The sequence below is a fragment of the Roseateles sp. P4_D2 genome (genome assembly GCF_056401875.1).
This window is the reverse complement of sequence record NZ_JBFUIM010000010.1, coordinates 166,822-221,088: the sequence shown is the minus strand read 5'-3', so window position 1 is coordinate 221,088 and position 54,267 is coordinate 166,822. Positions and strand designations below refer to the sequence as shown.

At 68.0% G+C, this 54,267-nt stretch carries 57 protein-coding genes (2 of these 57 cut by a window edge); 29 read left to right on the top strand and 28 right to left on the bottom strand.

What is annotated here, in order from left to right; translation table 11 throughout:
* Positions 1–132, bottom strand: partial view of a threonine aldolase family protein gene (locus tag AC1DW0_RS19280; RefSeq protein WP_477947410.1) — the 5' end (the start) only. Its footprint begins 1,077 nt before the window's first position; the window shows 132 of its 1,209 coding nt (coding positions 1–132); the start codon lies at positions 130–132; the stop codon falls past the left edge of the window.
* Between the two features lie 50 nt (positions 133–182).
* Here AC1DW0_RS19280 and AC1DW0_RS19275 point away from each other — a divergent pair, with 50 nt between their 5' ends.
* From AC1DW0_RS19275 to AC1DW0_RS19255, 5 genes are all read left to right on the top strand, one after another.
* On the top strand, positions 183–857 hold the full coding sequence (locus tag AC1DW0_RS19275; RefSeq protein WP_477947408.1) for a DUF3348 family protein: 675 nt from the start codon (positions 183–185) through the stop codon (positions 855–857).
* Positions 857–3,370, top strand: coding sequence for a coiled-coil domain-containing protein (locus AC1DW0_RS19270; RefSeq protein ID WP_477947406.1), 2,514 nt, complete (start codon positions 857–859; stop codon positions 3,368–3,370). Before AC1DW0_RS19275 ends, AC1DW0_RS19270 begins: the two co-directional genes overlap by 1 nt.
* Entirely contained in the window at positions 3,363–4,016 is a 654-nt protein-coding gene (locus AC1DW0_RS19265) for an OmpA family protein (RefSeq protein WP_457444110.1), read from the top strand. The genes AC1DW0_RS19270 and AC1DW0_RS19265 overlap by 8 nt, the downstream gene beginning before the upstream one ends.
* Positions 4,016–4,528 carry a DUF2894 domain-containing protein gene (locus AC1DW0_RS19260; RefSeq protein ID WP_477947404.1) on the top strand — a complete coding sequence of 171 codons (513 nt, stop codon included), beginning with the start codon at positions 4,016–4,018 and terminating at the stop codon, positions 4,526–4,528. Before AC1DW0_RS19265 ends, AC1DW0_RS19260 begins: the two co-directional genes overlap by 1 nt.
* 83 nt (positions 4,529–4,611) lie before the next feature.
* On the top strand, positions 4,612–5,256 hold the full coding sequence (locus AC1DW0_RS19255) for a glutathione S-transferase family protein (RefSeq protein WP_477947402.1): 645 nt from the start codon (positions 4,612–4,614) through the stop codon (positions 5,254–5,256).
* Positions 5,257–5,423: 167 nt separating this feature from the next.
* On the opposite strand, the gene AC1DW0_RS19250 is transcribed toward AC1DW0_RS19255, so the two are convergent.
* The 6 genes from AC1DW0_RS19250 to AC1DW0_RS19225 form a co-directional block, all read right to left on the bottom strand.
* Positions 5,424–5,933 (bottom strand): DUF1993 domain-containing protein, encoded by a 510-nt coding sequence (locus tag AC1DW0_RS19250; protein WP_457320991.1) that lies wholly within the window; start codon positions 5,931–5,933, stop codon positions 5,424–5,426.
* Between the two features lie 273 nt (positions 5,934–6,206).
* Complete coding sequence (locus tag AC1DW0_RS19245; RefSeq protein ID WP_457320993.1) at positions 6,207–6,482, bottom strand: hypothetical protein; 276 nt, start codon at positions 6,480–6,482, stop codon at positions 6,207–6,209.
* 252 nt (positions 6,483–6,734) lie between these two features.
* Positions 6,735–7,451, bottom strand: coding sequence for a DUF6348 family protein (locus tag AC1DW0_RS19240; protein ID WP_477947400.1), 717 nt, complete (start codon positions 7,449–7,451; stop codon positions 6,735–6,737).
* A gap of 421 nt (positions 7,452–7,872) precedes the next feature.
* Positions 7,873–8,238, bottom strand: a complete 366-nt coding sequence (locus AC1DW0_RS19235; protein ID WP_457320997.1) for a hypothetical protein — start codon at positions 8,236–8,238, stop codon at positions 7,873–7,875.
* Positions 8,239–8,413: 175 nt separating this feature from the next.
* Positions 8,414–9,052, bottom strand: coding sequence for a creatininase family protein (locus tag AC1DW0_RS19230; RefSeq protein ID WP_477947398.1), 639 nt, complete (start codon positions 9,050–9,052; stop codon positions 8,414–8,416).
* Entirely contained in the window at positions 8,985–9,395 is a 411-nt protein-coding gene (locus AC1DW0_RS19225; protein WP_477947396.1) for a GNAT family N-acetyltransferase, read from the bottom strand. The genes AC1DW0_RS19230 and AC1DW0_RS19225 overlap by 68 nt, the downstream gene beginning before the upstream one ends.
* 128 nt (positions 9,396–9,523) lie before the next feature.
* Here AC1DW0_RS19225 and AC1DW0_RS19220 point away from each other — a divergent pair, with 128 nt between their 5' ends.
* The 6 genes from AC1DW0_RS19220 (at position 9,524) to AC1DW0_RS19195 (ending at position 18,133) form a co-directional block, all read left to right on the top strand.
* Positions 9,524–10,429, top strand: coding sequence for an N-acetylmuramoyl-L-alanine amidase (locus AC1DW0_RS19220; protein WP_477947394.1), 906 nt, complete (start codon positions 9,524–9,526; stop codon positions 10,427–10,429).
* Positions 10,430–10,544: 115 nt separating this feature from the next.
* Entirely contained in the window at positions 10,545–11,558 is a 1,014-nt protein-coding gene (locus tag AC1DW0_RS19215) for an ABC transporter permease (protein ID WP_477947392.1), read from the top strand.
* Entirely contained in the window at positions 11,558–12,454 is an 897-nt protein-coding gene (locus tag AC1DW0_RS19210) for an ABC transporter permease subunit (RefSeq protein ID WP_477947390.1), read from the top strand. Before AC1DW0_RS19215 ends, AC1DW0_RS19210 begins: the two co-directional genes overlap by 1 nt.
* A 610-nt stretch (positions 12,455–13,064) precedes the next feature.
* Positions 13,065–14,015: an ABC transporter ATP-binding protein gene (locus AC1DW0_RS19205; RefSeq protein ID WP_477947388.1), complete on the top strand. Its 951-nt coding sequence runs from the start codon at positions 13,065–13,067 to the stop codon at positions 14,013–14,015.
* Complete coding sequence (locus tag AC1DW0_RS19200) at positions 14,008–14,967, top strand: peptide ABC transporter ATP-binding protein (RefSeq protein ID WP_477947386.1); 960 nt, start codon at positions 14,008–14,010, stop codon at positions 14,965–14,967. The genes AC1DW0_RS19205 and AC1DW0_RS19200 overlap by 8 nt, the downstream gene beginning before the upstream one ends.
* Before the next feature lie 166 nt (positions 14,968–15,133).
* Positions 15,134–18,133 (top strand): TonB-dependent receptor, encoded by a 3,000-nt coding sequence (locus tag AC1DW0_RS19195; protein ID WP_457356344.1) that lies wholly within the window; start codon positions 15,134–15,136, stop codon positions 18,131–18,133.
* Positions 18,134–18,199: 66 nt separating this feature from the next.
* Here AC1DW0_RS19195 and AC1DW0_RS19190 read toward each other — a convergent pair whose 3' ends face one another.
* The 3 genes from AC1DW0_RS19190 to AC1DW0_RS19180 all read right to left on the bottom strand — a co-directional run bounded on the left by AC1DW0_RS19190 (position 18,200) and on the right by AC1DW0_RS19180 (position 20,338).
* Positions 18,200–18,454, bottom strand: a complete 255-nt coding sequence (locus AC1DW0_RS19190) for a glycine zipper domain-containing protein (RefSeq protein WP_056201292.1) — start codon at positions 18,452–18,454, stop codon at positions 18,200–18,202.
* A gap of 160 nt (positions 18,455–18,614) precedes the next feature.
* Entirely contained in the window at positions 18,615–18,917 is a 303-nt protein-coding gene (locus AC1DW0_RS19185) for a PsiF family protein (protein ID WP_056200449.1), read from the bottom strand.
* Positions 18,918–19,000: 83 nt separating this feature from the next.
* A complete protein-coding gene (locus tag AC1DW0_RS19180; RefSeq protein WP_056200452.1) occupies positions 19,001–20,338 on the bottom strand; it encodes a serine/threonine-protein kinase in 1,338 nt (445 codons plus the stop codon).
* 40 nt (positions 20,339–20,378) lie between these two features.
* Between AC1DW0_RS19180 and AC1DW0_RS19175 the strand changes: the two genes are divergently transcribed.
* From AC1DW0_RS19175 to AC1DW0_RS19140, 8 genes are all read left to right on the top strand, one after another.
* The gene (locus AC1DW0_RS19175) at positions 20,379–20,777 is read left to right on the top strand and encodes a VOC family protein (protein ID WP_056200455.1); all 399 of its coding nucleotides are present in this window, start codon (positions 20,379–20,381) and stop codon (positions 20,775–20,777) included.
* Positions 20,778–20,831: 54 nt separating this feature from the next.
* Positions 20,832–22,550: an arginine--tRNA ligase gene (argS, locus tag AC1DW0_RS19170; protein ID WP_056200458.1), complete on the top strand. Its 1,719-nt coding sequence runs from the start codon at positions 20,832–20,834 to the stop codon at positions 22,548–22,550.
* Positions 22,547–23,212 carry an SPOR domain-containing protein gene (locus AC1DW0_RS19165; RefSeq protein ID WP_056200461.1) on the top strand — a complete coding sequence of 222 codons (666 nt, stop codon included), beginning with the start codon at positions 22,547–22,549 and terminating at the stop codon, positions 23,210–23,212. The genes argS and AC1DW0_RS19165 overlap by 4 nt, the downstream gene beginning before the upstream one ends.
* Positions 23,213–23,243: 31 nt before the next feature.
* Positions 23,244–23,906: a thiol:disulfide interchange protein DsbA/DsbL gene (locus AC1DW0_RS19160; RefSeq protein WP_457322278.1), complete on the top strand. Its 663-nt coding sequence runs from the start codon at positions 23,244–23,246 to the stop codon at positions 23,904–23,906.
* A 73-nt stretch (positions 23,907–23,979) separates the two neighbouring features.
* Positions 23,980–24,639 carry a thiol:disulfide interchange protein DsbA/DsbL gene (locus AC1DW0_RS19155; RefSeq protein ID WP_056200468.1) on the top strand — a complete coding sequence of 220 codons (660 nt, stop codon included), beginning with the start codon at positions 23,980–23,982 and terminating at the stop codon, positions 24,637–24,639.
* Between the two features lie 71 nt (positions 24,640–24,710).
* On the top strand, positions 24,711–25,325 hold the full coding sequence (gene lptA, locus AC1DW0_RS19150; RefSeq protein ID WP_162247822.1) for a lipopolysaccharide transport periplasmic protein LptA: 615 nt from the start codon (positions 24,711–24,713) through the stop codon (positions 25,323–25,325).
* Positions 25,322–26,107, top strand: coding sequence for an LPS export ABC transporter ATP-binding protein (gene lptB / locus AC1DW0_RS19145; RefSeq protein ID WP_056200473.1), 786 nt, complete (start codon positions 25,322–25,324; stop codon positions 26,105–26,107). Before lptA ends, lptB begins: the two co-directional genes overlap by 4 nt.
* 307 nt (positions 26,108–26,414) lie before the next feature.
* On the top strand, positions 26,415–27,920 hold the full coding sequence (locus AC1DW0_RS19140) for an RNA polymerase factor sigma-54 (protein WP_056200476.1): 1,506 nt from the start codon (positions 26,415–26,417) through the stop codon (positions 27,918–27,920).
* Positions 27,921–27,934: 14 nt separating this feature from the next.
* Here AC1DW0_RS19140 and AC1DW0_RS19135 read toward each other — a convergent pair whose 3' ends face one another.
* On the bottom strand, positions 27,935–28,768 hold the full coding sequence (locus tag AC1DW0_RS19135; RefSeq protein WP_056201295.1) for an AraC family transcriptional regulator: 834 nt from the start codon (positions 28,766–28,768) through the stop codon (positions 27,935–27,937).
* 126 nt (positions 28,769–28,894) lie between these two features.
* Here AC1DW0_RS19135 and AC1DW0_RS19130 point away from each other — a divergent pair, with 126 nt between their 5' ends.
* Entirely contained in the window at positions 28,895–29,242 is a 348-nt protein-coding gene (locus tag AC1DW0_RS19130; protein WP_056200478.1) for a hypothetical protein, read from the top strand.
* A 38-nt stretch (positions 29,243–29,280) separates the two neighbouring features.
* Entirely contained in the window at positions 29,281–30,213 is a 933-nt protein-coding gene (locus AC1DW0_RS19125; protein WP_477947380.1) for an alpha/beta fold hydrolase, read from the top strand.
* Between the two features lie 33 nt (positions 30,214–30,246).
* On the opposite strand, the gene AC1DW0_RS19120 is transcribed toward AC1DW0_RS19125, so the two are convergent.
* Positions 30,247–31,110, bottom strand: coding sequence for an alpha/beta hydrolase (locus AC1DW0_RS19120; RefSeq protein ID WP_477947378.1), 864 nt, complete (start codon positions 31,108–31,110; stop codon positions 30,247–30,249).
* Positions 31,111–31,163: 53 nt separating this feature from the next.
* Between AC1DW0_RS19120 and AC1DW0_RS19115 the strand changes: the two genes are divergently transcribed.
* Together AC1DW0_RS19115 and AC1DW0_RS19110 are read left to right on the top strand one after the other, a co-directional pair.
* The gene (locus AC1DW0_RS19115) at positions 31,164–32,441 is read left to right on the top strand and encodes a THUMP domain-containing class I SAM-dependent RNA methyltransferase (RefSeq protein WP_457444145.1); all 1,278 of its coding nucleotides are present in this window, start codon (positions 31,164–31,166) and stop codon (positions 32,439–32,441) included.
* The gene (locus tag AC1DW0_RS19110; RefSeq protein WP_056200492.1) at positions 32,428–32,940 is read left to right on the top strand and encodes a hypothetical protein; all 513 of its coding nucleotides are present in this window, start codon (positions 32,428–32,430) and stop codon (positions 32,938–32,940) included. The genes AC1DW0_RS19115 and AC1DW0_RS19110 overlap by 14 nt, the downstream gene beginning before the upstream one ends.
* A gap of 224 nt (positions 32,941–33,164) precedes the next feature.
* Here the strand turns inward: AC1DW0_RS19110 and AC1DW0_RS19105 are convergent, their stop codons facing one another.
* From AC1DW0_RS19105 to AC1DW0_RS19075, 7 genes are all read right to left on the bottom strand, one after another.
* Positions 33,165–34,316, bottom strand: coding sequence for an MFS transporter (locus tag AC1DW0_RS19105; protein WP_457352323.1), 1,152 nt, complete (start codon positions 34,314–34,316; stop codon positions 33,165–33,167).
* Complete coding sequence (locus tag AC1DW0_RS19100) at positions 34,313–35,026, bottom strand: 16S rRNA (uracil(1498)-N(3))-methyltransferase (RefSeq protein ID WP_056200496.1); 714 nt, start codon at positions 35,024–35,026, stop codon at positions 34,313–34,315. Before AC1DW0_RS19100 ends, AC1DW0_RS19105 begins: the two co-directional genes overlap by 4 nt.
* A 33-nt stretch (positions 35,027–35,059) precedes the next feature.
* Positions 35,060–35,593 carry a hypothetical protein gene (locus AC1DW0_RS19095; protein WP_457321344.1) on the bottom strand — a complete coding sequence of 178 codons (534 nt, stop codon included), beginning with the start codon at positions 35,591–35,593 and terminating at the stop codon, positions 35,060–35,062.
* Positions 35,594–35,647: 54 nt separating this feature from the next.
* A complete protein-coding gene (locus tag AC1DW0_RS19090) occupies positions 35,648–37,321 on the bottom strand; it encodes a long-chain-fatty-acid--CoA ligase (RefSeq protein ID WP_056200502.1) in 1,674 nt (557 codons plus the stop codon).
* 100 nt (positions 37,322–37,421) lie between these two features.
* A complete protein-coding gene (locus AC1DW0_RS19085; protein ID WP_056200505.1) occupies positions 37,422–38,897 on the bottom strand; it encodes an NAD(P)(+) transhydrogenase (Re/Si-specific) subunit beta in 1,476 nt (491 codons plus the stop codon).
* The gene (locus tag AC1DW0_RS19080) at positions 38,894–39,211 is read right to left on the bottom strand and encodes an NAD(P) transhydrogenase subunit alpha part 2 (protein ID WP_056200508.1); all 318 of its coding nucleotides are present in this window, start codon (positions 39,209–39,211) and stop codon (positions 38,894–38,896) included. The genes AC1DW0_RS19085 and AC1DW0_RS19080 overlap by 4 nt, the downstream gene beginning before the upstream one ends.
* A gap of 2 nt (positions 39,212–39,213) precedes the next feature.
* Positions 39,214–40,329, bottom strand: a complete 1,116-nt coding sequence (locus tag AC1DW0_RS19075) for a Re/Si-specific NAD(P)(+) transhydrogenase subunit alpha (RefSeq protein ID WP_457389823.1) — start codon at positions 40,327–40,329, stop codon at positions 39,214–39,216.
* 82 nt (positions 40,330–40,411) lie between these two features.
* On the opposite strand from AC1DW0_RS19075, the gene AC1DW0_RS19070 reads away from it, so the two are divergent.
* From AC1DW0_RS19070 to AC1DW0_RS19050, 5 genes are read left to right on the top strand one after another with little or no spacing between them, the layout of a single operon-like run.
* Entirely contained in the window at positions 40,412–40,909 is a 498-nt protein-coding gene (locus AC1DW0_RS19070; protein ID WP_056200515.1) for an NUDIX domain-containing protein, read from the top strand.
* Positions 40,910–40,921: 12 nt separating this feature from the next.
* On the top strand, positions 40,922–41,623 hold the full coding sequence (locus AC1DW0_RS19065) for a 2OG-Fe(II) oxygenase (protein WP_457389825.1): 702 nt from the start codon (positions 40,922–40,924) through the stop codon (positions 41,621–41,623).
* 24 nt (positions 41,624–41,647) lie between these two features.
* Positions 41,648–42,781 (top strand): tRNA 2-thiouridine(34) synthase MnmA, encoded by a 1,134-nt coding sequence (mnmA, locus tag AC1DW0_RS19060; RefSeq protein ID WP_457352312.1) that lies wholly within the window; start codon positions 41,648–41,650, stop codon positions 42,779–42,781.
* A complete protein-coding gene (locus AC1DW0_RS19055) occupies positions 42,778–44,007 on the top strand; it encodes a sensor histidine kinase (RefSeq protein ID WP_056200524.1) in 1,230 nt (409 codons plus the stop codon). The genes mnmA and AC1DW0_RS19055 overlap by 4 nt, the downstream gene beginning before the upstream one ends.
* Positions 43,989–44,651 (top strand): response regulator transcription factor, encoded by a 663-nt coding sequence (locus AC1DW0_RS19050; RefSeq protein WP_200955311.1) that lies wholly within the window; start codon positions 43,989–43,991, stop codon positions 44,649–44,651. Before AC1DW0_RS19055 ends, AC1DW0_RS19050 begins: the two co-directional genes overlap by 19 nt.
* On the opposite strand, the gene AC1DW0_RS19045 is transcribed toward AC1DW0_RS19050, so the two are convergent.
* Positions 44,629–45,141, bottom strand: coding sequence for a CAP domain-containing protein (locus AC1DW0_RS19045; protein ID WP_457352309.1), 513 nt, complete (start codon positions 45,139–45,141; stop codon positions 44,629–44,631). The two genes, AC1DW0_RS19050 and AC1DW0_RS19045, sit on opposite strands and share 23 nt — an antisense overlap.
* A gap of 51 nt (positions 45,142–45,192) precedes the next feature.
* On the opposite strand from AC1DW0_RS19045, the gene AC1DW0_RS19040 reads away from it, so the two are divergent.
* Entirely contained in the window at positions 45,193–45,612 is a 420-nt protein-coding gene (locus tag AC1DW0_RS19040; RefSeq protein WP_457352307.1) for a hypothetical protein, read from the top strand.
* Positions 45,613–45,691: 79 nt separating this feature from the next.
* On the opposite strand, the gene AC1DW0_RS19035 is transcribed toward AC1DW0_RS19040, so the two are convergent.
* The 8 genes from AC1DW0_RS19035 to AC1DW0_RS19000 all read right to left on the bottom strand — a co-directional run.
* Positions 45,692–48,850 (bottom strand): S8 family serine peptidase, encoded by a 3,159-nt coding sequence (locus AC1DW0_RS19035; protein ID WP_457352305.1) that lies wholly within the window; start codon positions 48,848–48,850, stop codon positions 45,692–45,694.
* A gap of 29 nt (positions 48,851–48,879) precedes the next feature.
* Positions 48,880–49,638: an NF038120 family PEP-CTERM protein gene (locus tag AC1DW0_RS19030; protein ID WP_457352303.1), complete on the bottom strand. Its 759-nt coding sequence runs from the start codon at positions 49,636–49,638 to the stop codon at positions 48,880–48,882.
* A 260-nt stretch (positions 49,639–49,898) separates the two neighbouring features.
* Complete coding sequence (locus AC1DW0_RS19025; RefSeq protein ID WP_157281845.1) at positions 49,899–50,420, bottom strand: type II secretion system protein; 522 nt, start codon at positions 50,418–50,420, stop codon at positions 49,899–49,901.
* On the bottom strand, positions 50,407–50,787 hold the full coding sequence (locus tag AC1DW0_RS19020) for a type II secretion system protein (RefSeq protein WP_457389829.1): 381 nt from the start codon (positions 50,785–50,787) through the stop codon (positions 50,407–50,409). Before AC1DW0_RS19020 ends, AC1DW0_RS19025 begins: the two co-directional genes overlap by 14 nt.
* Positions 50,787–51,293, bottom strand: coding sequence for a type II secretion system protein (locus tag AC1DW0_RS19015; protein WP_268795278.1), 507 nt, complete (start codon positions 51,291–51,293; stop codon positions 50,787–50,789). Before AC1DW0_RS19015 ends, AC1DW0_RS19020 begins: the two co-directional genes overlap by 1 nt.
* Positions 51,294–51,406: 113 nt before the next feature.
* Positions 51,407–53,554: a secretin N-terminal domain-containing protein gene (locus tag AC1DW0_RS19010; RefSeq protein WP_457352299.1), complete on the bottom strand. Its 2,148-nt coding sequence runs from the start codon at positions 53,552–53,554 to the stop codon at positions 51,407–51,409.
* Between the two features lie 101 nt (positions 53,555–53,655).
* A complete protein-coding gene (locus AC1DW0_RS19005) occupies positions 53,656–54,177 on the bottom strand; it encodes a hypothetical protein (protein WP_477947368.1) in 522 nt (173 codons plus the stop codon).
* Positions 54,174–54,267 carry the end of a hypothetical protein gene (locus AC1DW0_RS19000; protein ID WP_477947366.1) on the bottom strand. Its footprint extends 419 nt past the window's final position, so 94 of the gene's 513 nt are visible here — the last part of the coding sequence; the start codon falls outside the window, past its right edge; its stop codon occupies positions 54,174–54,176. Before AC1DW0_RS19000 ends, AC1DW0_RS19005 begins: the two co-directional genes overlap by 4 nt.

Here is a 54,267-nt window from a genome sequence, read left to right as displayed (position 1 = left end):
TTCGGTGTCGGCGTTGAGGGTGGTGTTGGAGTAGCTGGCAGAGGGCATGGCCGGGAGTGTCGCCTGCCTCTCCAGGCCGACGCTGGCGACAACGCCGCGCCGGGCGGGAATGCCCTTTTGATCGGGGTTCACTAAACTCTCGCCCTTTTTCCTCGCGCGCGCCGCACAGGCGCGCCAGCCCCATGCAAGCCCTCTCACCGCAGCCCCTCGCACCCGAGCCCCTGGCCCGGCTGCTGCTGCAATGGAGCGTCGCGCCGGTGGCGGCAGCACCCGTGGCCGAGCGCCTGGGCGGCTGGCTGGGCTGGGCGGAGGCCATCGGCCTGTCCCAGTTGCTGGCCACGGCGCCTGCAGCCGGCGCCAACGTCGCCGCCCGCCACGAAGCGGTGGACTGGGCCGACGCCGCACTGGCCCGCCTGCAGGAAGAGCTGACCGCCGCCTTCGACGACGCCCTGCTGGCGCGCGAATCCGCCGAATCCGCGCCAGAAGGCGTGCCGCTGGCCGACCTGCTGGCGCCCTACCGCCTGCACCACGCCCAGCAGCAGCGCAGCATGGCCGCGCGCGTGGCCACACTGCGCGAGCGCCTGCGCCCCCGGCTGGCCGAAGCCTCGGGGGCGCTGGCCCGGCTGGCGCAGCTGGATGCGGTGTTCGAACGCGCCATCGTCGCGCAGGAGCGCCCGCTGCTGGCCGGCCTGCCCGCCCTGCTGACCAAACGCGCGACAGATCATCACGCCACCGACCCGCGCCGCTGGCGTACCCGCTTCTGGGCCGACCTGCAGCGCGCGCTGCGCGCCGAGCTGGACCTGAGATTGCAACCGGTGCAGGGGCTCATTGAAGCCCTGCATCAAGCTGATTCCTGATGAACCGTTTCCTGAACGTCCTCTATTCCCTCGCCCTGGCCGCCGGCCTCGCGGGCATTGCCGGCGCCGCGCTGGCCGCCGCCCGCCACCACCCGGTGGCGCTGGCGATGACGCTGCTGATCGCGGCCTTCTTCGCCATCGGCATCTGGGAGCTGACCGCCTTCCGCCGCGCCAGCCGCGAACTGGATGCCGCGCTGGACGCCGAGCCGAAAGAGGGTTGGGTCGCGACATTGCCCGCCGCCCTGCGCGCCAGCGTGCAGCAGCGCCTGGAAGGCCTGCGCGTGGCCCTGCCCGGCCTGGCTCTCGCGCCGGCGCTGGCCGGCCTGCTGGTGCTGCTGGGCATGCTGGGCACCTTCATCGGCCTGGTCATCACATTGAGCAGCACGGCCAGTGCCCTGGGCCAGACGGCCGACCTGGCCGCACTGCGCACCGCACTGGGCGCGCCGGTGCAGGGCCTGGGCCTGGCCTTCAGCGCCAGCGTGGCCGGCGTGACGGGCTCGGCCATGCTGGGCCTGATGGTCGCGCTGGCAAGGCGCGAACGCGCGGCCGTGTCGGGCCAGCTCGACACCGCCCTGCTCGGCAAGCTGCGCCAGCTGACCGCCGCGCACCGCCGCGCACTGGAGCAGCAGGCCGCCGAAGCTGCCGCGGCTGAAGCAGCGCAGCAGCATCAGCTTGAACTCGTCGCCCAGTTGCAGCGGTACGCCCAGCAGATGGCCGACCAGCTCGCCGCGCAGAACGACCGCTTCCATGGCGAGACGAGTAAGGCCTACACCGCCCTGGCCGCCAGCGTGGACACGACGCTGCGCAGCAGCCTGGCCGAGAGCGCCCGCCTGGCCGGTGCCGCCATCCAGCCCGCCGCCGAAGCCGCGATGGCCGGCATTGCCCGCGAGGCCGCAGCTTTGCATGAGCGTGTGGGCACGCAGGTGGCCGGCCAGCTCGGCGCGCTGAGCAGCCGCTTTGAGGCCGGCGTGGCGCAGATCGCCCAGCAGGGCGAGGCCACGGCCCAGGCACAGGCAGAGGGCCTGGCCCAGCAGCGCGAGGCCGCGCTGAAGCTGCTGGCCAACACGAGCGCCGCCACGCAGCAGGCGGTGGATCGCTTGGGTGAACGCTGGGCCGCGCAGGCGCAAGACCTGTTGGCCGCACAGGCACAAGCCGACACCGCCCGCGCCGCCGCGCTGGGCCGCCAGATTGACGCGCTGGCGGAGCAACGCGCCGCTGCCCAACAGGCCATCGCCGACACCGCCGAGCGCTTTGCCGCACAGACGCAGACGCTGCTGGACCGCGTGGCCGAGGCGCAAGCCCGGCAGCAGGCCCTGCAAGCCGAGCTGGACACCCAGCGCCGCGCCGAGTCCCAGGCCGACGCCGAGGCGCTCGCACAGCAGCGCGCCGCCAACGAGCAGTTGCTGGCCGCCCAGCGCGAGGCCGCGCAACAGCTGCTGGCCGACAGCGGCGAGCGCGCCCAGAACGCGCTGACCGCGCTGACCACCGGCTTCGCCGCGCAGACCAGGGACCTGCTGGACCGCATCGCCGACACGCAGACCCGCCACGCGGCGCTGCAGGCCGAACTGGACAGCCAACGCCGCGCCGAGGCCCGCGCCGACGCCGAGGCCCTGGCCCGGCAACGCACCGCCAACGAACAGCTGCTGGTCGCCCAGCGCGAAGCCGCGCAGCAACTGCTGGCCGCCAGCGGCGAACGTGCCCAGAGCGCCTTGACCGAGCTGACCGCCGGCTTTGCTGCGCAGACACAGGCCGCCGTCACCACGCTGGCCGAGGCACACACGCAGCTGCAATCGGCCCATGCCGCGCACGATGCTGAGCGCCTGACCGCATGGCGCACCGAACTGCAGTCGGCCGGCGCCACGCAGTTGGCCCAGCAGCAGCAACTGGCCGATGGCCTGCTGCGGCACACCCGCGAACTGGTCGCGCAGACCGAAGCCCAGGCCAAGACCACGCTGAGCGAAGCCGGCGCGTTGCTGCAGGCCGCCGGCGAAGCCCCACGCGCAGCCGTCGAAGTGGTGGCCGCCCTGCGCGAGCAATTGGCACAGAGCCAGGCCCAGGACCGCACAGCCCTGGCCGAACGCGCCGAACTGATGCAGACGGTCTCGACGCTGCTGGCCTCGCTGCAGCAGGCCGCTGGTGAACAGCGCGCGGCCATCGACGCCCTGGTAGGCAGCTCCGCCACCCAGCTCGAAGCCCTGGGTCAGCGCTTCACCGCGCAGGCCGACGCCACCGGCGAAAAGCTGGCCGAAGCCGCGACGACCTTGGCCGCGAGCGCCGCCGAGATGGGTAGCCTGGGCGAAGGCTTTGGTGCGGCGGTGGAGCAGTTCCAGGGCGCCAATGCCCAGTTGGTGCAGCACCTGGCCGCGCTGGAAGAGCGCCTGGCCGGCGCGATGACGCGCAGCGACGAGCAGCTGAGCTATTACGTGGCCCAGGCGCGCGAGGTCATCGACCTTTGCCTCGGCTCACAGAAGCAGGTGCTGGACGCGCTGCAGGGAGCCGCCGCGAATGGATGAGCCGCTGGAGATCGAGCAGGAAGGTGTCGGCACGCCCGCCTGGGCAGCTTTCGGCGACCTGATGGCCGGCGTGCTGGGTGCCTTCGTGCTGGTGCTGGCGGCGGCGCTGGTGGGCCAGCTGGACCTGGCCAACCAGCTCAAGGCCGAGGTGGAGCAGCGCCAGGCCGAGCAGGCGCGCCGCGAAGCGCTCGAGCGCGCGCTGGCCGGGCCGCTGGCCGACGGCCGCATCACGCTGGTCGAAGGCCGCATCGGCATCAGCGGCGCGGTGCTGTTCGCCATCGGCTCGGACCAGTTGCACGCCGACGGCCGCGCGCTGATCAAGAGCCTGGCGGTGCCCCTGCGCACCTATCTCGCGCAGCGCGACGAGATCCTGATGGTCAGCGGCTTCACCGATGACCGCGGCATGCTCACCGGCAAGGGCGCGCCGAAGTTCAATGACAACTGGGAGCTGTCGGCCCAGCGTGCATTGACCGTGACGCGCACGCTGATGGCCGAGGGGCTGCCGCCGGACGCGGTGTTTGCCGCTGCCTTCGGGCCCCAGCAGCCGGTGGCGTCCAACGACGACGCGGCCGGCCGGGCGCTGAACCGCCGCGTCGAGATCGCACCCACGCCGCGGCCCAAGCGGGCGGCGGCATCGGCCCCGTGATGGACGACCCCGTCGCCTGGGTGCAAGCCCGAGTCGAAGCCGATCCGGTGCGCCGGCGCGTGCTGGAAGCGCTAGCGCGGCGGGCGTCTGCGTTGGCGCCGGGCGCGCTGCGCGAACGGCTGGTTGCGCGGCTGGTGCAGCGCGCCGAGGCTGAGCCGGTCGTGCTGCCGACTCGGCGGACTGCGAACGCCGCAAACCCACTGACCGAGCTTGTCGCCCAGTTGCAGGCCGGCCCCGAGCTGCGCAATGTGCAGGCCCACCGCCGCACCTGGAGCGCGCTGCGCCTGACGCGCCGCATGGCCGAGGTCAGCGCACCGGTGCCCGAACACCTGGGGCCGCTGAACAGCCAGGTGCTGGTCTCCCGTGCGCTGCAGCAGTTGCAGGCCCTGTCGCCCGACTACCTGCAGCGCCTGCTGACCCAGATCGATGCACTGGTCGCACTCGCGCCGCTGCAGGTTGCCGCCGAAAGCGATGCCAGGCCGGCCCGCAAGCCCGCCGCTCGGCGGCGTTGACGCGCACAGCAGTTCGCTGCTGACAGGATCTGACAGGGCTCGGGCGCGAAGATGACAACGCTGCCAACCCTCCAGCCTGCCGCATGACGCCCATCCTCTACTTCTCCCGCAACCCCAACCCACGCCTGGCCGTCGCGGCGGCGAAGTATTTGGCCGCGCCCGTCACCTACGAGTTCGCCGCGCCGTTGGCCCCCGGCCAAGCAGACAACTACCGCCACTTCAACCCCTCGCTGCGCCTGCCCATCCTGGTCGAGGCCGACGGCAGCTCGCTGTTCGAGGCGGATGCCATCGCCTGCCGCCTGTCGCAGATGGTGGGCTCGGAGTTTTGGCGCACCGGCGCGGAGCTGCCGAACATGATCCGCTGGGTCAGCTGGAGCCGCGACAACTTCATGCACGCCTGCGACATGGTTCACTTCGAGCGCGGCACCAAGCAGCGCTACAAGCTCGGCGCGCTGGACGAAGACTTGGTGGCGCGGGGCACCGAGCGCTTCCACGCGACGGCGTCCATCCTGGAGGCGCACTTGAGCAAGCAGGACTGGCTGCTGGCCAGCGGCCTGTCCTACGCCGACTTCCGCATGGGCGTCTTCCTGCCCTACAACGACGTGGCTCGGCTGCCGCTGAGCGACTACCCGGCGGTGGCGGCCTGGCATGCAAGACTGATGGCGCTGCCGGCCTGGGCCGATCCGTTCGAGGGCTTGAGCGCGCCCGAGTTGCCACCCGTGGCTTAGGCTCGATGCGGTTCAGCTAAGGCAGTTGCCGACCCTGAGGCGACATTCGCAGCTCTGAATTGATCGCTCCAAAGCAGTCGCTCGCGCCCCTGCTTGTCAATCAGCTACGGCAACTGCATGGTCGAAGGACCGCGAGCTCACTCGGCGCTCGCAGCATCGAACGCCAGTCAATACACGCCCATGTAGTCACGCTTGCCGATGGCGATCCCGTTGTGGCGCAGGATGGCATAAGCAGTGGTGACATGAAAGAAGAACTGCGGCAGGCCGTAGTTGGCCAGATAGGTTTGACCGATCAGCCGCTTCTCCTTTGGTGTACCGGGACGCAAGATGATCTCTCTGCTTTCGCTGCCTTCGAACTGCGCTGCGCTCAGGCCATCCAGAAAACTCACCGTCTGGGCTAATAGGACGTCAAGATCAGCAAAGCTCTTCTCTTGTCCCTCCTGGGTGGGGGCCTCGACACCCGCCAGGCGTGCCGATACTCCACGCGCAAAGTCGGCTGCGATCTGCACCTGCTTGGCCAACGCAAACATGTCCGGATACAGGCGCGCCTGCAGCAAGGCGTCGGACTCAATCGAGTGGGCCGAGGCGTGCGTACTCGCCTGCGCCAGTACGGCTTTCAGCGCCACCAGCATTTGCTTGAAGACGGGAACGGCGAAGGTATACATCGGACTGGTCATGGTCGTTCCTTGGTAGAAGTGAAGCTAGACGGCGGCGGCATTCGAGGGGCGCCTCACCGGGTTGGAAGCCCAGTTGCTGCGCCAACGGCAAAGGCCGGACGACGCAATTCAGTGTAAGGACGCGCTAAGGGGCTCGTCGGTGCGAACGCGCGGTCGGCGGCGGCTGACCGAGATCCACCGCGGACGTCGGACTTCTGGCAGTCCGTCTCGTCCGGCAAATCTACGGGATCGAGATCGGGTTCGCGTGAACCCGCTGGCGACCCGTTGCTGACATCAGACCGCACCGTTCGGACGCTGCAGAGCGGGCAAGTTTGGATAGGGGTTGCTATCGGACGACTGATGCCACACAGCCTTGGCCGCTCGTTGAAGTTCCGTCCCGTAACCAGCCTGCAATTCCGCTCGTTGAGCATCGTCAAGCGGACCCTGGGATGATGCGATGGCGGAGCCGCTGCACAAGAAGAGATAGAGCGCCGCCAGTTCTTCAAGCCGTGTCGATGCCGACTCAACCTGGAAGATTCCTGACTCGCTTTCGCTCGCCTCGATCGTCACCGGAGGCTCTCCTCGCGTTCGATCAGCGATGTAAAGCGAAGTCCAAGCGCGGCTGTGGACCGGATGCGAATTTCCTTCCGTATCAACGTTCCATCCCGGGCCGAACAGCAGGTCAATGAAGACTCTGAAGTCGGGTCGCTCCTTGTCAACCTTTACGTGGTGCATTCGCTGTCAGTTCAGAGATCGCGCGGGCTAGTCTTCTAAGGTGCACCTTAGCCGAAGACGGCATGTGACCGAACTGCGACATGCGCCTCAACTGGGTCTGTTCGAGGTGGAGCAGGACGCGCACGGCGCCCGTAGTGCTGCCGCCTGCCCTTTACAGGCTAGGCCAACGGTCTCGTCGCCAGATGCGCGCAGAACCATGAACAGTCGTGCGCTGTAGAACGCCTCGCGGGCCACCCATCCGCATGACGCCAACATGCTCGCGCCCTCCAACCACGGCTCGTTGTCCTTCAGGGCCTCGAACGTGAATTCGCCATTCACGTGCCCCACGTAAACGCGGAACCAGTGCAGGCCATGCTCGAGCCGCTCGCTCCGGATCGCCGTTTCGAGGAGCGGCATCAAGTCAACCGGAATTGACGGCGGAGCGCAAGTAGAGCTTCGCGTGCCGACATTGCCGATGAACGCGCTGAACCGTTGGCCAGCGATGGTCCACTCCTCGATCTCAACCTGCTCTGGGTCATGGCAAGACCAGAGTGAGGACAGCAGTACGTGGAATGAGTTGATCGTGAAGCTCTGGAGGCCGTCCGACAACCCGACCTCACCGGCACCGATGCCGCCGAAGCACTCCTCGATGACCACGCCGTCGCGCACCAGGACCTGCATGTCGAGTCGACCGTGTGTCTCGCCAGGGTGCCAAGTGCCACGGATGGCCGGCAGTTCGGCGTTGGGTAGTACCCAGCCGTCATGGAGCGACTGCTCTAACCCGTGGCGCTTGAATAGCTCGGTCAGCCAAGTCTCGGGGGTCAACTCGGGCCCAACAGTCTGTACCAATTCAGACGGCTTTGGCGTGGGCGTACTTCGCTTGCCGAAGAGACTCCTGATGAATCGCATGTCGTTGTCGTGATGGCGGCGCCGAAGTTCATTCGGGCATCGGTAGTCCGGCGATCGAAACTGGCCTTGTAAGCCGTCGACGGGCTCGTCTTATGCGCTGAGGGCGTCGCCTTTGATCCAGTCGTGTACCGGAAAGCCGTCGCTGGCGACCGGCAGCAAATGGCCGGGTCCAGCCGCGAGCTCGATCCCTGCTTTCAGTCGACGGCATACCGTAGTCGATGCAGCGCCTTTAGAGCAACCCAGCCTGAAAACCGCCGTTCGCGGCGGACTGCACTGGCCATGTCGCACCTATCTTGAAGGCTTGGACGGCACGGACCATGCAAGTACAGCTTGAAGGTCAGAGGCGTAGCAGCAACGCGATCACCAGCGAAAACACCACACCGAACGTGAAGGCAGCCTTCAACCAGGGATCCCTGGACGATTCGTCCGGAGCGGAGATCTCATCCAGGTCATCGTGGGCTAACCCGCGGACACCTCCAAGCAGCCCGGCGAAGAAATGAAACGTGGCTTCTGCGCCCCGGATGGCCAATTCGGGAAACGCCAGTCCGGTGACGATGCCGGCAAATGCGCCCCCGAACACGAAGGGCGCGATGTGAATGGTGATCACTCCGAGCAACGCCCCGAATGCCACTCCCGCGAACATGCCAACGGCTGCCGCTCCCATCCGGTAGGGGAGGTTAGGTGATTGCAGCGGCTCGGTCATGGAACTTTCAAGACAGTTTCGACGGACGCCCGGCATTCTGCCCACCTCACGAACAGCAAAGACAGGCATCTTCGCGACTTCGAATATGGTGTCATGGCTTGTCGCGATTTCGCAAAGCTGCCTCTTGCGACAGGCCGCTTCTGGCCGACAGCTGCTCTGACTGAACCGTAGTGCGCTAAGCCCAAGGGCCGTTAATCAGCGCTCGCGTCTCCTCGACAGCGATGCGCCACATCTCCAGCACCTCGGCGTCAGGTCGCTCGTAAGCGCCGCCGAAGTTGCCGTCGCCCGCCAGCTCGCGCGCCGCATCGGGCGCCAGCACCGCATAGCGCTGATAGTCCACCGGCGGCTTGCGGCCTTCCGGCTGGGTCACGCCGGCCAGGCGTGTCCAGGGCAGGTTCTCCATCCACGAGGCGTGGGCCGAGTGCGGGTCGATGGCCTTCACATGGGCCAGCGTCTTGGGTGAATTCCACCAATTGTGGAAGCGCACCCGGGTGCGCGGATGGGCGGCCATCCATTCGGCCACCGCCGCCGCGACCGGCTGGTTGCCGCCATGGCCGTTGACGATGAGGATGCGGCGAAAGCCTTGGTGGTCCAGGCTGTCGAGCAGGTCATGGACGACGCATCGGCCGTGGAGTTGGCGTGGAACAGTGAGTAGTCGAAGCCGTCGGGGCTGGCCTCGGTGCAGACGGTGAGGGTTCTGGCAGAGGCCGAAGCGGCCACCAGTGCGAGTGCCGCGAGCAACAGCCTCATGCGGGGCGCTTCCAGGCCATGCCCAGCGTGCGCGGCGCCGTGTGCACAAAGCCGAACTGGGCATAAAGGGCGTCGGCCGGCACGTCGGCCAAGAGGCTGACATAGCCGGTCTCGGGCACGTGCTCGCGCAGCCAGGCGGCGATCTCGGCCATGATGAGCTTGCCCAGGCCCTTGCCCTGGTGCTCGGGCAGCACGGCGATGTCGACGACCTGGAAGGCCGTGCCGCCGTCGCCAATGACGCGGCCCATGCCGACGGGCTCACCCTCGTGCAGGATCTGCACCGCGCACAGCGTGCCGGGCAGGCCACGCGCGGCCGCCTCGGCCGACTTGGGGCTGAGGCCGCAGGCGACGCGCAGGTGGCGGTAGGTATCGGCCGTGGGCGTGGCGTGCAGCGTCGTGTAACTCATGTCACCCATTCAACCATCACCTGCACTCATACCCGCCGCGTCCTCCGACATGGCCCCTGCGGGCTGGCCCCGGGGCCACCGTGTCGGGTGCGCTGCAACAATCCAGGTCTGGCCACGCCCTCCCACGCATGAAGTCCACCTCCCTCGTTGCCGCCACCCTGGCCCTGCTGCTCAGCGCCTGCGCCAGCGTGCCCTCGCCGGTCCCCACGCCCGCCCCTGTCATGGCCGCAGGCCCTGCCGCCGCAGTGCGCGCGCCCAACATCGACCGCAGCTACACCTCGCAGAACCAGGACAGCCGCGCCCTCTACATCGTGCTGCACTACACCGTGCTGGACTGGGAGAAGTCGCTGAAGGTGCTGACGACCGGCGGCCAGGTGTCGGCCCACTACCTGGTGCGCGACAACCCGGTGGCCAGCTACGCCCTGGTGGACGAAAACCGCCGCTCCTGGCATGCCGGCGCCAGCTACTGGGCGGGCAACACCAACCTGAACTCGGCCTCCATCGGCATCGAGATCGTCAACGCCGGCTATGTGGACGGCCCCGGTGGCCGCATCTACGCGCCCTTCCCGCAGGCCCAGGTGGACGAAGTCATCGCCCTGGTGCGCGACATCCAGAAGCGCCATAACGTCAAGCCAGAGCGCATCATCGGCCACGCCGACATCGCGCCCGGGCGCAAGCAGGACCCCGGCCCGCAGTTCCCCTGGAAGCAGCTGGCCGACGCCGGGCTGATCCCTTGGCCCGATGGCCCGCTGGTGATGGTGAAGACGCTGGAGCATGAGGTTGCGCCGCGCGACGTGGCCTGGCTGCAGGAGCGGCTGGCGCGCATCGGCTACAACGTGTCGCGCTCGGGCCAGCTGGACGTGATGACCAAGGAGGTCGTCGCCACCTTCCAGATGAAATACCGGCCGCGCGACATTTCCGGCACGCCCGACGCCGAGACGGCCGCGCTGATCGAGGTGGCGTCCACGCCCAGCGCGATGCGCGTGGCCGGCGCGACCGACACTGAGACGCGGCCCTACACGTCGCGTTGGTGATCTCGATGACCAACTCAATACAGCCACAGAGACACAGAGACACGGAGAACAGCCACTTGGAAATCCTCTGTGCCTCTGTGCCTCTGTGGCTGTGTTTGTGCGCGAGGATCTATCCGTGCTGAGCTTCCTGCTCAAACGCCTGGCCACGCTGGTGCCGACGCTGATCGGCATCACGCTCGTCGCCTTCGGCCTGATCCGCCTCGTGCCCGGTGACCCCATCGAGGTGATGATGGGCGAGCGGCGCCTGGACCCCGAGGCGCACGCGGCCCTGGTCAAGCGCATGGGCCTGGACCAGCCGCTGCCGGTGCAGTACGCGGACTATGTCGGCAAGCTGCTGCACGGCGACCTGGGCCAGAGCCTGGTCAGCCGCGAGCCGGTCAGCAAGGAGTTCGCAGCGCTGTTCCCGGCCACCGTCGAGCTGGCCACGGCAGCGCTGATCTTCGCCGTGGGCTTCGGGCTGCTGCTGGGCGTCAGCGCGGGGCTCAAGCGGGGCTCGCTGCTGGACCAGGGCGTCATGGGCACTGCCACCATCGGCTATTCGATGCCGGTGTTCTGGTGGGGGCTGATCCTCATCATGTTCTTCTCGGTCAACCTCGGCTGGACGCCGGTGTCGGGCCGCATCGGCATCGAGTTCGACCCCGAGCGTGTGACCGGCTTCATGCTGATCGATTCGTGGCTGAGCAGCGAGGAAGGCGCCTTCAAATCCGCGCTGATGCACCTGATCCTGCCGGCCCTGGTGCTGGGCACCAGCACGCTGGCCGTCGTGGCGCGCATGACGCGCTCGTCCATGCTGGAAGTGCTGCGCGAGGACTATGTGCGCACGGCGCGCGCCAAGGGCCTGTCGCCCACCCGCGTCGTCGTCGTGCATGCGCTGCGCAATGCGCTGATCCCGGTGCTGACGGTGGTGGGCCTGCAGACCGGCAGCCTGCTCGCCGGCGCCGTGCTGACCGAAACCATCTTCTCGTGGCCCGGCATCGGCAAATGGCTGATCGACTCCATCGGGCGGCGCGACTATCCCGTCGTGCAGGCCGGCATCCTGATCTCGGCCCTGACCTTCATCGGCGTGAACCTGATCGTGGATGTGCTGTACGGGGTGGTGAATCCGCGGATCCGGGGAGGCGGTCACTGATGAGCGCCGTCCTTGAGAAAGCCATCGATCCGCCCGGCCCCCTGCGCGAGTTCTGGCTGGGCTTTGCCGCCAACCGCGGCGCCCTGGTCGCGTTGATCGTGTTCGCGGTCATCGCGCTCGCCTCGCTGTTCGCGCCGCTGATCGCCCCCCACGACCCCATAGAGCAATACCGCGACTTCATGCTGACGCCGCCCATCTGGGCCGAGGGCGGCAACTCGCGCTTCCTGCTCGGCACCGACGAGCTGGGTCGCGACATGCTGAGCCGGCTGCTGCATGGCGGCCGGGTGTCGCTGGGCATCGGCCTGGCGGCCGTCCTCATGTCCCTCATGCCCGGCGTGCTGCTGGGCCTGCTGGCGGCCTTCTTCCAGCGCTGGCTGTCGCCCGCCATCATGCGCGTGATGGACATCGTGCTGGCCCTGCCGGCGCTGCTGCTGGCCATCTGCGTCATCACCATCCTCGGGCCCGGCCTGGTCAACACCGTCATCGCCATCGCCATCGGCGCCCTGCCCGGCTATGTGCGGCTGACGCGCGCCGCAGCCCTGGGCGAGATCGGCCGCGACTATGTGACGGCCAGCCGCGTGGCGGGCGCCCATGTGTGGCGGCTGATGTTCATCACCGTGCTGCCCAACTGCATGGCGCCGCTGATCGTCAATGCGACGCTGAGCTTCTCGTCGGCCATCCTGGAGACGGCCGGCCTGGGCTTCCTGGGGCTGGGCGTGCAGGCGCCAACGCCGGAGTGGGGCACGATGCTGTCGTCCGCACGGGACTACATCACCCGCGCGCCTTGGGTCGTCACGCTGCCGGGGCTGACGATTTTGGTGAGCGTGTTGGCGATCAACCTGATGGGCGACGGGTTGCGCGATGCGCTGGATCCGAAGTTGAAGAAGGTGGCGTGATGGGCTGGCGGGGAAACGATGTGTTGATGCCTACGCCCAGCCGGGATTTCGCCCCGGCGGGCGACCTACTTTTTGCGCCGCCAAAAAGTAGGCAAAAAGCTCTCCCCTGCAAAACCGCCCCTGTCGGGGTGCCCTGCGATGCTCGAAGCCCGGGGCCGCGCCCAACTCACTTCGCTACGCTCCGTTCAGACAAAGGGGCGCGAAGTCAGAGCTTGAGGCTCGCTGCGCTCGCGCCCCGGGCTTCTGCGCTTCTCGGCGGTTTAGAAGGGGAGGCTCCAGGAACAGCCGGACAGCCAACAGCCAAGCCCCAAAGCCGTTCGCAACGAGGTATTCCTCTTCCCCCCTCTGAGCCTGCCGAGGAACGGAAGGCCTTGAGGCCGTGCGCGCAGCGCACTTCGTGGACTGACTCCGCGCAACTGTTTGACCGTAGCGTAGCGAAGGGAGTTTTGCGCGGGGCCTCAAGGCCTGAGTACCGCAGGGAACCCGAAGCGCAGCGCAGGGCGGGCGGATCGGGGGCGGTTTCTTTGGTTACTTTCTTGGGCGCCCAAGAAAGTGACTCGCCCGCGGGGGCGAAATCCCCGCTGGGCCTGGCCATCAACCCAAACCACCGATGAGCCTCCTCCAAATCAAGAACCTCCGCGTCCAGTTCGGCAACTTCCCCGCCGTCGACGGCGTGGACCTGACGCTGGACGCGGGCGAGCTGCTGGGCATCGTCGGCGAATCGGGCTCGGGCAAGTCGGTCACGATGCTCGCGCTGATGGGGCTCATCGACGCACCGGGCAAGGTCACGGCGGACGCGCTGGAGTTCCAGGGTCGCGACCTGCTGAAGCTCAACGCCTCGGAGCGCCGCGCGCTGATCGGCCGCGACGTGGCCATGGTGTTCCAGGACGCGCTGAGCAGCCTCAACCCGAGCTACACGGTCGGCGCGCAGATCGCCGAGGTGCTGAAGGCGCATCTGGGCCTGCGCGGAGCCGCAGCCAAGCAGCGGGTCATCGAGCTGCTGGAGCTGGTCGAGATCCCCGACGCGGCCAGCCGCGCCACCGCCTACCCGCACCAGCTCTCCGGCGGCATGAACCAGCGCGTGATGATCGCGATGGCAATTGCCTGCGGCCCCAAGCTGTTGATCGCTGACGAGCCCACCACGGCGCTGGACGTGACCATCCAGGCCCAGATCATGGCCCTGCTGTTGAAGCTGCAGCGCGAACAGGGCATGGGCCTGATCATGATCACCCACGACCTCGCCATCGTGGCCGAGATGGCCCAGCGGATTGCCGTCATGTATGCCGGCCAGATCGTCGAGACCGGGCCCGTACCGGAGCTGTTCGACGCGCCACGCCACCCGTACACGAATGCGTTGCTCGCAGCCATTCCCGAACACAACAAGGGCGCGACGCGCCTGTCAGCCCTGCCCGGCATCGTGCCCGGCGCGCTGGACCGGCCCAAGGGCTGCCTGCTGTCGCCGCGCTGCCCGCGCGTGCAGCCGCGCTGCGTGGCCGAGCGGCCGGCGCTGGAGAACGGTGTGCGCTGCTTCTTCCCCGTCGAGGAGCACGCCCATGTCTGAGCTCCTCCTCGAAGCGACCGACCTCGCCCGGCACTACAGCGTCAGCCGCGGCCTCTTTAGCCCCAAGGCCACGGTGAAGGCGCTCAACGGCGTCAGCTTCACCCTCGCGCCGAAGAAGACGCTGGCCGTCGTCGGCGAATCGGGCTGCGGCAAGAGCACGCTGGCGCGCCAGCTGACGCTGATCGAGCACCCGACGCGCGGCGCCTTGAAGATCAGCGGCACCGATGCCGCGACGGCCGACAAGGCCACGCTGAAGTCGTTGCGGCGCCAAGTGCAGATGGTGTTCCAGAACCCGTTCGCGTCGCTGAACCCGCGCAAGACCGTCGAGACCACGCTGGCCGAACCGCTGCTGATCAACACGCCGATGACGGCGCTGGAGCGGCGCGAGCGCGTGGCGGCGCTGGCGGCCAAGGTGGGCCTGCGGCCCGAGCATCTGCGCCGTTACCCGCACATGTTCTCGGGCGGCCAGCGCCAGCGCATCGCCATCGCCCGGGCCATGATCCTGAACCCCGGCATCGTCGTCGCCGACGAGCCGGTCAGCGCGCTGGACGTGTCCATCCAGGCCCAGATCCTGAACCTCTTCATGGACCTGCAGGACGAGTTCGGCACGGGCTATGTGTTCATCTCGCACAACCTCAGCGTCGTCGAGCATGTGGCCGACGAGGTCATGGTGATGTACCTCGGCACGGCCGTGGAGATTGGCGAGAAGAAGCGCCTGTTCGCGTCGCCGCTGCACCCCTACACGCGGGCGCTGATGAGCGCGACACCGGCGCTGCGCAAGGCGGACCGGCGCGAGCGCATCGTCATCCATGGCGAGCTGCCCAGCCCGTTGAATCCGCCCAGCGGCTGCAGCTTCCACAAGCGTTGCCCGCTGGCCATGCCGCGCTGCAGCGAAGAGGTGCCGCTGCTGCGCGAGGTGGACGGGCGGCGCGTCGCCTGCCACGTCGTTTGACGTGACTCGCAGGTGAGGCGCGGCGGGCATAACCGCCGTACATGCCCCGCCGTCATTCCGTGATGCGCGGAGTGTTGCTCCGGTGCCGACTTCGCGGGCTTGGCCCCTGATGGGGTGTGACTTGCGTCGCAAGAATCTTTGCATTCGGCAACGCAAGGACAACACCATGAGATTCCAGCCCACTCCCATCACCTGTGGCTTCGCCGCCCTGCTGATGAGCCTGCAGGGCGCAGCCCTGGCCCAGCAGGCCAACGCCCCGGACAGCGCCAAGGCCAAGGCCGACGCGCAGGCGCTGGAGAAGGTCGTCATCACGGGCATCCGCGCCTCGCTGGAAAGCTCGCTGGACGCCAAGCGCAACGCCTCGGCCAACGTGGACGTCATCACGGCCGTGGACGTGGGCAAGATGCCCGACAAGAACCTGGCCGACTCGCTGCAGCGCGTCGTCGGCGTGGCGGTGCGCACGGACTACGACGAGGCCGAGAAGGTCGCCATGCGCGGCACCAACCCCGACATGTCGCTGATCCTGTTCAACGGCCACACCGTCTCTGGCGGTGACTGGTACCTGTCCGACCAGGCCTCCAGCAGCCGCTCCACCAGCCTGTCGCTGATGCCCTCGTCGGTGCTGAACTCGGCCACCGTCTACAAGACCTCGCAGGCCAATATCCTGGACGGCGGCTTGGCCGGCACCATCAATGTGACGACCCGCAAACCCCTGGACAATCCGAAGGGCTTCAGCGGCGTGGTCAGCGCCGGCGCCGTGTACGCCGACCTGCCCGGCAAGACCAGCCCGCAGCTCAACGCCAGCCTGAACTGGAAGAACGAGGACAGCACGCTGGGCTTCATCGGCCAGGTCTTCGCCGAGAAGCGCTACATCCGCCGCGACACCGCCTCGCGCTTCGCCTACGGCGCCAACTCCGGCTGGGACCAGATCAACACGGCCACCATGCTGGGCATCACCGACGCCTCGCTGGCAGGCACACCCTACAAGGCAGCGGACTTGAACGGCGTGCGCCTGCCCGGCTCGATGTCCACCGAATTCGTGGAAGGTGTGCGCGACCGCAAGGGCGGCATGTTCTCCGGCCAGCTCAAGCCCACCAGCAATACCGAAGTCGGCCTGACCGGCTTCTACTCCAAGATGAACGCAGCCAACTTCGGCCGCGCGACCATGGGCGCCATCTACCAGATGCTGGCCGGCCAGTCCGGCCCGCTGGGCGGCACCACGGCCACCAACGTCAACGGCCAGCGTGTCTATGCCTCCATAAAAAACCCGGTAATCGTCGAAGAGGAGACCATCTACGGCCACAAGCTGCGCGTGCTGAAGTCCGCGGAAATCTCTTACGCGAACGGCCTGCCGGCCCAGTACGCCGGCGACTCCGAAGGCTTCTACCGCAGCGGCGCGTACGCCAGCTCCGGCTTCCTGGACCTGGATGGCAAGTGGGTCGTCAATGACAAGCTGACCCTCAAGGGCCTGCTGAGCACAACCAAGGGCGTCGGCCACACCGACATGGACCGCGGCCTGACCTACTCGCGCTACGGCCAGGGCATCAAGTACGACATCACCGACCTGGAGAAGGCGCCGGACTTCAGCTGGATCAACGCCGGCAGCGGCACCACGCCCCTGGCCAGCAGCGCGGCCGCCGGCACGCCCGGCTACCGCCTGACCGGCCGCAGCGGCCTGAACCGCTACCACACCATCGACAGCGAGAAGAGCTTCGCCATCGACGGCGAGTACACGCAGGACAGCGGCATCTTCAGCTCGATGAACTTCGGCTTTCGCAACGCCGATCACCGCCGCCAATACGGCCTGTCGACCGTGGCCTTGAAGTCCGCTTTCGTGGCAGCCAACGCGCCTGACCCGGCCCTGGCCGTGCCCTACCCCGGCGACTTCGGCCAGTACCTCGGCGGCAACTTCGACAACTCCGGCTTCTATTTCTCGCGGGACACGCTGACCAGCCTCTTCGGCGACCTGGCCAAGCAAACCAACTCTCAATGGGAGCGCCGCATCTCCGGCTCCATCGACCTGCGCGAAGTGCAGAGCGCGGCCTACCTGATGCAGAACTTGGAAGGCGAGAAGTGGTCCGGCAATGTCGGCCTGCGCCTGGTGCGCACGACCGTCACCTCCCGCACCCCCGTGCCGATTCCGGCAGGCGCCTGCCTGCGCATCGAGCCGGGCAAGCCCTATGTGCCCTGCGCCGCCTACCCGGACGCCATCCTCGACGTCAGCGAAGGCCAGCCCTACTACGACAACGTGCCCTTCAACGGTGCCACGGGCGTGATCTACCGAAAGGAGAGCACCCGGCGCACATTCGACGACATCCTGCCGAGCCTGAACCTGCGCTATGAGTTCGCCACGGGCCTGGTCGGCCGCCTGGGCCTGTCCAAGACCATCGGCCGCCAGAACTACAACCTCTACGGCGCTACCTATTCAGCCCAAGCCTGCAACTCGCAGGGCTGCACGGTGACCGGCCCGAACCCGAACCTGACGCCGATGAGCTCACGCAACCTGGACATCTCGGTGGCCTGGTATTACGACAAGCGCGCCATGCTGGCGCTCTCCGGCTTCAGTTCGCTGATCGACGGCTACGCCAAGACCGGAGGCACGTCGTCGGGCCAGACCGTCGAGCTGTACGACGGCACGACCAACCAGTACCGCACCTACCTGATCAACAGCTCAACGCAGCAGAAGGCCCGCATCCGCGGCCTCGAGCTGTCATGGGAACAGCCGATCGCCTGGGGCTTCGGCTTTCAGTCCAACGCCAGCTACACCGAGACGCGCGTCGAAGACGGCCGCCCGATGACCGGCGCTTCCAAGATTGCCGGCAATGTGGGCGGGTACTGGGAAAACGACGTGTTCAGCGCTCGCCTGGTCTACAACTACCGCGGCAAGTACGTGTCGAGCACCACGGCACCGTCCCCGACGGCCAACAGCCAGGGCAATTCGACCATCGGTGGTGTGCTGATGCCTTCCGCGCCGACGATCGCGGCACCGGTGTCCAACGTGGCCTTCTCGGCCAACTACAACGTCACACCGGAATTGCAGATCTCGTTCAGCGCCACCAACCTGACCAACCCGGTCCGCGCCACCTATCGCTATAGCGAGGCGGAGCAGCAGAAGGTCGACGCGTCAGGCCGCCAGTACTACCTGGAGGCGCGCTACAAGTTCTGAGACTTGCCTTGGCGCATCCTCGGCGCATCCAGGAAAGGCCGGCCTTGCGCCGGCCTTCTTCATTCCTCAGCGGTTTCTCTTCTTCGACACTTCATTGCCGACGACGCCGCCGGCCGCAGCGCCGATGGCGGCACCGGTGGTTGTGCCGGTCACCGCGCCGCCGACGACAGCGCCAGCCGTGGCGCCGACGATGGTGCTGGTCTCACGGGACGACATGCCCGCACAGGCCGTCAGGGCCAGCGTCGCGGCTGCGGCGAGGGACAGGACCGTCACGCGCCAATAGGCGCCATTCGGGCTGGAAAACGTTGCAAAGCTGTTCATGGTCTGCTCCTTGAGGGAGGTGATCAGGTGAGTCAACTTTCGTCGCCAGCCGCCGGCGCCGGAACCAGCCCAGGGGCCGATGAGGCGTGGGACTTGTCCTAGCGTACAAAGCAAAGAGCCACCCGAAGGTGGCTCTCGTCCTACAGGGCTTGTCAGCCAGTCACTTGGGCGCCGAGGCGGCGTCGGCCATGCACTTCTTGATGTGGCTCTTGGCTGCGGCGCCATGCAGCTTCTTGTCGGCGGCAGACTTGTCGCAGGCGGCGCTGGAAGGAGCAGCTGCGGGCGCAGATGCTGCAGCGGCGCCACCGGACAGGCATTCCTTCATGAAGGCCTTGCGCTCGTCACCCTTCTTGCCGCCGGTCTTGGCCTCGGCATTGCAGGCCTTCATCTTGTCCTGCTGCGGCGTGGCCTGGGCCCCAAAGGCAACGGCGGCACAGGCGAGCAGGATGGCAATTCGTTTCATCGGGAACTCCTTCTTCGGGAGGTGGATAGGCGAGTCAATTCAAGCATGCGCCCATGACACTGCCAAGCCGTGTTTCATCGGCGTCACAGAATTCTTCGCGGATGGTGCAGAGCCTCGTGGGCCGCGTGAAGGCGGCGCACCAGCACGCGGATGAAACCGCGGTCGAAGCGGTGCTGGCATTCGGGGCTCAGCTGGCCGACGGACTCGGGCGTGAAGCAGATCGTCGTGCACTCCTGGCTGACACGGATGTCGGCGCTGTGCCGGCGCAGGTCGGGGTTGGGCGCCAGATAGGCCATCTCGCCCACCGAGGTGCCCTGGCCCAGCGAGGCCACCAGCCGGCCGTCGCGGAAGACCTGGACCTCGCCCTGGGCAATGATGTGAAAGCTGTTGCCCTCCTGGCCGCGCCTGAATAGGGCATGGCCAACGGGGTAGCGCTTCCAGCGCGCGCGCCTCACCACCTCCCACAGCTGCACGTCGCCAAAGTCGGCAAAGAACTCCAGCGAGCGCAACAGGTTGAAACGTTCGGAGTCACGCACCTCGCCGAGGCGGTTCAGCGGCACCTGCTGGCTGGCCACCAGCGCCGACAAGGCCTGCGCAAAGCTCTCCCAGTCGGCGAAGCGCTCATGCGGGTTCTTGGCCAGCGCGCACAGCACGACGGCATCCAGCCCCTCGGTGACGCCCTGGCGCTGGCCCATCAGCGGCAGCGGCGGCTGGTGGTAGATCTGGTGCATCAGCGCCATCTGGTGCGGCGCATCGAAGGGCGGGCGGCCGCTGATCAGGTGGTAGAGCACGGCGCCCAGGGCGTAGATGTCGGCACGGCAGTCGACATCGCCGCCCTCGATCTGCTCGGGCGGCATGTAGGCGAGCGAGCCGACGCGGTGGATCTGGGTGGAATCGGCCAGCAGGTTGAGGGCCGAGCCGAAATCGCTGACCTTGACGTCGACGACCTGGCCGCCTTGGTCCAGCACGGCCAGCAGATTGGCCGGCTTGACGTCGCGGTGGATGACGCCCTGGCGGTAGACATAGCTCAGGGCCATCGCGCACTTGAAACCCAGCTCGACGATCTGGTCCAGCGGCAGCAGGCGGTCGCTGCGGCAGAAGTGCTTCAGCGTGACACCGGGCACGTACTCCATGACGAGATAAGGCGCGGCCTCCTCGGACACGGCGTCGACGATGGCCACGACATTGGGGTGGTGCAGCCGCCCGGCCAGGGCCGCCTCGGCGCTGAAGAAGCGGTTGCTGAAATCGCTGGCCGGTGCATTGGGCGGCGGCGCCCAGGCGCGCATGCGCTTGATAGCCACCTCCTTGTCCTGGAAGGGATCGCGGGCCAGGAAGACATCACTGGTTGCCCCCTCGCCCAGGCGCTTGAGCACCTGGTAGCGGCCGATATGGGCGGGCAGATCGTCAGCAGAGGCGGTCATCGCGAGGCATGATACGGGCCGCTCCTGGAGGTGCCGGCCCTTGTTCTCCCACGTATTTCTCGGTACTCGTGACTTCGAGCGCGCCTTGGCGTTCTACCGTCCGTTGATGGCACTGCTGGGCGTGGCCGAGCGCTTCTGCGAACCCGAAAAACCTTGGGCCGGATGGCAAAGCAGCCCCGGGCCACGGCCATTGTTTCTGCTCGGCAAACCTTTCGACGGCGAGGAGCACGTGCCCGGCAATGGCCAGATGGTGGCGCTGCTGGCTGCCGATCGCGCGCAGGTGGACCAGGCCCATGCGCTGGCCCTGGCCCACGGCGGCCGCTGCGAGGGCGCCCCGGGGCTGAGGCCCCAGTACCACGCGAACTACTACGGCGCCTATTTCCGCGACCCGGACGGCAACAAACTCTGCGTCGCCTGTCACGAGTCGACGGCCGGCTGAGTCGGCGCCGCCGGCGGCTCATGCGTTCAGGGGCTGCCTCCTAGAATCCCGCCCATGATCCAAGCCAAGCAGGCGCTGCTCGCCGCACTCGCCGACTCCCTCCAGGAAATTGCCCCCGGATCGAACGCCGCCGTGGCCTTCGAATCCCCCAAGCAGGCCGCCCATGGCGACTTCGCCTGCACCGCCGCCATGCAGCTGGCCAAGCCGCTCAAGGCCAACCCGCGCGAGCTGGCCACCCGACTGATCGCCGCGCTCGAAGCCAAACCGGCCTTCCAGACCTGGGTGCAGGCGCTGGAGATTGCCGGCCCGGGCTTCATCAACATCCGCCTCAAGCCCGAAGCCAAGCAGGCTGTCGTCGGCGAAGTGCTGGCCGCCGGAGCGAAGTTCGGTCACCGCGCGCCCACGGCCAAGCACGTCATGATCGAGTTCGTGTCGGCCAACCCGACCGGCCCGCTGCACGTGGGCCATGCCCGTCAGGCGGCGCTGGGTGATTCGCTGTGCTCGGTGTTCCAGAGCCAGGGCCACGACGTGACCCGCGAGTTCTATTACAACGACGCCGGCGTGCAGATCGCCACGCTGGCCAACTCCACGCAGATGCGCCTGAAGGGCTTCAAGCCCGGTGACGCCGAATGGCCCGAGGCGGCCTACAACGGCGACTACATCCAGGACATCGCCGACGCCTTCCTCGCCAAGGAAACGGTCAAGGCCGACGACCGCGAGTTCACCGCCTCGGGCGACGTGAACGACCTGGACAGCATCCGCCAGTTCGCCGTCGCCTACCTGCGCCACGAGCAGGACCTGGACCTGCAGGCTTTCGGCCTGAAGTTCGACAGCTATTTCCTGGAGACCAGCGTCTACGCCGGCGGCCAGTTGGAGAAGACGGTCGAGCGCATCGTCGCCAATGGCAAGACGTATGAAGAAGGCGGCGCGCTGTGGTTCCGCTCGACCGACTACGGTGACGACAAGGACCGCGTGATGCGCAAGTCCGAGGGTGGCTTCACCTATTTCGTGCCGGACATCGCGTACCACATCAACAAGTTCGAGCGCGGCTACACGCAGTGCATCAACATCCAGGGCACCGACCACCACGGCACCATCGCCCGCGTGCGCGGCGGCCTGCAGGCGGTCGACATGGGCATCCCGCAGGGCTTCCCGGACTACGTGCTGCACAAGATGGTCACGGTCATGAAGGGCGGCGAGGAGGTCAAGATCTCCAAGCGCGCCGGCAGCTATGTGACGCTGCGCGACCTGATCGACTGGACCAGCCGCGACGCGGTGCGCTTCTTCCTGATCAGCCGCAAGGCCGACACCGAGTTCGTCTTCGACATCGACCTGGCACTGAAGGCCAACGACGAGAACCCGGTGTTCTACGTGCAGTACGCCCATGCGCGCATCTGCTCGGTGATCCGCAAATGGGGCGGCGACGTGTCCACCATCGCCGACGCCGACATGAGCCTGCTGACCGCGCCGACCGAGGAGGCGCTGATGCTCAAGCTCGCCGCCTATCCCGACATGCTCGCGGGTGCCGCCGCCGGCATCGCGCCGCATGACGTGGCCTTCTATGCCCGCGATCTGGCGGGTGCGTACCACTCCTACTACGGCGCCGAACGGGTGCTGGACCAGGCACCCGAGCTGAGCCGCGCCCGCGTCGCGCTGCTGGCCGCGACGCGCCAGGTGCTGGCCAATGCACTGGGCATGCTGGGCGTCAGCGCGCCCGAGCAGATGAACCGCGATATTCCTGAATCTGCCGAATCCCTCACGGAGAACGAATGACTGCTGTCTCGAAACCCGCCGGCCAAAAGAACCAGAAAGGCGGCTTCGTCCTCGGGCTGATCGTCGGCCTGCTGGTGGGCCTGGCCGTTGCGCTGGGCGTGGCCCTGTACATCACCAAGGTGCCCATCCCCTTCGTGAACAAGGTGCCCCAGCGCACGGCCGAGCAGGACGCCGCCGAAACCGAGCGCAACCGCAACTGGGATCCGAACGCGCCGCTGGCCGGCAAGGCCGCCCGCAGCGCCAGCGGTGTCGTCAACGCGCCGGTGGCGACTGCGCCGCCGCCGCCGCCCAGCACGAACGCCAGTGCGGCCGCCGCGACGGCCAGCGCCGCCGCCACGGCAGCCCTGCCCCCGCCTGCCAAGCCAGCCGCCAAGGCCGAAGCACCCGCCTCCGCGCCCACCGCGACAGCTGCCGCCGGTGCCGACGCCTATGTCTACTTCGTGCAAGCCGGCGCTTTCACCCGCCCCGAAGAGGCCGAGTCCCAGAAGGCCAAGCTGGCCATCCAGGGCTTCACCGCCAAGGTCATGGAGCGCGAGCAGAACGGCCGCACCGTCTTCCGCGTGCGCCTAGGCCCCTCGGACACGCGCGAGGCCGCCGAAGACTTGCAGCGCAAGATTGAAGGGGCTGGCTTCGAGGCCAATCTCGTTCGTGTACAACGCTGACCCAACCACAGCCTGAAGGATGACTGCCGCCATGAAGCGCCGCGATTTCTCCGCCCTGCTCGCCTCCGCGCCCCTCGCTGGTGCTGCCGGCAACGCCCTCGCCCAGGGCGGCCCCATTGAAGGCCGCCAGTACCTGGTGCTGAACCCGCCACTGCCCACGACGCCGGGCAAGATCGAGGTGATCGAGTTCTTCTGGTATGGCTGCCCGCACTGCAAAGTCTTCGAGCCGGCCATCGAGGCCTGGGCCAAGCAGTTGCCGGCCGACGTGGCCTTCCGCAAGGTGCACGTGGCCTTCCGCGCCAACGTCAAGATCCACCAGCGCATGTTCTTTGCGCTGGAGTCCATGGGCAAGGAAGCGGCCGCGCGCCCGGCCATCTTCAATGCCATTCACCAGCAGGGCCTGGCCCTGGACGACGCCAAGAGCCAGGCCAAGTTCCTGGCCCCCCTGGGCATCGACCCGGCCAAGTACCAGGACGCCTACAACTCCTTCGGCGTCGTCACTAAATGCGCCCAGGCGGAGAAGCTGTCCGAGGCCTATCACATCGACGGCGTGCCCAGCATCGGCGTCGGTGGCCGCTTCCTGACGTCGCCCAGCCAGGCCGCCGCCGGCCAGCGCCTGCCCGAGGAGGAGCTCGGCCAGAAAGCGCTGCAGATCACCGAATTTCTGATCCAGCGCGTGAGGAACAAGGCATGAGCGCCGCGCCGGGCCGCCCCAAGCAAGCTCGCTTCCGCTCAGGCGGTCAGGCCGCAGGCCGAAGGGTGCCAACATGAAGCGCCGGGAAGCCACCGCGATCCTGATCGCAGGCGGCTTCGCGCCAGCCGTGTTCGCCCAGGGCGGCCCGGTCGAGGGCAAGCACTACGCGCGCCTGGGCCAGACCCTGCCGGGCACGCCCGGCAAGATCGAGGTCATCGAGTTCTTCTTCTACAAGTGCCCGCACTGCAATACCTTTGACCCGCTGCTGGAGGCCTGGGTGCACCAGCTGCCGGCCGACGTGAGCTTTCGCCGCGTGCCGGTGGGCGCGCAGCTCGTGCTCAAGCTGCACCAGCGCATGTACTACGCCCTCGAGGCGATGGGCGCGCTGACGCCGGCAGTGCACGGCGGCATCTTCAGCGCCTTCCACCGTGGCGGCGTCGAAGCCAATGACGAGGCTGCCGTCGTCGCCCTGGTCGGCCGGTTGGGCGTGGACACGGCCAAGTTCAAGCAGGCCTTCGGCTCCTTCGGCGTGCAGGCCAAGGTGCAGCAAGGCATGAAGCTGGCCGAACTGAGCGGCGCCGACAGCACGCCGACGCTCGTCATCGGCGGACGCTGGCGCACCGACCCTGGCATGGCGGGTACGCCCGGCCAGAGCGAGGTGGCCCAGGGCCAACAAGCGCTGGCCGTGGCGGACTTCCTCGTCAAGATGGCACGCGCTGGCAAGGTTTCCTGACGGACTTGCCGCCTGGGAAAGGCTGGGGACGGCAACCGGCCCCTAGAATGGCCTGCAACTTCCGTGCCGCCATGCCCCGCCAACTGATCCCGCTCGCCGCTGCGCTCACTCTGGCGCTCGCCTTCTCCGCCGCCCAGGCGGAGAAAGCCGATCGGCTCAAGCCCATGGTTTTCACGGCCGACAAGGAAGGCCGGATCGACAGCGTCAACCAGCGCACCGAGCTGTTCGGCAACGTCATCATCACCAAGGGCACGCTGATGCTGCGCGCCGAGAAGGTGGACGTGCGCGAGACCCGGGACGGCTACCACCAGGCCTATGCCAGCGGTGCAACCGGCCAGCCGGTCAGCTTCCGCCAGGCGCGCGACACGCCCGGCGAAGCCATCGAAGGCCATGCCGATCAGCTCGAATACGACACCAAGTCCGAGACCGTGCGCTTCATCGGCAATGCCAATGTGCGCCGCATGAACGGGGCGACGGTGGCCCAGGAAGTCACGGGCGCCGTCATCATCTATGACAGCCGCACCGAGGTCTTCGCGCTGGAAGGCGGCAGCGCCTCGCCCAACCCGAATGGCCGCGTGCGCATGGTGCTGATGCCGCGCGCCCAGCCCGACACCCCGGCCTCGGCGCCCCCGGCAGGGCTGCCGCTGCAGCCATCCACGACGATCACACCGCCGAAATCTCCATGACCACGGCCGAACCCGTCACCAGCCGCCCCGCGGCGGAATGCGGAAGCCGCCTTGAGGCCGAGGCGCTGGCCAAGACCTATGGCGTGCGCAAGGTCGTCAAGAATGTCCATGTGCGCGTGGACTGCGGCGAGGTCGTCGGCCTGCTCGGCCCCAATGGCGCGGGCAAGACGACCAGCTTCTACATGATCGTCGGGCTGGTGCGTTCGGACGCCGGCGTCATCCGCATCGACGGCGCCGAGGTGCAGCGCCTGCCCATCCATGCCCGCGCCCGTCTGGGCCTGAGCTACTTGCCGCAGGAAGCGTCGATCTTCCGCAAGCTGACCGTCGAGCAGAACATCCGTGCGGTGCTGGAGCTGCAGCAGGACGAACGCGGCAAGGCCCTGTCCAAGGCACGCATCGACGAGCTGCTGAACAGCCTGCTGCACGACCTCTCCATCGAAGGCCTGCGCGACAGCCCGGCGCCGGCGCTGTCGGGCGGTGAGCGCCGTCGCGTCGAGATCGCCCGGGCGCTGGCAACACAGCCGCGCTTCATCCTGCTGGACGAGCCCTTCGCCGGCGTCGACCCCATCGCGGTGCTGGAGATCCAGCGCATCATCGGCTTCCTGAAGGCGCGCGGAATCGGCGTGCTGATCACGGACCACAACGTCCGCGAGACGCTGGGCATCTGCGACCGCGCCTACATCATCAGCGAGGGCGCCGTGCTCGCCGAAGGCACGCCCGACGAGATCGTGGCCAACGCCGACGTGCGCAAGGTCTATCTCGGCGAAAACTTCAGAATGTGATGAGCCCCTCGTCCAGTCTTGCCCTGCTGAACGCGGGCCAGCCTAGCCGGTCTTGCAGACCGCGCTGCGGCTTGCGCCGCATCCCTTCGGCAGGCACATCGCGCCCACTGGGCGCAATGTGTCCGGCCTCAGCCCCCGAGGGGGCGGCGATGCTTGCGGCATCGAGCCGCAAGCACATCGCCATGGCGGGCCGGCTTGGTGAACTGGAGTCGGACACAAGCAGTCCCTGCGGACTGCTTGTGCCTACGACAGGCCATGGGCCTCTGGCCCATGGCAGCCCAGCGCTCGGCCCGAAAGACGTCGCGCCATGAAGCAGACGCTCCAGGTCAGGCTCAGTCAGCATCTCGCGCTGACGCCCCAGCTGCAGCAATCCATCCGGTTGTTGCAACTGTCCACGCTGGAGCTGCACCAGGAAGTCGAGCAGATGCTGGCCAGCAACCCGCTGCTGGAGACCGAAGAGGAATTCACCGTCAGCACGCCCGAGCTGGCCAGCAATGCGCCGGCCGAAACGTCGGCTGCGGAAACCAGCAGTGACACCGGCGCCGAAGCAGAGACCGCCGAGGCGCCCGAGCTGAGCGGCGAGGACTTCGGCGGCACCGAGCGCGAGGACTGGGAGAACGGCACCGAGAAGGACGACTTCGACGGCATCCGCGAGCTGCCCTCCAGCAGCGGCAGTGGCAGCGGCGACGACGACGGCGAGCGCGAGAGCCAGGAATTCGCCGAACTGACGCTGGCCGAGCACCTGGCCGAGCAGCTCGCCGGCCACCACCTGTCGCCGGAGGACCGCGCCGCCCTGCAGGTGCTGATCGAATCGCTGAACGAGGACGGCTACCTCGAAGACCCGCTCGAGGAGATCGCCGCGGCCCTCATCGAGGACGAAGAGACTCGCGAGGACCTGCTGGACCGCCTGCGCATCGCGCTGCGCCTGCTGCAGAGCCTGGAGCCCGCGGGCATCGCCGCACGCGACCTGTCCGAATGCCTGGTGCTGCAGCTGCGCGCCTGCCCGAAGTGCCCTGCCCAGGTCATCGCCATCCTGATCTGCAAGGGTCATCTGGAATTGCTGGCCCGCCGCGACATGCGCCGCCTGATGGCCGAGACTGGTGCCGACGAAACCATGCTGCGCGAAGCCCAGGGGCTGATCACCCAGCTCGAGCCCAAGCCCGGCCGGCGCTTCACTCAGGGCGCCGCGGCGGCCATCGTGCCGGACGTCATCGTGCGCAAGAGCGGCCGCGAATTCCGCGTCATGCTCAACCCCGAGGTGGCGCCCAAGCTGCGCATCAACGACCTCTATGCCAACGCATTGCGCGCCACGCGCGGCGGCATCAGCAACTCGCCGCTCGGCGGCCAATTGCAGGAGGCGCGCTGGTTCATCAAGAACATCCAGCAGCGCTTCGACACCATCCTGCGCGTCAGCCAGGCCATCGTCGAGCGCCAGCGCGGCTTCTTCACGCATGGTGCGCTGGCCATGAAGCCGCTGGTGCTGCGCGAGATTGCCGACGAGCTCGGCCTGCACGAGTCCACCATCTCGCGCGTGACGACGGCCAAGTACATGGCCACCAGCTGGGGCACTTTCGAGCTGAAGTATTTCTTCGGCTCAGGGCTCAGCACCGAGGCCGGCGGCGAGGCGTCCAGCACCGCGGTGCGCGCACTGATCAAGCAGTTCGTCGCCGCCGAGGACATCAAGAAACCGCTGTCCGACAGCGCGCTCGCGGCCATGCTGGAAGAGCAAGGCATCCAGTGCGCGCGGCGCACGGTGGCCAAGTACCGCGAGGCGATGAAGATCGCGCCAGCGAATCTGCGCAAGGCGCTTTAGGCGCCGCTTCGCCTTCAGCCCTGCGGCAACGCGCCCTTGCGCCACTCCCTCGGCGACTGCCCCGTGTGCGCCCGGAAGGCGCGTGACAGCGCCGCCTCGCCGCCGTAGCCCACGTCCGCCGCGATGTGCTTGAGAGCCCGCCCTTCGCGCAGCCCCTTCTGCGCCAGGCCGATGCGCCAGCGCTGCAGGTAGACGCCCGGCGTGCAGCCGACGACGTCGCGGAAGGTGTTGGCGAATACGGTGCGCGACATGCCGGCCTGCGCCGCCAGCTCCTCCAGCGGCCACTCGAGCTGGGGTGAGTCATGCAGGGCCACCAGTGCCCCGCGCAGCCGTGGGTGTGACAGGCCGGCCAGCATGCCCGACTCCACCTGGCCCTGCGACATCAGCTCGCGCAGCACCCAGATCATCAGCACCTCGAACAGCCGGTTCAGCATCAGCTGGCGGCCGCAGTGAGTGGCTTCGGCCTCGGCGAACAGCTGGCCCAGCACCGGCGCGCAGCTCGGCACCGCCGCCAGCGGCAGGCAGACCCAGGGCGGCAGCGCCGCGGCGATGGGGTGGCTGGCGCCGCCTTCGAAGGCCATGTGGGCACAGACGAACTGGGCGCCGCAACTCGGGTCCGTGACGAAGCGATGCGCCAGCGGGCGCGGGTAGAGCAGCAGGCTGGGCTTGTCGATGCGCAGCAGCTCCGGCGCGCCGTGGTGCACCTCGACGCCGCCCTCGCGGATCAGGTGCAGCTGGCCGCGCCCGGCCTGGGGCTCCAGGCTGTTGACGCCGCACAGCGGGCCGGTCTGGAAGGTCTCGGCCCGCACGGCGAAGTGCGTGAAGAGGGCGGCAAGTCGGTCGGCCATGGTCAGTACGAATTGCAAACTAAGACGTACCAAATGGTATTTCAAGTACGAGCTTCATCGGCAAAGTTCGTTCTGTCGCAAGACAAACAAACCCCACCCCAAGACACCGACTTCCAGGAGCCCGCCATGACCCGCCAACCCAGCTTCAACCGCGCCGTTTTCCAGCTGCTGTTTGCCAGCGCCGCCCTTGTCGGCACCGCAGCCGACGCGCAGTCCTATGTGACGGACCCTGAGTCGGGCACCAACGTCAGCGTGGCGTCCACCGTCTCGCGGGCCGAGGTGCTGGCCGACCTGAAGGTCTACCAGGAGTCGGGCCTCGCCGCTGCCGAGCGCGCCGCAGCTGAGACCGGCCAGGACACGCCCGCCCTGCTGGCCGCACGCCAACGCTACGCCACCCTGCGCCAGGGCGACCGCTACGCCGCCCTGGTGGCCGAGTACGCCGCGCGCCGCGGCGAAGCCCACCGCCCCGCCTGATCGCCACGCCCCAACCCCATCACTTTCGAAAGCCCCCCATGAACGCCTTCACCCGCCTCGCTCTCGCCGCCACCATCGCCATCGGTGGATTCGCCGTCCAGACCCAGGCCCTGGCCGCCCCGACCAAGGCGGCCATCGCCAGCCCCTACGTGGCCGCCAACGACGGCACGCCCCTCTACGTCAAGGACTGGGGCCCGAAGACCGGCCCGGTCGTCGTCTTCAGCCATGGCTGGCCGCTGAACGCGGACAGCTGGGAGTCGCAGATGCAGTTCCTGGCCGACAAGGGCTACCGCGTCATCGCCCATGACCGCCGCGGCCATGGTCGCTCGGGCCAGCCCTGGGCGGGCAACAACATGGACCAGTACGCCGACGACCTCGACGCCGTGCTGCGCGCGCTGGACGTCAAGCGCGCCACGCTGGTGGGCTTCTCCACCGGCGGCGGCGAAGTGGCCCGCTACATCGGCCGCCATGGCACTGCACGCGTCGCCAAGGCCGTGCTGGTGAGCGCCGTCACGCCCATCATGGTCCAGAGCCCGACCCACCCCGAAGGCGTGCCCACCGCTGTATTCGACAGCCTGCGCAAGGCCTCGCTCGACAACCGCGCCCAGCTCTACAAGGACATCGCCGGCGGCCCCTTCTTCGGCTTCAACCGCCCCGGTGCCAAGCCTTCGGCCGGCCTGGTCGACAGCTTCTACGTGCAGGGCATGCAGGCCGGAGCCAAGGCCACCTACGACAGCATCGAGGCCTTCTTCCATTCCGACTTCCGCGCCGACCTGAAGAAGTTCGACATCCCGACGCTTGTCATCCACGGTGCCGACGACCAGATCGTGCCCATCGAGACCACCGGCCGCGCCACGGCCAAGCTGGTCAAGGGCGCCCGCCTCATCGAGTACGCCGACGGCCCGCACGGCATCACCGACACGCACAAGGACCGCCTCAACCAGGACCTGCTGGACTTCATCCGCCAATAAGCCTCAGGGGAGCCGGGCAGTGCCCGGCTCGTCCTAGTCTTTGGACGGCCCGGTCTCCGGCGCCAGCGGCTCGAACACAAAGCGCATGCCGCGCGTGTAGCTCTCGGCCTTGGTGCCGGCATGGCGCTCGCCGTCGATGGTGCGGCTCTGGAACACCAGGCCCGGGTGCTTCAGCTCCGGCAGCAACGCCTGGTAGCGCTTGATGCCGGCCAGGAAGCCGGGCCACTCGTATTCCGCGCCGGTCACGTAGAGCCGCGCCTTGATGGGCTTGCCCGTCGCGGCATAGGCCTTGGCCTGGCCGATGATCCAGTCATTGCCCATGACGACGGCCGGGCTGGCGGCGATATAGCCCTTGAAGAGATCGGGCTTGGCATACATCGCGTGCAGCGTGAACAGGCCGCCGAGCGAGCTGCCCGCCAGGTAGCGCTGGGCCGGGTCGGCGCGGTAGTCGCGCTCCATCAGCGGGAAGATGTCCTTTTCCAGCGCCGCGATGAACTTGTCGGCATTGCCGGTGCTGGAAGACAGCGGGTTCATGCGCACGGGCGACAGCTCCCAGCCGCGCAGCTCGCCGTAGTCGAGGTTGTCGCCGGCGTAGCCCAGGCCCACCGTGATGAACTCCGGCACGACCTTGTCGTAGTTCAGGTTGTTGTACGAGGCGACGACGGTGGCGAAGTCCCAGTAGCCGTCGGTCACGTAGAGCACCGGATAACGGCGCTTCGGGTCCTTCGTAAACGACCCAGGCAGGTGGATGTGCAGCTGGTAGGTGCGGCCATCCGCGTTCTTGGGCAGGGCGCGCAGTTGCGTGTTGCCGACGGTGTGCGGCGGATAGGCAGACGCCTGGGCGCATGCCTGAAACGCGGTGAACAGGAAGGCGAGGGTCAGGACGATTCGCTTCATGGCGGGGGTGCACACGGATGATGGCAACGTTGTCAGTTTAGAGGGCGGCGACAATGCACCCCGTGAGCCTGCCCAACAAACTTTCCCTGTTCGTGTCCTGCGCCGGCGGCGTCGAACCCTTGCTCGAAGAAGAGCTGAAACGCTTCCTGCCGCCCGGTGTGCGCAGCAAGGTGGAGCCGCTGCGCGGCGGCTGCGGCCTGGTCGGTGGCCTGGAAGACGCGATGCGCATCAACCTCGAAAGCCGGCTCGCGCAGCGCGTGCTGATCGAGCTGATCGAGGGGCCTTACCGCCACGAGGAAGACCTCTATGCGCTGGCCCGGCGCGTCGACTGGCGCGACTGGATCACGCCGCGCGAGACCATCCGCGTCGACACCATCGCGCAGCGCTCGCCGCTGAAGAGCCTGAATTTCACGACGCTGCGCATCAAGGACGCGATCTGCGACCAGCTGCGCGAGCACACCGGCGAGCGACCCAGCGTGGACACGCACTCGCCCGACCTGCCCGTGCTGCTGCACGTCGGCCCCGAACGCGCGGCGATCTATGTCGACACCTCGGGCGAGCCGCTGTTCAAGCGCGGCTGGCGTGTCGACAAGGGCGATGCACCGCTGAAGGAGACCCTCGCCGCCGCGATGCTGGCCGCTGCCGGCTGGCGCGGTGAGAGCGCCCTGCACGACCCCTGCTGCGGCTCCGGCACCATCCCCATCGAGGCCGCGCTGATCGCCTGTGATTCAGCCCCCGGCCTGCTGCGCCGCTTTGCTTTCGAACGCCAGATCCCGTTCTCCACGCCCGCGCTGAAGGCCGCCTGGGGCGAGATGGCCCAGGCCGCCCGTGCCCGTGTCCATGCCCCCGCCGTGCCCATCTACGCCAGCGACGTGGCCTTCCGCATGGTCGACTTCGCGCGCCGCAATGCCGAGCGCGCCGGCGTGGCCCAGTACATCCAGTTCAACGGCGGCGACGCGCTGGAGCGGCCCGCGCCCCAGTTGCCCGAAGGCATGGCCGGCAGCATCATGATGAACCCGCCCTACGGCGAGCGCATCGAGGTGCGCGGCAAGGCGGCGATGACGCGTGACGCCGGTGGCAGCGAGGAGCGCGATGCCGGCGACGATTTCTTCCCGCGCCTGGCTGCGCACTGGAAGCGCCAGTACACCGAAAACCCCGCCGGCTGGACGGCCTGGATGCTGAGCCCCGACATGAAGCTGCCGAGCAAGATGCGGCTCAAGGAGTCTCGCCGCGTGCCGATGTGGAACGGCCCCATCGAATGCCGGCTGTTCCGCTTCGACCTGGTCAAGGGCTCGGCTCGCAAGGTCACCGAAGGCGATGCGCCCGCGTGAGCTGATCGCTGCCGTGGCGCTGGCGCTGGCTGCGGCCGCCGCCCAGGCCGAGCCCTGCACCCTGGTGTTCGGCCAGGGCCGCAACCCGCCGTTGAAGGACGGGCCGGACTGGGATGATCTGAACCAGCGCTTCAACGCCGCCGTCACCAATACCCTGGACGTCGAGGGCCGGCGCGTCATCCCGATGACGGCGTCCGCCGTGCAGGCCGATCCCGCGGCCGCCGGTGTCGCGCTGCTCGAACAGGCCGACAACCTTCACTGCAACACGCTGATCGAAACCGCCCTCTTTGTGGATCAGAACGACACGCTGGTGCTGCGCTTGCGCGTCTACCCGCTGCTGCCTACGCTGGGCGACGGCGGCGTCATCAACGGCCTGCGCATTGGCGCGCCGCTGTTCGTGACCCAGCGCGACCTCGCCTTGGCAGCGCTGGTGCGCCTCAAGCCCGATCTCGTCGGCCAGCAGATGGCGGCCGAATACCTTCAGCACGACCGCCGCTGACATTGCCCCCTCGCCCAGTCTTGCGGCGCTGAGCGCGCGCAAACCTGGTCGGTCCCCCGAGGGGACGGCGATGCTCGCGGCATTGAGCCGCAAGCACATCGCCAGTCGGGCCGGCTCGGTGAACTGGAGTCGGACACAAGCAGTCCCTGCGGACTGCTTGTGCCTACGGAAGGCCATGGGCCTCTGGCCCATGGCAGGCCCAGCGCTCGGCCCGGAATACCCAGTCATCGCCGCGTGGCAAGGCCGGCAAGCGCCGCGGCGCATAACGCGATCGGCACCAGGCTGGCCCAGTTCATCCACTGCCAGCCGCCCGTCGTGACGAGGGCGCCAGAGGAGAACGAGGTCAGCGTCATCGTCGCGTAGACGCCGGTGTCCAGCAGCCCTTGCGCGCGCGTCTTCTCTTCGGGGCGGTAAGCCTGCGTGAACAGCGTCGTGCCGCCGATGTAGAGGAAGTTCCAGCCGATGCCGAGCAGCAGCAATGCGCCGAGGAAGTGGTCGCGGTCCTGGCCCGACAGCGCGAAGGCAACGCAGCCCAGGTTGAGCAGCACGCCCACCGACATGACGGGCAGCACCCCCACGCGCTTGATCAGGGGGCCGGTGAAGAAGCTCGGCACGAACATGCCCAGCACATGCCATTGCAGCACCATGCCGGCGTCAGCGAAGGGCAGGCCGCACTGGCCCATGGCGATGGGCGTGGCGGCCATCAGCAGGTTCATGACGCCGTAACCGAGCGCACTCGCGGCCAGCGCCACCATGAAGACCGGCTGGCGCAGCAACTCGGCGCTGCTGCGGCCGCCGGCACCGGGCGCGGGCTGGACGAGCGCGGGGAATTCGATCAGCGAGATCAGCACCAGCCCCGCCAGCGCAACGCCCATCAACAGCAGGTAGGCGCCGGCAAAGGGCGCCACCAGCAGATCCTTGCTCGCAGTGGCCAGCCAGGGCCCGAGGATGGCGCCCAGGCAGCCACCGCCCAACACCCAGGAGATCGCGGCCTCGCGCTTGGCCGGTGCGACGAGTTCGGTCGCCGCAAAGCGGTAGAGCGCCGCGTTGGCCGTGTAGTAGCCAGCGATCAGCGTCGCAATGACGACGCCCCAGAAGCTCTGGTGCAGCACGCTCCACAGCGACATCGCGCAGCTGGCGAGGGCGACGAGCAGGCCGATCTGGAAACCGCGTCGGCGCCCGAAGCGCAGCTGGTGGCGCCCCACCATGCGCGCCATCAACGCGCCGCCGGTCACATAGGCGCAGATCGGCAGCGTCGCCATCCATGGCCGCGGCGCCAGCGCCAGCCCCACGAGGCCGTTGATGGCCATGAAGCAGATGTTGTTGGTGAGGAAGAGGCCCTGGGCGAGGACCAGCAGCGCCAGTTTCCTGTTCACGTCAAGGCGAGCCAGGACAGCACCGCCAGCGGGGCGGTGTCCGCGCGCAACACGCGCGGGCCCAGCGTGACGGCCGCAAAGCCACGGGCGCGAGCGGCGTCCTCTTCGGCGTCGCTCAAGCCGCCCTCGGGGCCGCTGAGGAAAAGGGCCCGCTTCTGCGGGAAGGCCGCGACCGGCTCGGCTGCGCGCGGGCTCAGCAAGCCTCGCCATTCGTCGTCGCGATCCGGCAGAGCCGCGAGCCAGGTGGCCAGCGTCTGCACGGGCTCGATGCGAGTCGGCACCGTGCGCCCGCTCTGCTCGGCGGCGGCAACGGCCACGCCCTGCCAGTGGGCGCGCTTCTTGTCGGCCCGCTCGCCATTCAGGCGCAGCACCGAACGCTCGCTCATCAGCGGCTGAATGGCCGCGGCGCCGAGCTCGGTGGCTTTCTCGACCAGGAAGTCCATGCGGTCATTGGCCGGCATGACGACGGCCAGCGTCACCGCACGGGCCAGCTCGCGCTGCGGCCGCTCGGCCGTGAGGAGGCGAACCCGTACCTCGCTGCGGCCCATGGCGGTCACTTCGGCCTGCCATTCAGGGCCGCTGCCGTCGAAGAGGGTCAACGCGTCACCGGGTTGCAGGCGCAGCACCTGCACATGGCGGGCGGCACCGGGAGGCAGGGCGATGTCGCCGTCGGTCACGGCAAGCGGGGTATCGACGAAGAAGCGGGGCAAGGCGGATGGCGGGGCGTGACGAGCCCGCCAGTATCAGCGCAGGCCGAGGGCGTCGCGCACGGCCGCCGCGGCGGCCTCGCCCTTGGCTTTCTGCACGCGCTCGACGAGCTGCAGGGCGAGGGCTTGCAGCGCAGACAGGCTGTCGGCACGCTCGACCTCGAGCGCGAAGGCATAGCCCTTGAAGGGGCCGAGCAGCTTGGTCGCCTCACCGCTCAGATAGGTGTACAGGGCCGCGCGGTCGAGCAGCGGCGAGCCGCCGGCCGGCATCGAGGGCGCAGGGGCGGCCGCAGATGCAGCGGGTGCGGGGCTGGCCGCCACCGGCGCCGCTGGTGTCGGGGCGGCAGCGCGCGGCTGGCCACCTGCACTCTGGGATGCAATCAGCCCATGCTGGCTCAGCATCTCGAGGTCGGCCTCGCTCGCGCCAGCGACGAGGCGCAGCCAATCACTGGCCGCTTTGCTCGCGTCCAGTACGAGCAGCAGGTTGCGCGCGGTGCGAGACAGCGGCAAAGTCCGCGCGCGGATCTCGGCGCGGCCGGCATCGGTTTTGGAATACAACAGGTCGAGCACGTTATCGGGCCTCGCCCACGATCGGCGTCACCGCTCGCAAGCCATGGGAAAGCATCAGCTCTTGTCCCGCAATTCCCTGCGCAGGATCTTGCCCACGGGCGTCTTGGGCAGTTCGGTGCGGAACTCAACAATCTTCGGGCGTTTGTAGCCGGTCAGGTTGGCTTCGCAATACGCACGAACGTCAGCTTCGGTGACATTCGGGTCTTTCTTCACGATGACGACCTTCACCGCCTCGCCGGCCTTGGCGTCTGGCACACCGACAGCGGCGCATTCAAGCACGCCGGGCATCTGCGTGATGACGTCCTCCACCTCGTTCGGATACACATTGAAGCCGCTGACCAGGATCATGTCCTTCTTGCGGTCCACGATCTTGAAATAACCCCGTTCATCGACGGTGCCGATGTCGCCGGTGCGGAAATAGCCGTCGGCCGTCATGACCTTGGCGGTTTCATCCGGGCGCTGCCAGTAGCCGGCCATGACCTGCGGGCCGCGGATGGCGATCTCGCCGGGCTGGCCCATCGGCACCTCATTGCCGTCGTCGTCCAGCAGTTGCAGCTCGGTCAGCGGCATTGGCAGGCCGATGGTGCCGCTGTAGGCGGTGCTGTCGGTCGGGTTGCAGGTGGCCGACGGGGAGGTTTCGGACAGGCCATAGCCCTCGACGATGGGGCAGCCGGTCTTGTCCAGCCACAGCTTGGCGGTGGCCTGCTGCACGGCCATGCCGCCGCCCACCGAGATGACGAGACGGCTCCAGTCCACCGTGCTGAACTCGGGGTGGTTGGCCATCGCCATGAAGAGGGTGTTGACGGCCGGGAAGCTGTGGAAGCGGTGTTGGGACAGCTCCTTGAACACGGCCGGCAAGTCACGCGGATTCGGGATCAACACGTTGGCGCCGCCCATGTGCATGGACAGCATCATGTTCGTGTTGAAACCGAAGATGTGATAAATCGGCAGCGCGCAGATGGTGACGACCTGCTCGCCCTTGGGCACCTTCTTCAGCGCCGGCTGGTACCAGGCTTCGCTTTGCAGGATGTTGGCGACGAGGTTGCGGTGCAGCAGCACGGCGCCCTTGGATACGCCGGTGGTGCCGCCGGTGTACTGCAGCACGGCGATGTCGTCCGCGCCCAGCTTGGGCGCCTTGTAGGTCAGGCTGCGGCCCTTGGCGACGGCGTCGTTGAAGCGCACGGCACCGGGCAGGTCGAAGGCCGGCACCATCTTCTTCACCTTGCGCACGACGTAGTTGACGATCATGCCCTTGGCAAAGCCCAGCATGTCGCCCATGGCCGCCAGGATGACGTGCTTGGTCGGCACGTTCTTGATGACCTGCTGCAGCACCGAGGCGAAGTTCTCGATGATGACGATGGCCTTGGCGCCCGAGTCCTTGAGCTGGTGCTCCAGCTCGCGCGGCGTGTACAGCGGGTTGACGTTGACGACCACATAACCCGCCCGTAGCACGGCAGCCACGGCCACCGGGTACTGGAACAGGTTGGGCATCATCAGCGCGACGCGGTCGCCCTTCTCCAGGCCCAGGCTCTGCAGATAGGCGGCCAGCGCGCGCGAGGCCTCGTCCACCTGCGCGAAGCTCAGGCTCTTGCCCATCATCAGATAGGCGGGCTGGGCGGCATTCTTCTTGAACGAGGTGTCCAGCAGGTCGACCAGGCTGGGATAGAGCGACACATTGACGTCGCGCGGCACGGCGGCCGGGTATTGCTTCAGCCAGATCGGCTCCATGCCTTGTCTCCTTCTTTTGTTGCGGCGATTCTGACCGATAGCTGACAGCGGACGGCTCAGGGGATTCGATAGCGCTCTTTGGGGGCGCCTTCTGCTCGGGCTATTCGACGGCCTTGAGCATGTCCTCGACCACCTTCTTCGCGTCGCCGAAGACCATCATGGTCTTGTCCATGTAGAAGAGCTCGTTGTCCAGGCCCGCATAGCCCGCCGCCATTGAGCGCTTGTTGACGATGATGGTCTTGGCCTTGTAGGCCTCGAGGATGGGCATGCCGTAGATGGCGCTGCCCTTCACATGGGCGGCGGGGTTCACGACGTCGTTGGCGCCCAGGATGATGGCCACGTCGACCTGGCCGAACTCGCCGTTGATGTCTTCCATCTCGAAGACCTGGTCGTAGGGCACCTCGGCCTCGGCCAGCAGCACGTTCATATGGCCCGGCATGCGGCCCGCCACCGGGTGGATGGCGTACTTGACGGTGATGCCCTTCTCGGTGAGCTTGGCGGCCAGTTCCTTCACTGCATGCTGGGCGCGCGCCACGGCCAGGCCGTAGCCCGGCACGATGACGACGCTCTCGGCATTGCCGAGCACGAAGGCCGCGTCGTCGGCGCTGCCGCTCTTGACCGGGCGTGCCTTGCCATCACCCACCGCGGCCGTGCCGGCCTCGCCGCCGAAGCCGCCCAGGATCACGTTGAAGAACGAGCGGTTCATCGCCTTGCACATGATGTAGCTCAGGATCGCGCCCGAACTGCCCACCAGCGAACCGGCAATGATCAGCATCGCGTTGTTCAGGCTGAAGCCGATGCCCGCCGCCGCCCAGCCGGAGTAGCTGTTCAGCATGGACACGACGACCGGCATGTCCGCCCCGCCGATCGGGATGATCAGCAGCACGCCCAGCAGGAAGCCCAGCGCCACGATCAGACCGAAGTCGATGGGCGACTGCGAATGCCAGAAGCCAAACACGAAGAAGACCGACGCCAGGCCCAGCACGGCGTTCAGCGCATGTTGGCCCTTGAACGTGACCGGGGCGCCCTGGAACAGGCGGAACTTTGATCCGCCCGACAGCTTGCCCCAGGCGATGACCGACCCAGTGAAGGTGATGGCGCCAATGAAGGCGCCCAGGGCCAGTTCGATGCGGTTGCCGCCCGGGATGGGCGCCAGCGTGCGCGGGGCCACGCCATCCTCCGGCGGGATGGCGGCCAGGGCCGCATCCATGGCCGGCGTGATGCCGAAGGCCGCGGGCTCTGCGACCGCCGCCACCGCGATGGCCACGGCCGCCAAGCCGATCATGCTGTGAAAGAAGGCGACCAGCTCGGGCATCTTGGTCATCTCGACCGTCTTGGCCCGCCAGGCACCGTAGCCGCCGCCGACGACCAGGCCCAGCAGCACCCACGCTAAGCCCAGGCCCGAGCCGGCCAGCTTGACGATGAGGGCCGCTGTCGTGAGCACGGCGATGGCCATGCCGACCATGCCGAAGAGATTGCCGCGGATGGACGTCGTCGGGTGCGACAGGCCCTTGAGCGCCTGGATGAAGCAGACGCTGGCGATCAGGTAGAGCAACGTGACGAGATTGAGGCTCATTGCTTGGCCTCCACGTTGGTCTTCTTTTCCTTCTTCTTGAACATCTCCAGCATCCTGCGCGTGACGAGGAAGCCGCCAAAGATGTTGACCGCGGCCAGCGCCACGGCCAGCACGCCCATGCCCTTGGCAAACGGCGTCTCAGTCAGCGCCGCGGCCATCATGGCGCCGACGATGACGATGGCCGAGATCGCGTTGGTGACGGCCATCAGCGGCGTGTGCAGCGCGGGCGTCACCGTCCAGACGACGTGGTAGCCCACGTAGATGGCCAGCACGAAGATGATCAGGTTGATGATGGTGTGGTCAACGATTTCCATGGTCATGCCCTCGTGACTTGGCCGTCTTGCGTGACGCGGCAGGCCGCGACGATGTCGTCATCCAAAGGCACGTTGAAGGTGCCTTCCTTGGTGATGACGAGCTTCAGGAAGTCCAGCACGTTGCGCGCGTACAGCGCCGACGCGTCGGCCGCCACAAGGGCCGGCAGATTGGTCTCGCCGACGATGACGACGCCGTACTTGGTGACCGTCTTGCCAGCTTCCGTCAGCGGGCAGTTGCCGCCCGCGGGTGCGGCGATGTCAACGATGACCGAGCCGGGCTTCATGGCCTTGACCATGTCCTCGGTGACCAGCACCGGCGCCGCGCGGCCGGGGATCAGCGCCGTCGTGACGACGATGTCGGCCGCTGCCACGCGCTTGGCGACCTCGGCCTTCTGCCGGTCCAGCCAGCTCTGCGGCATCGGCCGTGCGTAGCCGCCCACGCCCTCGGCCGCTTCCTTTTCCTCGGCCGTCTCGTAGGGCACGTCGATGAATTTGCCGCCCAGCGACTCGACCTGCTCCTTCACCGAAGGCCGCACATCGCTGGCCTCGATGACGGCGCCCAGGCGCTTGGCCGTCGCAATCGCCTGCAGGCCCGCGACACCGACGCCGAGGATGACGACGCGCGCCGCCTTCACGGTGCCGGCCGCCGTCATCAGCATCGGGAAGAAGCGCTGGTAGCGGTCCGCCGCGATCATGACGGCCTTGTAGCCGGCGATGTTGGCCTGGGACGAGAGCACGTCCATGCTCTGAGCGCGCGTCGTGCGCGGTGCGGCTTCCAGCGCAAAGCTGGTCAGGCCCGCACCGGCCATGGCCGTGAGGCCGTCGCGGTCGAAGGGGTTGAGCATGCCGACCAGGGCCGTGCCGGGTTTCATCAGCGGCAGTTCGTCGGCGCCGGGAGCGCGCACCTTCAGCACCAGTTCGCTGCCAAGGGCCGCGGCCTGGTCGACGATCTCGCAGCCCACGGCTTCGTAGGCTGCATCTGTGACGCTGGCCGCGACGCCAGCGCCTGATTCGATGCGCAGTGTGTGGCCGGCGGCCTTCAGCTTCTTGGCCGTCTCTGGCGTCACAGCCACACGGGTCTCTCCGGCCGCGCGTTCGCGCGGTACGCCGATCTGCATGGGTTCTCCTCCGGGGAACGGGGTCGCGGCAGCTTACACAATGCTTGCGCCACCCCAGTGCGGGATTTCGATTGGAGGTTTCATGACTGCCACAGACCGGTTTCGTCCCAGCGTCACTGTCGCCGCGGTGATTGCCCGCGCCGGGCGCTATCTGCTGGTTGAGGAAGAGACGCCCGAGGGTTTGATGCTGAACAACCCGGCAGGCCATCTGGAGCTGGGCGAAAGCGCCATCGAGGCCGTCGTGCGCGAGGCGCTGGAGGAAACGATGCGCGCCTTCGTGCCCGAGTCATTTCTGGGCGTCTACATGGCCCGATTCGTGCGGCCGGCGCGATTAGAGGATGTCACCTATGTGCGGCTGGCCTTCAGCGGCTCGGTCGGCGAGGAGATCGCCGGGCGCGCGCTGGACGAGGGCATACGCCGCACGCTGTGGATGAGCGAGGCCGAGCTGGCCGCCTGCGAGGACCGGCACCGCAGCCCGCTGGTGCTGCAGTGCGTGCGCGACCACGCGGCCGGGCGGCGGCTGCCGCTGGAGACGGTGTTCAACCATGTGTCGCTGCAAGCGCCGCTGCTGAAGGGCTGAAAATCCCGCGCCATGACGACCCCTGACTTCATCGAGCTCTACGACCAGGCGCTCAGTCCCGACGCCTGCCGCGCGCTCGTCGAGCGCTTCAAGGCCAGCACCCGCGTCCAGCGGGGCGAGACCGGCAGCGGCGTCGATGTCAGCATGAAGGACAGCTGGGACATCGCCATCAGCCGCCACCCCGAGTGGGCCGATGCCTGCGCCCAGCTCAACGACGCCGTCATCCAGGGCTTCAAGCACTATCTGCGCCGCTATGCCCATCTGGCGCTGGCACCGTTGAAGCTGCAGATGCAACGGCCCGATGGCAGCCAAGCCATGCTGGATGCCGACGGCGCCGCTGCGCTGAGCGACGAGCTGCTGATGGGCCTGATCGCCAAGGTCTTCCGCCCCGGCGCCATCAATCTGCAGCGCTACCAGGCCGACCAGGGCGGCTACCCCTACTGGCACTGCGAGCAATACCCCAGGCTTGACCAGGGCGAGGCGCTGCACCGCGCGGTGCTGTGGACGATCTACCTGAACGACGACTTCGCCGAGGGCGAGACGGAATTCCTCTACCAGGGCCGCAAGATCGTGCCGCGCACCGGCAGCCTGCTGATCGCGCCGGGCGGCTTCACGCACACCCATCGTGGCAACCGGCCCAAGGGCGGGGACAAGTACATCGCCACAAGCTGGGTGCTCTACCAGCGCGCTGAAAGCCTGTTTGCCCAAGGCTGAAGGAGCCTTTGGGACAATCGCCCCATGAGTTCCGCAGAAAAGAAACACCGAGCTAAACATCGAGTGGTGGTCGGCCTGTCCGGCGGCGTGGACTCGGCCGTGACCGCCCACCTGCTGAAACAGCAAGGCCATGAGGTCATCGGCATCTTCATGAAGAACTGGGAAGACGATGACGATGACGAGTACTGCTCGACACGCCAGGACTTCCTGGACGCCGCCTCGGTGGCCGATGTGCTGGGCATCGAGATCGAGCACGTCAACTTCGCCGCCGAGTACAAGGACCGCGTTTTCGAGAGCTTTCTGCGCGAGTACCAGGCCGGCCGCACGCCCAACCCCGATGTACTGTGCAATGCCGAGATCAAGTTCAAGGCGTTTCTGGACCACGCGATGCGGCTTGGTGCCGAAAAGATCGCGACCGGGCATTACGCCCGCGTTCGAGAAGTGGATGGCGAGTTCCAGCTCCTCAAGGGCCTGGACCCGCTGAAGGACCAGAGCTATTTCCTGCATCGCCTGTCGCAGGCGCAGCTCAGCAAGACGATGTTCCCGGTCGGCGACCTGCCCAAGACCGAGGTGCGGCGCATTGCCGCCGAGATCGCGTTGCCCAATGCGAAGAAGAAGGACTCGACCGGCATCTGCTTCATCGGCGAGCGGCCCTTCCGCGAGTTCCTGAACAAATACCTGTCGCACCAGCCGGGGCCCATCAAGGACGAGCGGGGCCGCAAGCTCGGCGAACACGTCGGCCTGAGCTTCTACACGCTGGGCCAGCGCCAGGGCCTGGGCATCGGCGGCGTGAAGGAAAAAGGGACGCCGCGCGGCGGTGGCGAGCACGAGCCCTGGTTCGTGGCGGCCAAGGACATTCCCAGCAACACGCTCATCGTCGTGCAAGGCCACGGCCACCCGCTGCTGCAAAGCCCGGCCCTGGTCGCTGATGACCTGAGCTGGGTCGCAGGGCGCGCGCCGTCCACCGGCGAAGCGGCGGCCAAGACGCGTTATCGCCAGGCCGATGCACCCTGCAGCGTGGGCTTCGACGCGGGTGGCCACCTGACGCTGCGCTTCCCCGACCCGCAATGGGCCGTCACGCCCGGGCAGAGCGCCGTGGTTTACGACGGCGACGTGTGCCTGGGCGGCGGCGTCATCTCGGCCGCCCTCCCGGAATGACGAAGTTCGACCGCCTGCTCGCCCGCCTGGCCGAGCCGGGCGTCGTGCTGCGCCTGGCGGCGCTGGTGGTCTGCGCGATGGAGCTGGTCAGTGCCGGCTCGGCGCTGCTGGGTGCGCGCACCGAGCCCTACGACGGCCTGGTCGCCTGGCTCTGGCGCCAGCTCGGTGGTGATGTCAACGACCGCAGCCTCGTCGTCATCTGCGTGCTGCTGCTGGTGGCCTTCGTCGCCCTGATCTTCCGGCTGGCTCGCCAGGGCCAAACGGCGCTGCCGGTGAACCAGCGCCTGGCTTGGCTGCTGCTTGTCGACCTGCTGGCCTTCGGCGTGACGCCGGGCCTGCCCTTCCTCGTCACGGCGCTGGGCGCCGTCGTGCTGCCGGCACGGCTGGCCCTGGGTTTTGCGACCGCCCAGGTGTTGCTGAACACCGGCATCTACGTGTACGCGTCGACGACGGCCTGGCTGGACCAATTCGGCATGCTGTTCGCCATGCTGGCCCTGCACGGCCTGGCCTTTGGTCTCGGGCGCATGGCCGCGGCCGAGGGCGAGAAGCGCCGTTGGTTGCAGGCCGTGCTGGCAGAGCAGATGTCGGGCGAGCACCTGCTGGCCGAACAGATGCGCTACAACGAGCGCATGCAGATCGCCCGCGAGCTGCACGACCTGATGGGCCACCACCTGACGGCACTCAACCTGCAGTTGCAGCTCGGTGGCGCCCTGCTGGCGCGCGAAGACACCTCGGGCGCGGGCCAGGCGATGGGGCGCGCCGAGGGCGTGGCCGCGCAGTTGCTGGCGGACGTGCGCGAGGCCGTGTCGCAGCAGCGCAGCTCGCAGCGCATCGACCTGTCCGCCGCGCTGCAGGCCCTGGCCGAGGGCATTGCCAGCATGCGCATCGAGCTGACGCTGGACGACGCCGCCCGCGATCTCGGTCCGCGGGCAGCCCACGCGCTGCTGCGCTGCGTACAGGAAGGCGTGACCAACAGCGTGCGCCACGCCGGCGCGCGTCGCGTGCAGGTGGAGCTGCGCGGGCTAGGGGAAGGACGGGATGAGGTCACCGTCAGCATCGACGATGATGGGCGAGGCGCGCCGAACTGGCAGACCGGCCGTGCCGAGGGCTTTGGCAATGGCCTCTCGGGCATGGCCGAGCGCATGACCGAGCTGGGTGGGCAGATGTGCGTGACGCGCACCAGCCCGGGATTTCGAATCGAGTTGAGATGTCCACGATGGGTGTGATCAAGATCCTGCTGGTCGAGGACCAGCAACTGGTGCGTGAAGGCCTCAAGGGGTTGCTCGCGCTGCACGACGAGCTCAAGGTCGTCGGCGAGGCCAGCGACGGCGCCGAAGCGCTCGAATGGCTGTCCGCCGCCCCCGCCGACGACATGCCCGATGTCATCCTGTCCGACATGCGCATGCCGCGCCTGGACGGCATCGGCCTGATCCGCGCGCTGGCCGCGCGGGCCCTGCGGCTGCCGACCGTCCTGCTGACCACCTTCGACGACACGGCCGCCTTCGACGAAGCCGTGCGCGCCGGCGCCCGCGGCTTCCTGCTCAAGGCCATCAGCCCCGAGACGCTGGCCCAGGCCCTGCGCGACGTGCACGGCGGCGGCACCGCGCTGCGGCCGTCTCTCACCACACGCATGGAAGCCAAGGGTGGCGAGCGCGCCTTCACCGCGGCCGATCATCCCGATCCGCTTTCACCGAAGGAGCTGCAGGTGCTGCGCCTGGTGGCCAGCGGCCGCAGCAACACGGAGATCGCCGGCCTGCTTGGTAACAGCGAAGGCGTCATCAAGAACCACTGCTCGGCCATCTTCTCCAAGATGGGCGTGAGGGACCGCACACAGGCGGTGCTGCGCGCTATCGATCTGGGCTGGATTTAGGTCGCGTGGCGGGTGCTGCGAGATGCAGCACCCAGTAGCGCTGCAGCCGCCCCGGCCCTGTCACGCAGGCCAGGCCGAACTCCTGGAAGTCAACCGCCATCAGGTTCTCGCAATGCGCCGGGCTGGCCAGCCATTGCGCCATGGCCTCGTCCAGGGTTTCCGGCCCGCCAGCCAGGTTCTCGCCGGCCGAGCGCATCAGATAGCCCGCCTCGCGCAGCCGCGTGCGCAGTGAGGTGCCTGCGGCGCCGACATGGTCGATGCGGTCGCGGGCGGCCAGTTCCTTGGCGTAGCGGCGGGCTGATTCCGCCAGCACGGGGCTGGCGCGCAGGGCTGCCACGGCGGGCCAGAGGCGCTCGCCGCAGGCCTGAGGCTGGGCGCGCAAGGCGTTCAGCACGGCCTGGACTGCAGCGGCGTCGGGCTGGCAGCTCTCCTGGGCTGCGGCAGGCGCCAGGCCAGCCAGGCCGAGCAACAGAGGCAACAAGGCTCGCATGGCGGCATCCTAGTTGTTGCCAAGCGTCCACGCGAAGCCCACCATGGGGGCATGAAACCCCACCGACTGCTCGCCCCCCTGCTCGCCTGGGCCACTCTCGCCAGCTGCGCCCAGACGCCCCCCGCGGCCCCGGCTGCCTCCGCCGCAGCCGCCCCCGCTGAAGCCGAATCGGTCCGCCTCGGTCGCGAACTACGGGCGCTGATCGGCCCAGCAGCCTGTACGGCGAATTCGCAATGCCGTACGGTGGCCGTCGGCGCCAAGGCCTGCGGCGGGCCGGCCGGCTATCTGGCCTGGTCCACCGTGGGCACCGACGCCGAACGCCTGGCCGCCCTGGCCGCGCGCCAGGCCCAGGCGCACAAACGCGAAATCGAGGCCAGCGGCATGCACTCGAACTGCGCCATGGTGGCCGACCCGGGCGCGGCCTGCGTGGCAACGCGCTGCGAGCTGGCGACGCCCCAAAGTGCCCGCTGACCCAATAAAAAAGCCGCAGACCTGACCGGTCTGCGGCTTTGCATCGTCCGGCCGCCAGGGCGGCCGGGAGGCGACGTGCTTACTGAGCGGCGGCGCTTTCGACCAGCTTGGCCGGCACGGTGGTGGGCTCGTTGAGCACCGGCACGCTGCCGTCGGTCGAGACACGCACAGTCGTCGTGGTTTGAGCCACGCCAGCCAGATCCAGCAACTGGAAGGCACCCAGGTAGCGCTTGCCCGTGGCCAGACCCGACCAGGTCAGGGCGACGCTGGCGGTGCTGCCGGCATAGACCTGCGAGGGCACGGCGACCTTCAAGCCAGCACCTTCGCCCGGGCTGACGATCCAGCTGGACAGCGAGTGCGTCATGGCAGCGGCGCCGCCGTAGGCGACCACGCAGACCTTGTAGGTACCCGCGACCGGATTCGTCACCTGCACCGTCTCGTTGGAGCCGTCGTTGCCCGAGTACACCGAGGTGGTGTTGTTCGGATAGAGCAGCATCAGGTCGTTGTCGTCGCCGGCAGTACCGACGTCGGCATCACGCAGGCCGAAGCGAGCCACCATGGCACCGGCAGGCACGCTGAAGCTGTAGACCTTGACATTGGCCGTGTCGACACCGGCCTGGCAGATGGCCTTCAGCGCCGCACTGCCCGTCGCCTGGGGCGCCAGCGTGGCCGGGCTGCCCATCGTCACTTCCTTCATGCCGCCCTGCTTCAGGCCCATGCGGCCACTGAAGCCGGTCTTGGCCGTCATCAGGCGGGTGCCGGAAACGGTGGTGCCGGTGATGTCCGACAGGGTCGAGATGGGCTTGCCCACCTTGGCCTGGATCGGGGCGCGCACGCTGTGGCCGCCGGCGCCGTCACTCCAGACCAGCTGGCCATAGTTCCAGACACCTTCGGCAGCCGTCGTCGCGGTCAGCTTGACCGTGAAGGAAGCGGAAGCACCCGGAGCCAGCGTGAGGGAGGAAGGCGTCACGACGGTCGTGAAGCCCGGCACGCTGGCAGCAGCGGTGTAGGTGGCACTCGCCGTACCGACGTTGGTGACGTTGCGCGGGAAGGTGACACTGCCGATGACGGTGCCTGCTGTCAGGGACGGCAGGTTCAGATCGGAGGTCTCGGCGAGCGTGCCAATCGTCGTGCAGTCGGTGGCCGGCAGCACGGCCGGCTTGTTCACCTTGCACTGGTACTTGACCCAGTCGTTCTTGCCGGCGTTGTAGACCAGGCCGGGGTCGGTCGCCTTGTTCGGGTTGATGTGGCCCGAGCCCTGCGACCAGGGCAACAGGCCGTTGGACAGACCGGCAAGGCCGTCGTTCAGCGTCGAGTAGGTGGTGGTCATCAGCGCCGACTTGATGGCGCCGGGGCCCCAGGTCGGGTGCGCCTGCTTGAGCAGCAGCGCGACACCCGCCACGTGCGGGCTGGACATGGACGTGCCTTGGTAGGACGCCCATGCCGGTCCGGGCACCAGCGTGCCAGCGGCGACGGCGTCGCGATCGGCCTGGTTCAGGCCCGGTGTCACCTGGGCAATGACGTCCACGCCAGGTGCCGTCAGGTCGGGCTTGAGGACGTTGCTGTCACCCGCGTTCGGGCCACGCGACGAGAAGTTGGCCATGATCGGCGCCGGAGCGGTGCCGATATAGAACTTGCTGAGGCTGGCGGTGGCGCCGGCCGTCTGGGCATAGGTCTTGATCGCGGCGCCGTCGGCGGTCGTGACGTGCACGGTCGGCACCGAATGGGCCTCGGCCACCAAGCCAGCGCCGTTGTCCTGCATGATCATGCCGACGCCACCGGCGTTCAGCACGGCCAGGCTCTTGTCGACGCGGGCGTTGTTGCCGCGCGTGCAGACCACGATCTTGCCGGCCACCTTGGCGGGGTCCAGCTCGAGCGGGTTGCTGAAGCACAGGTTCAGGTTGGCGCTGGCACCAGCGATGCCTGCGTCCTCGGCGCGGATGAGGGGCTGGCCGTTCACTTCGGCCAGGCTGTTCAGCGAGGCGCCGGTGTACTTGGCGGCATTGCCCAGCGTGGCGTCGCCCGAGAAGGCGCGGTCATGCGTGGAGGCGGCCACCGTCGTCAGCCAGGGGCTGAGGTGGGCGACGGCCTGGCCGGGGCCGCTGTTGCCGGCCGAAGCGGCGACGAAGACGCCAGCGATCGAGGCGCGGTAGAAGGCCTGCTCGACGGGGTCGTTGACCGTGGTCTGCGAGCCGCTGATCGAGTAGTTGATGACGTTGACGCCATCCGCCACGGCCTTGTCGATGGCGCCCACCAAGTCGGCAGTAAAGCAGCTGTTGCTGCTGCCGGTGCCGTCGGTGGCGGCCACGTCCACATAGGTGTAGCAGACCTTGTAGGCCGCCACGCGAGCGCGTGGCGCCATGCCGGAGGCCTGACCCAGGGCAAGGCCGTTGACGATGGCCGTGACGTTGGCGTTGCCTGCCGCCGTGGAGGCGGTGTGGTCACCGTGGCCGCCGTGGCCGGTCGCGCCGCCCAGGTCATCGCGGCCGGAGGCGAACGACGTCCAGTGCGGAGTCCGGCCGGTGGCGATGAAGCCCGCGTTGAAGTGCTGGATACCAATCAGCTTGTTGTTGCAATGCTTGGCGGGGTCGATGCCTTCGCCAGCCACGCAGCCACCGATATAGGTTGCAGGCTTGGGACCGTAGACCAGGGTGTCGGCCGGGTTGTTGCTCGGCACGCCGTTGGCATCGACACGGTCGAAGAAGGCGGGGTTCTCGGGCCAGATGCCCAGGTCGACGACGCCGATCACCAGGTTCTCGCCCTTGATCGCGGAGCCGCCGGCGGTCTGCGACCACAGGCCACCCGGGGCGGTCAGGCCCAGGAACTGGCTGGTGGAAATGGTGTCGAGCTTGCGGGCTTCGTCCTGCCACAGGCCGACGACCTGGCTGTTGGTGCTCAGCGAGCGGGCTTCGTCATCCGTCAGGCTGGCGGCAAAGCCGTTGAACACGGTCTTGTAGCTCGTCAGGACAGGCGCGTTGCCGACCGAGGCGATCACGTTGCTCTGCTGCTGGCCCAGGTAGCTGATGTAGGCCTGCACGGCAGCGCTGCCGTACTTGAAGGTTTCACCGGCTGCCGGTTGGGTGGCGGCCAGGCCTGACACCGTGCCCTGGTAAGAGGCAGCGGGTTCGTCCTTGAGCTGGACGATGTAGGTCTTGCGATCCTGCGCAAAGGAGCTTGTGGCCAAACCTGAGAGCAGAACCAGCGTCGCCAGTGCGGCGGGCTTGAGTTTCATCTTCATCAAAGAGTCCTTTCGATGCAAACGGCGGATCAGACAGCGCGACGGCGGCTGGCCCGGAAGGCGGCAAGGCCGGCGACGCTCAGCAGAGCGAGGCTGGCGGGCTCGGGCACGTGCTCGATGGTGATGTTGTCGAGGCCGAACTGGGCGCGGTCAGTGCTGAAGGCTGAGCAGGTCGTGCCGCCGCCGGGAGGCGGGCAGGCGAAGCCGTAGGCATAGACGTAGTCGAACTCGATATTGCCGAAGGCGCCGGTATTGATGCTCGAGAAGTTCAGCTGGTTGGCGGCATTCAGGCCGGTCAGCGCGAAGGTGGCCGTCGTCGAGACACCGTTGCGCACGCCCTGCAGGCGCACGAAGCCGGGGGTGGACTGCAGCGCCTCGCCATTGCCGATCCAGCTGGCGTCGAAGCTCTTCACGGAGAAACGGTAGCCGTCCGTCGAGCCGAACACGAGGGCAGCATCGGCCAGCATGGCCAGGTACTGCGTCGAATTGTTCGCCGGGCACTGCACGTTCAGGCAGGTGTTGGGATCGCTGCCGTCGGCGAGGATGCCGACGAGATCGCCAATCTGGGCGGTGGCGGAGTTGGAGAAGGGGTCGAAGAACATCGTCCGGCCACCCAGGCCGTCCTGATAGAACTCGTCACCGTTGAGCAGCAGCGGCGCGAAGGGCGCAAACGGCGACGGATCGACGGTATTGAAATCGATGGTGGTGCGGAGCACATTCGCCTGGGCACCCACCGACGCGGCCAGCGCCAGCGCAGCGAGCGCGACTGAGGTCAAAGCCTTCTTCATTGGACTACTCACTTTCTTTGAACGTTGATTCAATCGGCGCAGGCGAGCGACGCTTTTGGCGACACGACACCCCCAGCTCAGCGTTGCTGTTTGCTTGGATGCCCTGCGTATGGGTCAACAACTGACCCAGCTAGGCGGCCGATTCTGTGCGAGCAGGATTTCACGGCCATCCCCACTTGCCCGGCATCCAAGCAAGGGGGGAACGGGTATTCACCGAGTCAGCAGACTTGACTAACCCGTATGAAATTTCATAGGACAAATCACCTTGACGCGCCACTGGCCGCTGAGGCAGCCGAAGCGGGGTCTGCGGGCAGTTGCAGGTTGGCCACGGTGCGTGGCGAGAAGAGCAGGTCGCGCGCAATCCGGACCGGCAAGCCGTCCGGGCCAACCTCGCGCAGCAACGCATGCTCAGAGCGGCTGCGCACGGCACTGAACGCGCCGGGCTGGCCGGGTTCGGCCACCAGCTCCCAGTCCGCCTTGCCGGTGAAGGGGTCCTCATAGGCGCGGCGCAGATGGCGCCGCGGCTTCGGTACGCGGTTGTCGATGAGCAGGTCGTCCAGGCTGCGCGGGTATTGCTGCGGCGGGTTGGGCGTGGCCGCCGCATAGGCCACGATGGCGCGCGCGATCTCGCCGCCGCGGAACAGCAACTCCCGCTCGCGCTCGCGCTGGGCCGCCGTGCTCCAGGCCTGGCCCAGGGCCGCCAGGCCCGCCGCGGTCAACGCGACGAGGAAGAGCACCGCGAGGTAGGAATAGCCCCGCGCGCGGCTGCTACCAGTCCGCATAGAGCCTGCCGTCCGCCGAGCGCCCGGCGGCGCCGCTGCGCACATCCCAGACCCGGCCGCTGGCCTGCATCTCAGTCGGTGGCGGCAGCTCGACCCAGGTCTCGCGGCTGGCGGTCAGCGGGTCCTCGGGAATGCCGCGGATATAGCGCGCCGCGGCCAGCTCCTGCAGGGACTCGGGATACCGGCCCTTGTCGGCGGCGTACTGGTCGATGGCATCGCGCATCGTCGTCAACGACTGCAGCAGGGCCGTCTCCTTGCTCTTGTGCAGCGACGTGAAGTAGCGCGGCGCGGCAATGGACGCCAGCAGTGCCACGATGGCCATGACGACGATCAGCTCGATGAGGGTGAAGCCGCGTTGCCTGGCCATTACCAGTCCTTCAGCTTGCTGCCATCGAGCGCCTTGCGCTCCGAGCGCGAATAGACGTCGAACACGTCCTTGCCCGCACGCGGGTCGTCGGGCGGGCTGTCGTAAGCGCGCAGGCCCCAGGTCTCGGCCGCGCTCAGCTCTGCAGGCGCGAAGGGGTCGCGCGGCAGGCGGCGCAGGAAATAGATCTTGCGGCCGTTGGGCGACTTGGCATCGGCCACGCCGTCGACCAGCAGTTGCAGCTTCTGCGGGTAGCCGCTGTCCTCGGGGCTTTGCACGATGCTGCCGGTCTCGGTGGCGCGCTTGTAGGCGTCAAGCGCCTCGCGCAGCGTGCGCAGCGACTGGCGCAGCTCGTGCTCGCGGCTGCGCTGCACCGACATCTCGAGCAAGGGCCGCGCGGCAGACGCGAGCACGCCCAGCATGGCCAGCACGACCAGCATCTCGATCAGCGTAAAGCCACGAACAAAACCCGCGTGACGCCCGCGGGCCGAGCGCCGGGCCGCTCCCAAGCCGGCCCGTTCTGGCGATGCTGGCCGGTCAAGCCGGCAAGCATCGCCGTCCCCTCGGGGGACCGACCGGATTCGCCCGCGTTCAGCGGCGCGAAGCAGGGCGAGGGGCAGTTTCACCTTACCGCCTCGACGGTCAGCAGGCCCGAGCCTTCAAGTCGCACCGATGCCGATTCGCCATTCAGTCCGCTGGCCGACAGCGAACTGACACCGATGTTGAGCACCTGGCCTGCCGCCGGCGGCAGGGCGCGGAAAGCGACTACGCGCTCGCCGCGTGGCGCCAGCTCGACGGGATAGCGCCCGGGCGTGACGCCCTGCAGGGGCTGGGCCGGCGTGAGTTTGGCCGCGTCGTACTCCAGCTCGCCCTTGATCTGCAGGCCGCTGTCGTTCTTCAACGCGACCGAGACGGTACCGCCGGCCGGGATCTGCGGCGTCACGTCCAGCTTCAGCAGGGCCTCGGCAGAGGCCGCGCTGGGCTGCGCTTGCGCGGCCGGCGCGGCGGCGCCGCCACTGCTGGGCGCCACACCGACCCGGGCATCGCGCCGCAGCAGGCTGCTGAAGGCGCCGGGGCTGGCATCGGTGCCGCTGGCCAGGCGCGTGAGGGACGCGTCGGGCACGGCCAGGTTGCGCACCACGCGCGGCGTGATCAGCAACACCACCTCGGTCTTGTTGCGCGTGTCGGTCTGGGTGCCGAACAGGCGGCCCAGCACGGGGATGCGCGACAGGCCCGGGATGCCGGTGCCGCTCTTGCGGTCCTCGTCGTTGATGAGGCCGGCCAGCACCTGCGTCTCGCCGTCAGCCAGGCGCAGCACGGTGGAGGTGTTGCGGGTGCCGATTTCGTAGGCCGTCGTGCCGCCGGGGCCGGTGACCTGGCGGATCAGGTTGCTGACTTCCAGGCCGATCTTGATGACGACGTCGTTGTCGAGCTGGATAGTGGGCTCGACATCAAGCTTCAAGCCGACGTCCAGGTAGCTGACCGAGGCCGCGACGGACGTAGAGCCGGTGAAGTTGGTCGTCGTCGTGAACACCGGCAGCTTCTGGCCGATGTGGACCTTGGCCTTGTCGCGGTTGCGCACGCGGATCTTGGGATTGGCCAGGATGTTGGAGTTGCCGGCCGTGCCACGCAGCGTGGCGATCACGGTCGGGTTGGCGATGCTGGCGCGGAAGTTGATGGGGTTCCTGCCGCCGATGAAGACGCGCGACGGGATCGCACCCGTCGCGTCGCTGATGCCCACCTGCAATTCCTCCGGCCACTGCAGGCCCAGCGAGTCGACCTGGTCGGTGGCCAGTTCCATGACCTCGACCTCGAGCATGACTTCGGGCTCGGGCAGGTCGACCGAGGCGATGAGCTTTTCCACCAGGCGCAGCACCTCGGGCGTGTCGCGCACGATGAGCAGGTTCAGGCGCTCGTCGATGTGGATGTCGCGCACCTTGGCGATGGTGCGCACCATGGCCTGCACCTGCTTCACGTCGGCGTTGGTCAGGTAGAGGGTGCGGGTGATCAGCTCCTGGTGCTCGCGCTGCTTGGCGGCCGTGTTGGGGAAGATCAGCACCGAGGTTTCGTTGAGCAGCTTGCGATCCAGCTGCTGGGTGCCGAGGATGACGCGCATGGCCTCGTCCATCGTCACGTTGCGCAGGAAGACGGTCACGCGGGCATCGGCGCGCACGTCCTTGTCGAAGACGAAGTTGACGCCGCTGGAGCGGGACAGCGCCTCGAAGACCTGGCGCAGCGGCGCCTCGCGGAACTCCAGCGTGACGGGCTTCTGGAAGGCCGGGCCCAGCTCGCCGACCGCCGCTTCCAGCGGCCGCGCCTGGGCGACTTGGCTGGCCAGCAGGCGGGCGCCGGGATGCTGGGGCGACTCGGCCAGGATCTCGCGGGCCACGCCTTCAGCGCGCTCCAGGCGGCCTTCCTTCAGCGCCGCGCGGCCGGTGGCCAGCTGGGCATCCTGGCGGCGGCTGCGTTCCACCTCGGTGGTCAAGGCGACCAGGCGCGGGTGCTTGGCGTCGGCCAGTGCCAGCTGGCTCAGCAGGGCTGAGGCCTCGTCCCAGCGGCCGGCGCCGCGCAGGGCCTCGATCTGCAGGATGAGGCGGGCCGTCGCCTGTTCGCGGGCGCGCACCTGGGCGGCGCGCAATTGAGGGTCGTTCGGGTCCTTGGCGCGGGCATCGTCCAGCACGCGCAGGGCGGCCGGCCACTGGTTGCTGCGGCCGAGGTCTTCGGCCTGACGCAACGCCGGGTTGGCGCAGGCCGCGAGCAGCACAGTCACAAATGCCCCAAGGACGACGTGGAACGTCGTCCGCCCCCCGAGGGGAGCGAGAAAACTTGGGGCGGCCCGGCGTTTTCCCGGGAAGAGAAGGAAGAGCTGCTTCATGGGATGGGCCTGAAGACGATGTTCTGGGGGAGCTGGCCGGGCAGCCAGGTCAGGCGCACGCCGCTGTCGGAGACCTGCTCGACGCGCCACTGGCCGTCGATGACGTCGCCGCGCTTGGCACTCAGCGCCTTGTTGGGGCCGGTCAGCAAGGCAACCTCGACCGCCTTGGCGCCCTCGCCTTCGATGATGCGGCCGATCATCTGGTAGGGCGCTGGCGGCGCGACCGGGGGCGGCGGTGGTGCGGCAGCAGCCGGCGGTGGTGCGGGTGGGGGCGGCGGTGGGGGCGGTGGCTGCCAGGCGGCCAACTGGGCCGCGGCCACCTCGGCCCAGGGCTGGCGGGCGCCGCCCAGCGCAGCGGGCGCGGCAGCGGCAGGTGCAGTGACGGCAACCGGGCGACGGGCCGGCGCGGCAACGGCGGTTGCGGCCTCGTCGTCAGGACGCGTCGCCACCCAGGCGGTTGCCGCCAGTGTCGCGAGCAAGGCGCCACCGAGGGTGAGCTGGCGGGGCGTCGGCTTCATGGCGCGGCCCTCCCGTGCAGCGACCACTGCAGCTCGGCATCGACATCGGCGCTCATCGGGCTGATGCGGCGCAGCTTGATGGAATCCAGG

Coding starts and splice junctions, on each gene's coding strand:
- AC1DW0_RS19040 (WP_457352307.1), top strand. CDS start 45,193: ATGAAACCCCACCGACTGCTCGCCCCCCTGCTCGCCTGGGCCACTCTC.
- lptB (WP_056200473.1), top strand. CDS start 25,322: ATGACCACGGCCGAACCCGTCACCAGCCGCCCCGCGGCGGAATGCGGA.
- AC1DW0_RS19065 (WP_457389825.1), top strand. CDS start 40,922: ATGACGACCCCTGACTTCATCGAGCTCTACGACCAGGCGCTCAGTCCC.
- AC1DW0_RS19050 (WP_200955311.1), top strand. CDS start 43,989: ATGTCCACGATGGGTGTGATCAAGATCCTGCTGGTCGAGGACCAGCAA.
- mnmA (WP_457352312.1), top strand. CDS start 41,648: ATGAGTTCCGCAGAAAAGAAACACCGAGCTAAACATCGAGTGGTGGTC.
- AC1DW0_RS19160 (WP_457322278.1), top strand. CDS start 23,244: ATGAAGCGCCGCGATTTCTCCGCCCTGCTCGCCTCCGCGCCCCTCGCT.
- AC1DW0_RS19210 (WP_477947390.1), top strand. CDS start 11,558: ATGAGCGCCGTCCTTGAGAAAGCCATCGATCCGCCCGGCCCCCTGCGC.
- AC1DW0_RS19020 (WP_457389829.1), bottom strand. CDS start 50,787: ATGGCCAGGCAACGCGGCTTCACCCTCATCGAGCTGATCGTCGTCATG.
- AC1DW0_RS19195 (WP_457356344.1), top strand. CDS start 15,134: ATGAGATTCCAGCCCACTCCCATCACCTGTGGCTTCGCCGCCCTGCTG.
- AC1DW0_RS19275 (WP_477947408.1), top strand. CDS start 183: ATGCAAGCCCTCTCACCGCAGCCCCTCGCACCCGAGCCCCTGGCCCGG.
- AC1DW0_RS19140 (WP_056200476.1), top strand. CDS start 26,415: ATGAAGCAGACGCTCCAGGTCAGGCTCAGTCAGCATCTCGCGCTGACG.
- AC1DW0_RS19035 (WP_457352305.1), bottom strand. CDS start 48,850: ATGAAGATGAAACTCAAGCCCGCCGCACTGGCGACGCTGGTTCTGCTC.
- AC1DW0_RS19090 (WP_056200502.1), bottom strand. CDS start 37,321: ATGGAGCCGATCTGGCTGAAGCAATACCCGGCCGCCGTGCCGCGCGAC.
- AC1DW0_RS19225 (WP_477947396.1), bottom strand. CDS start 9,395: ATGAGTTACACGACGCTGCACGCCACGCCCACGGCCGATACCTACCGC.
- AC1DW0_RS19260 (WP_477947404.1), top strand. CDS start 4,016: ATGGACGACCCCGTCGCCTGGGTGCAAGCCCGAGTCGAAGCCGATCCG.
- AC1DW0_RS19265 (WP_457444110.1), top strand. CDS start 3,363: ATGGATGAGCCGCTGGAGATCGAGCAGGAAGGTGTCGGCACGCCCGCC.
- AC1DW0_RS19080 (WP_056200508.1), bottom strand. CDS start 39,211: ATGGAAATCGTTGACCACACCATCATCAACCTGATCATCTTCGTGCTG.
- AC1DW0_RS19255 (WP_477947402.1), top strand. CDS start 4,612: ATGACGCCCATCCTCTACTTCTCCCGCAACCCCAACCCACGCCTGGCC.
- AC1DW0_RS19070 (WP_056200515.1), top strand. CDS start 40,412: ATGACTGCCACAGACCGGTTTCGTCCCAGCGTCACTGTCGCCGCGGTG.
- AC1DW0_RS19200 (WP_477947386.1), top strand. CDS start 14,008: ATGTCTGAGCTCCTCCTCGAAGCGACCGACCTCGCCCGGCACTACAGC.
- AC1DW0_RS19085 (WP_056200505.1), bottom strand. CDS start 38,897: ATGAGCCTCAATCTCGTCACGTTGCTCTACCTGATCGCCAGCGTCTGC.
- argS (WP_056200458.1), top strand. CDS start 20,832: ATGATCCAAGCCAAGCAGGCGCTGCTCGCCGCACTCGCCGACTCCCTC.
- AC1DW0_RS19130 (WP_056200478.1), top strand. CDS start 28,895: ATGACCCGCCAACCCAGCTTCAACCGCGCCGTTTTCCAGCTGCTGTTT.
- AC1DW0_RS19045 (WP_457352309.1), bottom strand. CDS start 45,141: ATGCGAGCCTTGTTGCCTCTGTTGCTCGGCCTGGCTGGCCTGGCGCCT.
- AC1DW0_RS19075 (WP_457389823.1), bottom strand. CDS start 40,329: ATGCAGATCGGCGTACCGCGCGAACGCGCGGCCGGAGAGACCCGTGTG.
- AC1DW0_RS19235 (WP_457320997.1), bottom strand. CDS start 8,238: ATGACCGAGCCGCTGCAATCACCTAACCTCCCCTACCGGATGGGAGCG.
- AC1DW0_RS19220 (WP_477947394.1), top strand. CDS start 9,524: ATGAAGTCCACCTCCCTCGTTGCCGCCACCCTGGCCCTGCTGCTCAGC.
- AC1DW0_RS19030 (WP_457352303.1), bottom strand. CDS start 49,638: ATGAAGAAGGCTTTGACCTCAGTCGCGCTCGCTGCGCTGGCGCTGGCC.
- AC1DW0_RS19155 (WP_056200468.1), top strand. CDS start 23,980: ATGAAGCGCCGGGAAGCCACCGCGATCCTGATCGCAGGCGGCTTCGCG.
- AC1DW0_RS19135 (WP_056201295.1), bottom strand. CDS start 28,768: ATGGCCGACCGACTTGCCGCCCTCTTCACGCACTTCGCCGTGCGGGCC.
- lptA (WP_162247822.1), top strand. CDS start 24,711: ATGCCCCGCCAACTGATCCCGCTCGCCGCTGCGCTCACTCTGGCGCTC.
- AC1DW0_RS19180 (WP_056200452.1), bottom strand. CDS start 20,338: ATGACCGCCTCTGCTGACGATCTGCCCGCCCATATCGGCCGCTACCAG.
- AC1DW0_RS19190 (WP_056201292.1), bottom strand. CDS start 18,454: ATGAACAGCTTTGCAACGTTTTCCAGCCCGAATGGCGCCTATTGGCGC.
- AC1DW0_RS19120 (WP_477947378.1), bottom strand. CDS start 31,110: ATGAAGCGAATCGTCCTGACCCTCGCCTTCCTGTTCACCGCGTTTCAG.
- AC1DW0_RS19230 (WP_477947398.1), bottom strand. CDS start 9,052: ATGCCCAGTTCGGCTTTGTGCACACGGCGCCGCGCACGCTGGGCATGG.
- AC1DW0_RS19125 (WP_477947380.1), top strand. CDS start 29,281: ATGAACGCCTTCACCCGCCTCGCTCTCGCCGCCACCATCGCCATCGGT.
- AC1DW0_RS19250 (WP_457320991.1), bottom strand. CDS start 5,933: ATGACCAGTCCGATGTATACCTTCGCCGTTCCCGTCTTCAAGCAAATG.
- AC1DW0_RS19055 (WP_056200524.1), top strand. CDS start 42,778: ATGACGAAGTTCGACCGCCTGCTCGCCCGCCTGGCCGAGCCGGGCGTC.
- AC1DW0_RS19185 (WP_056200449.1), bottom strand. CDS start 18,917: ATGAAACGAATTGCCATCCTGCTCGCCTGTGCCGCCGTTGCCTTTGGG.
- AC1DW0_RS19165 (WP_056200461.1), top strand. CDS start 22,547: ATGACTGCTGTCTCGAAACCCGCCGGCCAAAAGAACCAGAAAGGCGGC.
- AC1DW0_RS19025 (WP_157281845.1), bottom strand. CDS start 50,420: ATGCGGACTGGTAGCAGCCGCGCGCGGGGCTATTCCTACCTCGCGGTG.
- AC1DW0_RS19205 (WP_477947388.1), top strand. CDS start 13,065: ATGAGCCTCCTCCAAATCAAGAACCTCCGCGTCCAGTTCGGCAACTTC.
- AC1DW0_RS19110 (WP_056200492.1), top strand. CDS start 32,428: ATGCGCCCGCGTGAGCTGATCGCTGCCGTGGCGCTGGCGCTGGCTGCG.
- AC1DW0_RS19270 (WP_477947406.1), top strand. CDS start 857: ATGAACCGTTTCCTGAACGTCCTCTATTCCCTCGCCCTGGCCGCCGGC.
- AC1DW0_RS19115 (WP_457444145.1), top strand. CDS start 31,164: ATGCACCCCGTGAGCCTGCCCAACAAACTTTCCCTGTTCGTGTCCTGC.
- AC1DW0_RS19005 (WP_477947368.1), bottom strand. CDS start 54,177: ATGAAGCCGACGCCCCGCCAGCTCACCCTCGGTGGCGCCTTGCTCGCG.